55 protein-coding genes (2 of these 55 cut by a window edge) are annotated in these 57671 nt (G+C 44.5%); 7 read left to right on the forward strand and 48 right to left on the reverse strand.

All coding sequences use genetic code 11. The annotated features are described in order from the left end of the window. Positions 1 to 669: the 5' portion of a molybdopterin molybdotransferase MoeA gene (locus H9659_RS10235; protein WP_191690136.1), read on the reverse strand. The gene continues 588 nt to the left of window position 1, outside the view; 669 of the gene's 1257 nt are visible here — the first part of the coding sequence; the start codon lies at positions 667 to 669; its stop codon lies off the left edge, out of view. 57 nt (positions 670 to 726) lie between these two features. Between H9659_RS10235 and moaC the strand changes: the two genes are divergently transcribed. Beyond that, positions 727 to 1221, forward strand: coding sequence for a cyclic pyranopterin monophosphate synthase MoaC (gene moaC, locus H9659_RS10240; protein WP_191690138.1), 495 nt, complete (start codon positions 727 to 729; stop codon positions 1219 to 1221). Between the two features lie 24 nt (positions 1222 to 1245). On the opposite strand, the gene H9659_RS10245 is transcribed toward moaC, so the two are convergent. The 25 genes from H9659_RS10245 to H9659_RS10365 form a co-directional block, all read right to left on the reverse strand. Further along, complete coding sequence (locus H9659_RS10245; protein WP_225217770.1) at positions 1246 to 1752, reverse strand: MogA/MoaB family molybdenum cofactor biosynthesis protein; 507 nt, start codon at positions 1750 to 1752, stop codon at positions 1246 to 1248. 14 nt (positions 1753 to 1766) lie between these two features. Further along, on the reverse strand, positions 1767 to 2786 hold the full coding sequence (locus H9659_RS10250; RefSeq protein ID WP_191690142.1) for a ThiF family adenylyltransferase: 1020 nt from the start codon (positions 2784 to 2786) through the stop codon (positions 1767 to 1769). 68 nt (positions 2787 to 2854) lie between these two features. Beyond that, complete coding sequence (locus tag H9659_RS10255; RefSeq protein WP_191690144.1) at positions 2855 to 4345, reverse strand: nitrate/nitrite transporter; 1491 nt, start codon at positions 4343 to 4345, stop codon at positions 2855 to 2857. A gap of 72 nt (positions 4346 to 4417) precedes the next feature. Continuing rightward, positions 4418 to 4942, reverse strand: coding sequence for a hemerythrin domain-containing protein (locus H9659_RS10260; RefSeq protein WP_191690146.1), 525 nt, complete (start codon positions 4940 to 4942; stop codon positions 4418 to 4420). Between the two features lie 30 nt (positions 4943 to 4972). Then, the gene (locus H9659_RS10265; protein WP_191690149.1) at positions 4973 to 5620 is read right to left on the reverse strand and encodes a response regulator; all 648 of its coding nucleotides are present in this window, start codon (positions 5618 to 5620) and stop codon (positions 4973 to 4975) included. After that, positions 5598 to 6683: a sensor histidine kinase gene (locus H9659_RS10270; RefSeq protein WP_225217771.1), complete on the reverse strand. Its 1086-nt coding sequence runs from the start codon at positions 6681 to 6683 to the stop codon at positions 5598 to 5600. Before H9659_RS10270 ends, H9659_RS10265 begins: the two co-directional genes overlap by 23 nt. After that, positions 6680 to 7144, reverse strand: coding sequence for a GAF domain-containing protein (locus H9659_RS10275; RefSeq protein WP_191690151.1), 465 nt, complete (start codon positions 7142 to 7144; stop codon positions 6680 to 6682). The genes H9659_RS10270 and H9659_RS10275 overlap by 4 nt, the downstream gene beginning before the upstream one ends. Positions 7145 to 7195: 51 nt before the next feature. Further along, entirely contained in the window at positions 7196 to 7876 is a 681-nt protein-coding gene (gene narI / locus H9659_RS10280; RefSeq protein ID WP_191690153.1) for a respiratory nitrate reductase subunit gamma, read from the reverse strand. Next, positions 7869 to 8438, reverse strand: coding sequence for a nitrate reductase molybdenum cofactor assembly chaperone (gene narJ / locus H9659_RS10285; RefSeq protein WP_191690155.1), 570 nt, complete (start codon positions 8436 to 8438; stop codon positions 7869 to 7871). The genes narI and narJ overlap by 8 nt, the downstream gene beginning before the upstream one ends. Further along, on the reverse strand, positions 8431 to 10038 hold the full coding sequence (gene narH / locus H9659_RS10290) for a nitrate reductase subunit beta (RefSeq protein WP_191690157.1): 1608 nt from the start codon (positions 10036 to 10038) through the stop codon (positions 8431 to 8433). The genes narJ and narH overlap by 8 nt, the downstream gene beginning before the upstream one ends. Next, a complete protein-coding gene (locus tag H9659_RS10295; RefSeq protein ID WP_191690159.1) occupies positions 10028 to 13705 on the reverse strand; it encodes a nitrate reductase subunit alpha in 3678 nt (1225 codons plus the stop codon). The genes narH and H9659_RS10295 overlap by 11 nt, the downstream gene beginning before the upstream one ends. A gap of 516 nt (positions 13706 to 14221) precedes the next feature. Next, positions 14222 to 15259: a ribonucleotide-diphosphate reductase subunit beta gene (locus H9659_RS10300; protein WP_191690161.1), complete on the reverse strand. Its 1038-nt coding sequence runs from the start codon at positions 15257 to 15259 to the stop codon at positions 14222 to 14224. Next, complete coding sequence (locus H9659_RS10305) at positions 15229 to 15678, reverse strand: flavodoxin (protein WP_191690163.1); 450 nt, start codon at positions 15676 to 15678, stop codon at positions 15229 to 15231. Before H9659_RS10305 ends, H9659_RS10300 begins: the two co-directional genes overlap by 31 nt. Next, positions 15663 to 17885, reverse strand: a complete 2223-nt coding sequence (locus H9659_RS10310) for a ribonucleoside-diphosphate reductase subunit alpha (RefSeq protein WP_191690164.1) — start codon at positions 17883 to 17885, stop codon at positions 15663 to 15665. Before H9659_RS10310 ends, H9659_RS10305 begins: the two co-directional genes overlap by 16 nt. Before the next feature lie 426 nt (positions 17886 to 18311). Further along, positions 18312 to 20432, reverse strand: coding sequence for a methyl-accepting chemotaxis protein (locus tag H9659_RS10315; RefSeq protein WP_191690166.1), 2121 nt, complete (start codon positions 20430 to 20432; stop codon positions 18312 to 18314). A 144-nt stretch (positions 20433 to 20576) separates the two neighbouring features. Beyond that, positions 20577 to 21983 (reverse strand): alanine/glycine:cation symporter family protein, encoded by a 1407-nt coding sequence (locus H9659_RS10320; RefSeq protein ID WP_191690168.1) that lies wholly within the window; start codon positions 21981 to 21983, stop codon positions 20577 to 20579. A gap of 158 nt (positions 21984 to 22141) precedes the next feature. Next, on the reverse strand, positions 22142 to 23044 hold the full coding sequence (locus H9659_RS10325) for a chemotaxis protein (protein ID WP_191690169.1): 903 nt from the start codon (positions 23042 to 23044) through the stop codon (positions 22142 to 22144). 544 nt (positions 23045 to 23588) lie between these two features. Beyond that, on the reverse strand, positions 23589 to 24332 hold the full coding sequence (locus tag H9659_RS10330) for a PepSY domain-containing protein (RefSeq protein WP_225217774.1): 744 nt from the start codon (positions 24330 to 24332) through the stop codon (positions 23589 to 23591). Between the two features lie 43 nt (positions 24333 to 24375). Further along, a complete protein-coding gene (locus H9659_RS10335; protein WP_191690171.1) occupies positions 24376 to 25731 on the reverse strand; it encodes a sensor histidine kinase in 1356 nt (451 codons plus the stop codon). Beyond that, positions 25721 to 26425, reverse strand: coding sequence for a response regulator transcription factor (locus H9659_RS10340; protein WP_191690173.1), 705 nt, complete (start codon positions 26423 to 26425; stop codon positions 25721 to 25723). Before H9659_RS10340 ends, H9659_RS10335 begins: the two co-directional genes overlap by 11 nt. Positions 26426 to 26593: 168 nt before the next feature. After that, positions 26594 to 27421 carry an undecaprenyl-diphosphate phosphatase gene (locus tag H9659_RS10345; RefSeq protein WP_191690175.1) on the reverse strand — a complete coding sequence of 276 codons (828 nt, stop codon included), beginning with the start codon at positions 27419 to 27421 and terminating at the stop codon, positions 26594 to 26596. A gap of 3 nt (positions 27422 to 27424) precedes the next feature. Further along, the gene (locus H9659_RS10350) at positions 27425 to 28039 is read right to left on the reverse strand and encodes a DedA family protein (RefSeq protein ID WP_191690177.1); all 615 of its coding nucleotides are present in this window, start codon (positions 28037 to 28039) and stop codon (positions 27425 to 27427) included. Positions 28040 to 28454: 415 nt separating this feature from the next. Next, positions 28455 to 30068: a long-chain fatty acid--CoA ligase gene (locus H9659_RS10355; protein ID WP_191690179.1), complete on the reverse strand. Its 1614-nt coding sequence runs from the start codon at positions 30066 to 30068 to the stop codon at positions 28455 to 28457. Between the two features lie 53 nt (positions 30069 to 30121). After that, positions 30122 to 31270 carry an acyl-CoA dehydrogenase family protein gene (locus H9659_RS10360; RefSeq protein WP_191690181.1) on the reverse strand — a complete coding sequence of 383 codons (1149 nt, stop codon included), beginning with the start codon at positions 31268 to 31270 and terminating at the stop codon, positions 30122 to 30124. Positions 31271 to 31295: 25 nt separating this feature from the next. Next, complete coding sequence (locus H9659_RS10365; RefSeq protein ID WP_191690183.1) at positions 31296 to 32444, reverse strand: thiolase family protein; 1149 nt, start codon at positions 32442 to 32444, stop codon at positions 31296 to 31298. A gap of 198 nt (positions 32445 to 32642) precedes the next feature. Here H9659_RS10365 and H9659_RS10370 point away from each other — a divergent pair, with 198 nt between their 5' ends. The 5 genes from H9659_RS10370 to H9659_RS10390 all read left to right on the forward strand — a co-directional run bounded on the left by H9659_RS10370 (position 32643) and on the right by H9659_RS10390 (position 36432). Beyond that, positions 32643 to 32990, forward strand: coding sequence for a lmo0954 family membrane protein (locus H9659_RS10370; protein WP_191690185.1), 348 nt, complete (start codon positions 32643 to 32645; stop codon positions 32988 to 32990). Between the two features lie 12 nt (positions 32991 to 33002). Further along, the gene (locus H9659_RS10375) at positions 33003 to 33611 is read left to right on the forward strand and encodes a PspA/IM30 family protein (RefSeq protein WP_191690187.1); all 609 of its coding nucleotides are present in this window, start codon (positions 33003 to 33005) and stop codon (positions 33609 to 33611) included. A 466-nt stretch (positions 33612 to 34077) separates the two neighbouring features. After that, positions 34078 to 34779, forward strand: a complete 702-nt coding sequence (gene liaF / locus H9659_RS10380; RefSeq protein ID WP_191690189.1) for a cell wall-active antibiotics response protein LiaF — start codon at positions 34078 to 34080, stop codon at positions 34777 to 34779. Then, positions 34776 to 35822, forward strand: coding sequence for a sensor histidine kinase (locus H9659_RS10385; protein WP_191690191.1), 1047 nt, complete (start codon positions 34776 to 34778; stop codon positions 35820 to 35822). Before liaF ends, H9659_RS10385 begins: the two co-directional genes overlap by 4 nt. Further along, positions 35797 to 36432 (forward strand): response regulator, encoded by a 636-nt coding sequence (locus tag H9659_RS10390; RefSeq protein WP_191690193.1) that lies wholly within the window; start codon positions 35797 to 35799, stop codon positions 36430 to 36432. The genes H9659_RS10385 and H9659_RS10390 overlap by 26 nt, the downstream gene beginning before the upstream one ends. A gap of 45 nt (positions 36433 to 36477) precedes the next feature. Here H9659_RS10390 and H9659_RS10395 read toward each other — a convergent pair whose 3' ends face one another. The 15 genes from H9659_RS10395 to H9659_RS10465 form a co-directional block, all read right to left on the reverse strand. After that, positions 36478 to 38382, reverse strand: a complete 1905-nt coding sequence (locus H9659_RS10395; RefSeq protein ID WP_191690195.1) for a mechanosensitive ion channel — start codon at positions 38380 to 38382, stop codon at positions 36478 to 36480. Positions 38383 to 38524: 142 nt separating this feature from the next. Beyond that, positions 38525 to 38791: a hypothetical protein gene (locus H9659_RS10400; RefSeq protein WP_191690197.1), complete on the reverse strand. Its 267-nt coding sequence runs from the start codon at positions 38789 to 38791 to the stop codon at positions 38525 to 38527. 207 nt (positions 38792 to 38998) lie between these two features. Continuing rightward, a complete protein-coding gene (locus H9659_RS10405) occupies positions 38999 to 39982 on the reverse strand; it encodes a hypothetical protein (RefSeq protein ID WP_191690199.1) in 984 nt (327 codons plus the stop codon). 16 nt (positions 39983 to 39998) lie between these two features. Then, entirely contained in the window at positions 39999 to 41375 is a 1377-nt protein-coding gene (locus H9659_RS10410; RefSeq protein ID WP_191690201.1) for a sugar phosphate nucleotidyltransferase, read from the reverse strand. Between the two features lie 33 nt (positions 41376 to 41408). Then, positions 41409 to 42590: a glycosyltransferase gene (locus H9659_RS10415; RefSeq protein WP_191690203.1), complete on the reverse strand. Its 1182-nt coding sequence runs from the start codon at positions 42588 to 42590 to the stop codon at positions 41409 to 41411. A 32-nt stretch (positions 42591 to 42622) separates the two neighbouring features. Further along, entirely contained in the window at positions 42623 to 43960 is a 1338-nt protein-coding gene (locus tag H9659_RS10420) for a sugar transferase (RefSeq protein ID WP_191690205.1), read from the reverse strand. 104 nt (positions 43961 to 44064) lie between these two features. Next, a complete protein-coding gene (locus H9659_RS10425; RefSeq protein ID WP_191690207.1) occupies positions 44065 to 45108 on the reverse strand; it encodes a glycosyltransferase family 4 protein in 1044 nt (347 codons plus the stop codon). Next, positions 45105 to 46361 carry an O-antigen ligase family protein gene (locus H9659_RS10430; RefSeq protein WP_191690209.1) on the reverse strand — a complete coding sequence of 419 codons (1257 nt, stop codon included), beginning with the start codon at positions 46359 to 46361 and terminating at the stop codon, positions 45105 to 45107. The genes H9659_RS10425 and H9659_RS10430 overlap by 4 nt, the downstream gene beginning before the upstream one ends. Continuing rightward, positions 46348 to 47814 (reverse strand): oligosaccharide flippase family protein, encoded by a 1467-nt coding sequence (locus tag H9659_RS10435; protein WP_191690211.1) that lies wholly within the window; start codon positions 47812 to 47814, stop codon positions 46348 to 46350. Before H9659_RS10435 ends, H9659_RS10430 begins: the two co-directional genes overlap by 14 nt. Before the next feature lie 20 nt (positions 47815 to 47834). Then, positions 47835 to 48509 carry a CpsD/CapB family tyrosine-protein kinase gene (locus H9659_RS10440; RefSeq protein ID WP_318240718.1) on the reverse strand — a complete coding sequence of 225 codons (675 nt, stop codon included), beginning with the start codon at positions 48507 to 48509 and terminating at the stop codon, positions 47835 to 47837. Further along, positions 48406 to 49176, reverse strand: coding sequence for a YveK family protein (locus H9659_RS10445; protein ID WP_191690215.1), 771 nt, complete (start codon positions 49174 to 49176; stop codon positions 48406 to 48408). Before H9659_RS10445 ends, H9659_RS10440 begins: the two co-directional genes overlap by 104 nt. Positions 49177 to 49193: 17 nt before the next feature. After that, positions 49194 to 50123, reverse strand: coding sequence for an NAD-dependent epimerase/dehydratase family protein (locus H9659_RS10450; RefSeq protein WP_191690217.1), 930 nt, complete (start codon positions 50121 to 50123; stop codon positions 49194 to 49196). 385 nt (positions 50124 to 50508) lie between these two features. Continuing rightward, positions 50509 to 52743, reverse strand: a complete 2235-nt coding sequence (locus H9659_RS10455) for a sensor histidine kinase (RefSeq protein WP_191690219.1) — start codon at positions 52741 to 52743, stop codon at positions 50509 to 50511. Then, positions 52743 to 52925 (reverse strand): hypothetical protein, encoded by a 183-nt coding sequence (locus tag H9659_RS10460; RefSeq protein WP_191690221.1) that lies wholly within the window; start codon positions 52923 to 52925, stop codon positions 52743 to 52745. Before H9659_RS10460 ends, H9659_RS10455 begins: the two co-directional genes overlap by 1 nt. Beyond that, on the reverse strand, positions 52900 to 53589 hold the full coding sequence (locus H9659_RS10465; RefSeq protein WP_191690223.1) for a response regulator transcription factor: 690 nt from the start codon (positions 53587 to 53589) through the stop codon (positions 52900 to 52902). The genes H9659_RS10460 and H9659_RS10465 overlap by 26 nt, the downstream gene beginning before the upstream one ends. 144 nt (positions 53590 to 53733) lie before the next feature. Here H9659_RS10465 and H9659_RS10470 point away from each other — a divergent pair, with 144 nt between their 5' ends. Then, positions 53734 to 53907 carry a hypothetical protein gene (locus H9659_RS10470; RefSeq protein WP_191690225.1) on the forward strand — a complete coding sequence of 58 codons (174 nt, stop codon included), beginning with the start codon at positions 53734 to 53736 and terminating at the stop codon, positions 53905 to 53907. A gap of 53 nt (positions 53908 to 53960) precedes the next feature. Here H9659_RS10470 and H9659_RS10475 read toward each other — a convergent pair whose 3' ends face one another. From H9659_RS10475 to H9659_RS10505, 7 genes are all read right to left on the reverse strand, one after another. Further along, positions 53961 to 54152, reverse strand: coding sequence for a hypothetical protein (locus tag H9659_RS10475; RefSeq protein ID WP_191690227.1), 192 nt, complete (start codon positions 54150 to 54152; stop codon positions 53961 to 53963). 60 nt (positions 54153 to 54212) lie between these two features. Beyond that, positions 54213 to 54542, reverse strand: coding sequence for a four-helix bundle copper-binding protein (locus H9659_RS10480; RefSeq protein ID WP_191690229.1), 330 nt, complete (start codon positions 54540 to 54542; stop codon positions 54213 to 54215). 227 nt (positions 54543 to 54769) lie between these two features. Then, complete coding sequence (locus H9659_RS10485; protein WP_191690231.1) at positions 54770 to 55009, reverse strand: KGG domain-containing protein; 240 nt, start codon at positions 55007 to 55009, stop codon at positions 54770 to 54772. Between the two features lie 96 nt (positions 55010 to 55105). Then, a complete protein-coding gene (locus tag H9659_RS10490; protein ID WP_191690233.1) occupies positions 55106 to 55390 on the reverse strand; it encodes a KGG domain-containing protein in 285 nt (94 codons plus the stop codon). Between the two features lie 80 nt (positions 55391 to 55470). Beyond that, complete coding sequence (locus H9659_RS10495) at positions 55471 to 55689, reverse strand: KGG domain-containing protein (RefSeq protein ID WP_191690236.1); 219 nt, start codon at positions 55687 to 55689, stop codon at positions 55471 to 55473. Between the two features lie 168 nt (positions 55690 to 55857). After that, on the reverse strand, positions 55858 to 57195 hold the full coding sequence (gene brnQ / locus H9659_RS10500; RefSeq protein WP_191690238.1) for a branched-chain amino acid transport system II carrier protein: 1338 nt from the start codon (positions 57193 to 57195) through the stop codon (positions 55858 to 55860). Positions 57196 to 57313: 118 nt separating this feature from the next. Continuing rightward, positions 57314 to 57671: the 3' end of a sigma-54 interaction domain-containing protein gene (locus H9659_RS10505; protein WP_191690241.1), read on the reverse strand. 1019 nt of this gene lie beyond the right edge of the window; the window shows 358 of its 1377 coding nt (coding positions 1020-1377); the start codon falls outside the window, past its right edge — the gene reads right to left on this strand; the stop codon is at positions 57314 to 57316.

Below are 57671 nucleotides of genomic sequence, written 5' to 3' on the forward strand. Positions count from 1 at the left end.
CGGGACGCCTAGACGCGCAAGTTGGGCTTTCACCATCGGACCGTTTGAATTGCGGATTTTCCCGGGTATGAGTGCATCCGATACATCCAGCAATTCCGTCCCTGTAGATAAAACCCCGACGACGGGTTGCCGATACACCTTCACTTCTGCATAACCGAATGTCGCTAGTAACGCAATCGTTCCAGCATGTATGAGAGTTCCTGATTCAATAAGTGTTTCCCCTTCGGCAGCATCTTCTCCTTTATAGGAAATGTTTTCTCCAGTTTTAAAAGGTTTTCGGATAGTAAAGCCTTCAGATGTTTCAACAGTTTGCTCAAACATCACGACAGCATCTGCGCCTTCAGGTATTGAAGCCCCTGTCATAATTCTATAGGCCTCATATGGGCCCACCGGTTGTTCGCCTACGTAGCCCGCCCCGATTTCACCAATGACCGTGAACGGCACGCGATTGTCACCTGATGCCCCCTCACTGTCTTCGGCTCGGAATGCAAACCCGTCATAAGGCGACCGATCAAAAGGCGGGACGCTATGACGCGCAACAATCGGTTCAGCTAAAATTCTTCCCATCGATCGTTCCAACGAAATCGATTCTGCACGCAGCGGTTGGACGTGCTCCATTACCCGGGATATTGCTTCGGCTACCGGTATCGGTTTTCTCATCTCCATCAAAAGCACCTGCTTTCTTCTGTTATACTGAATCTATCAGAGCTGAAAGGAATGATTCGAATGGCAGAACTCACTCATTTCAATGAGCAAGGACGCGCACGGATGGTGGATGTATCCGACAAACCAATAACATCCCGAACTGCTGTTGCCAGTTCATCGATCCTTGTCAATGAAGCGATTTACAATCAGATCAAAGAAGGAACAAACAAAAAAGGCGATGTGTTCGCAGTCGCACAAGTCGCCGGGATTATGGCAGCTAAAAATACTGCAACCATCATTCCGATGTGTCATCCTCTTCCACTGACGGGCGTCGACATCCGATTCGACTGGGATGTTGATGAATCAGTGGGCCACTATGAAGTGCTCATTCGCGCAGAAGTGAAAACGACAGGCCTCACTGGTGTTGAAATGGAAGCACTCACAGCCGCTTCAGCGACGGCCTTAACGGTATATGACATGTGTAAAGCAGCTGGTAAAGAAATGATCATCGGCCCCACGATGCTCCAGTCCAAAACAGGCGGGAAAAACGGAGATTACTCAAGGACGGACGCATAATGCGCATCCGTCTTTTTTCATCCCTTACAAGTGCTTCGTCAATTCATAGTGAATGTGCAATAACTCCGGCATGACGAGACGGTCCATTGCAAGCGCAACCGCTTTTACGGATCCCGGTAAGGCGAACAGAACTTTCTCTCCTACTGCACCAGCAGCTGCACGGCTTAGCAACGCTTTCGAGCCAACATCTTCCGCATAACTGATGTAGCGGAACAACTCACCGAATCCCGTCAGTTCCTTTGTAAAAAACGGACGGATCGTTTCAATTGTCACGTCCCGATAGCTGATGCCGGTTCCGCCAGTTATAATAATGGCATTCGCGTCCTTCTTGCCGATCCATGATTCCACTGCTTTCAAAATCGCATTCTTATCATCAGGACAAATGATCCGGGCGATGACTTCGTGTCCTGCTTCCTCCACCCTTTCACAAATCAGTCGTCCGCTATTATCATTTTCTTCCGTACGTGTATCGCTCACTGTCAACACACATACATTCAATTTCCTCTTCATGTCCGTATTCCCTTTTTGCATGTCCATTCTCCTCCTTATCCAAACAGCTGGTGATAGATTTTGCGCCCTTTTTGAATATCTTTCAACCCGTGGACGAGAAGTCTACCATTTGAGAACCCTACACACCGAAAGCCTTCTGCGTAAAATTCAACAAAATAGGGAGTACGCTTTTCCACTGTCCCGAGACGTTCCGCAACGCGATAGACATCATCATCCGTTAACTTACGCTCAGCTGCGGGTATGATTTGAACCGTTTCCCTTCCACACAATACCGCATATTGAGTACCTGACTCGGAATGCAGTGACGGATATGAAGGAGCACTTCCACACGTTTCACACGTCACCTTTTTCAACCGGGTGATGCCCGCTTCCACTTGCGTATTATGCCAAATATCCGTGTGCAGCAATTTCGTCCGCATCGATTTTCGGTTGCCGGTTAACCATTTTAGCGCTTCCGTACTTTGGTGTGCGGCTGTAAGTTGAACGGCAGGGGCAATGATGCCCGCAGTATCGCAGGTTTCATTGACCGAAGGGAGTACTGGCAACAAGCATCTGAAGCAAGGCGTCTTTCCTGGGATGAATGGAAATATGCTGCTGGAACTTCCGACACAAGCCCCATACACCCATGGAATGCCGTATTTCCAGGCGAAGTCATTCAGTAATAATCTTGCTTCAAAGTTATCTGTCGCATCGAGTAAAATATCCACATCTTGCGCATAGTGTTCGAGAAGCGGTCCATCGACATGCTCAAGCAGCGGAACAAGTGTCACATCATTGCGGATTGCACGTAATCTGGCAACCGCAGCAACCACTTTCGGCACCCCATGGACGGCATCCTGTTCTGTGAATAGCTGCTGCCTTTGTAGATTGGAAGGTTCCACATAGTCTCGATCTGCTATCGTCAATTTCCGAATTCCTGCACGCACAAGCGTCTCTGCAATCGCAGAACCAAGTGCGCCACAACCGAGCACAAACGCATGTGAATTTTCTAATTTTTGTTGTCCTGTGTCTCCTATCGAGTTGAACAAAACTTGTCTTGCGTAACGGTGTTCCAATATACGCACCTTCTTTTCGCGAAAAGTAAGCAGAGGACCGCCAGTCGATTCGACCAGCCGTCCCCGTTTTAAGCTTTGGTAATATCGCTGAACGTTCCAACGTAACGGGTTACATCCCCATCATTATTTTTAATGGCGTTGATGGTCAATAACTCCAAGTATTCAGAGTCATCTTTCCGTTTGTTCCATATTTCTCCTTGCCACGATCCTTCGCTACCAATGACACTCCACATAGTGGTGTAGAATTCCTTGGATTGTTTGCCTGAACTGAGGACATTCGGATTTTTCCCAATCACTTCATCGGCAGAATATCCTGTCAATCGAGTAAAAGCAGGATTGACCGATAGGATTTTCCCGGATGCATCTGTGACAAGAATCCCTGAACCCGTCGAGTCAAACACTTCTTTTGCAGTGGACAGACGATCCATGTAATAGAGCCAGATGACGAGGACGAGGCTGACGAGTGCAAATTGGGCAAACGCCATGAAGCCAATCGAATACGAGCCAGTCATGGAATGTACTGCGGATAATAGCAACGGCGGGAAGAATCCACCAAGGCCACCCATCATGGACACAATTCCGTTTGCTGTACCTGCTTGTTTACTGAAGTAAAACGGAACGAGTTTAAAAATAACTCCATTTCCAATTCCAGCTGTGAGTGCAATGAGCATGATACCGATCGTATAGAGCAGGATCGACGGAGAGAATGCGAGCAAAACCGCAGCAAATGTCAGTCCTGCAAAAACTCCCATGAGTAGAAATAATGGTTGGAAGCGATCTGCAAGCCATCCGCCTACCGGACGGAACAGCGTCGCGACAATGATGAAGCCAGCTGTCCTCATCCCTGCATCGACTTTTTCCAACTCGAAGTAGTCAACCAGAAAGTTCGGTAAAAAGATTGTAAACGCCACAAACGAACCGAATGTTATGAAGTAGAATAGTGAAAAGAACCATAATTTTTCATTTTTATAAACGCCTTTGATTTGCCCGATCATGGAGGTTTTCACTTTCGGTTCCTTGCGATCACCGAGCACGAAGTTCAATGCCGCGAACGCAAGCAAGAGAATCAGATAGAATTTAACAGTGGCACTCCATCCGAACTGAACCGCCAGGACAGGCGCCGCGAATGTCGTAACAGCCGTCCCCACATTCCCCATTCCATAGATTCCGTTGACGAGACCATGCTTTTCTTTCGGATAATATTTAGGAAGCGAAGTGACCCCGACAGAGAACACAGCTCCCCCGATTCCTAAGAATGTCCCGCCAATGATCAAGTCCGTAAATGAGGATGCTGCACTTATGTAAAACACCGGAAATAACAACAAGATGAAACTTACTGCAAAGATGATTCTCGCACCGAAAACGTTCGCATAATAACCGAGCGGAATACGCAAAATCGAGCCGAGAACGACCGGAACTGCAGTGACAATTGCAACTCGGGATGCGGGAATCGCAACATCTTCACGAATGAATGGAAGCAACGATGAAATGAGTACCCATACCATGAAACCTACGACTAAGTTTGCCGTTTGCAACGGCAATTGCACTTTTTTAATCATCCATATCAGTCCATTTCTATAGGGGATGAAAGGCTTTTCGCTACCATGTCTTTGTCCATACAATCTAATTGGCTATGCAATTGGCGTGTAAAGCTTTTCGAATAATGCGTCTTGCTGCTCGATACGCAACATCGATTCCACCATCGGAAAAATAATCGCTTCTTCCTTGATGAAATGCACAGTTATCGCCTCATAGGCTTCTCCTGCGTCTTTCGCCACAGCTTTGAAATCATTCAGTGACAAACCATCCAGGCTGCCTCGTGTATGATGAAGGAAGTGTCCGATATAGGCATCCAGTTCTTCATGCTCTTCCTCGACTGCCTTCACAGGCCCCTGGTCGCCTCCGATGTATTGGGCAAGCTCGGGAAACAAAATGTCTTCTTCCTTCTCTGTGTGATTCTTAAACGGCTCGATAAACTCAATAAGTGCTTTTCGCAACGTCATAATCGCTTCACGAGCCTCTTCCAGCGAGTAAATGTTCCGTTCAAATCCAAGTACAATCGGGTGCCAATTATCCATTAGATACGTCAAGTACTGATGCTCGTTTTCCAACACCTGCAACGCAGGCAAATCGAATTTGAATCGCTTGGATTCCATGCCGAAGCCTCCGTTTTCACTAAATCAGTTTTAGAAATTCAAGAACTTCTTCTTCAGAGCGTATTCAACGAGTTCCGGTTTACTCTTCAAGTTCAACTTCTCCATCAACTTCGCTTTATGTGCTTCCACTGTTTTAACGGAGATGTACAGTTTTTCAGCGATTTCTTTGTTGCCATATCCTTTCGCGACAAGTGGCAAAACTTCAATCTCACGCTTAGAAAGGATTTTAAATGGATCCGTTTCCACTTCGTCTCCATCTTTTTTCACAAATTCCCGAACGAGCGAAGTCGCCATAGAAGGTTGGATATACGTGCCACCATCATAAACCGTACGAATTGCTGCAAATAATTCTTCATCAGGAGAATTCTTCAATACGTATCCGGAGGCGCCGTTCTTCAGTACGTGAAACAAATATTCTTCGTCGTCATACATCGTTAAAATGACGATTTTCGTATCCGGGAAATCTTCGTTGATTTTCCCAGTGGCGATCAGACCACTTTCGCCAGGAGGCATGCTCAAGTCCATCAAAAGGACGTCCGGTTTATGTTTAGCAACGAGGTCGTAAGCTTCTAAGCCATCTGCCGCTGTCGCTACGACTTCCATATCCCGTTGAAAATTCAAAATGTGCATAAAGCCGCTTCTTACGACCGCATGATCATCCGCGATGATTATTTTCAATGTCCGTCTCCTCCTTCTTCAGAGGCACGGTGAGTATAATTGTCGTTCCCTTTCCAATGCCTGTTTGAACCGTTAACGCAGCATCCACCAGCTCCGCACGTTCTTTCATCCCGAATAATCCGAGGCCTGTTCCTTTGTACGTTGGTGCATTCAAGTCAAATCCCACTCCATGGTCCCGTACTGTGAGTGTTAAAACATCCGAAGTTAGCAAAAGTTCGACATCGACCTCATCTACCTCTGCATACTTCAATGCGTTGAATACCGCCTCTTGGCATACCCGATAGACGACAGTTTCAATCTCCCCTTCAAAACGGCGGGATTGCATGTTGCTCGTGAAATGGACGAGGAGTCCATAATTTTTTTCAGTCCATTTGAAGTGGGTGCGGAATGCAGCTTCCAACCCTAGGTCATCCAGCGTTGCGGGTCTCAGCTGAACGGATAGATGACGGATGTCGTCAAGCAGACGCATGAGTGATCCTTCTGTTTGTCTCACCTTTTTCAGCACGTCGTCTTCCACGTTCATATACTTCAATACGCGCAAATCCACTAAAGAACTCAGCATCTCTTGTGCCACACTGTCATGAAGCTCACGAGAAATCCGCTTACGCTCATCTTCTTGTGCTTTAATGACTCGTTTGACAAGCGTTTTTTGATGCAACGTTTCGGACGTTTGTAATTGCTCTGTCAAATCACGGAGCATGAATACCCGAATTCCTTGTTCTGCATCGATCATTTGAATACTGCCTGTATACGGCACTATCCCTCGGCCAACTGTTTCCAAAAACACTTGGAAGGAAGGGATATTCCGTTCCGGATCGGACATATAACAAGAAATGCATGTCTGTTCTTCTTCTGCACTTGTGAATCCTTTGCATGCCATACAGATTGCCTCTGTACTTCCGGACTTCATGAGTTGAGCAACCTGAGGATCGAGAATTTGTTCAGCGGCTTTGTTCATCGAAAGAACACTGCCCTCAAGACTGAAGAAGAAAATCGCCTCTGTAGAGTTTTCATACAACTGTTCCAGCAAATTACCAATACCACTTTGACTGAGCCCATTCAAATCCCGGTCACCTCCTCACTATAATAAGGTCCGAATGTAGGTGTCACTAAGGACTGCAGCAATTCAAACTTCTCAATGGACATACACTTCTGCTTTCGGCATCCGGCGAGCAGAATCCCTTTCACACGGTTGTATTTAAACAAAGGGATCGCTGCGAAACTTTCAAGTTCTTCTGCAATGAGAATCGGATAGTTATACATGTCTTCTTTTTTATAATACTGATGAGCATCGGGTACGAATATCGGTTTACCTGTCTTGAATACAATCCCCGCCACTCCTTTTCCGGAGTGTAAAACGATACGTCTAAAGCGCTGACTTAAATTTCCTGAAGCAAACTCCCAACGGATCTGAAAGTGCCGCTCCTCGGATTGCACGAGCGCCAATGCAACGAAATCGCACCCCATCGCTAGACGAATCTCTTCAACTTGCTGCTGATAGTTAAATGCTGCCTGGCTTTCCATGAGACATCCTCCCTCTATCTTAAGAAAGGGCTCATTCCGCCTCTCTCGTCATCAGTCTCTCTTATCCTTTCTGTAAAGGATATAACTTCTGCCTACATAATTCAACGGCACACTCCATACGTGCACAAGTCTTGTGAATGGCCACATTGCAAAAATGAGGAAACCTGTAAGAATGTGCAGCTTGAATGCAATAGGAACGGATGCCATGAACTCGGCCTGGGGCTGGAAGATGAGCAAGGACCGGAACCAGATTGAAATCGTCGAACGATAGTCAAATCCCGGTGTCGTCGTGTTCGTAATCAGCGAACTGTATACACCGATGAATACGATGAACAGCAAGAACGAGTTCACGATCAAATCCGAAGCGGATGACAAATGACGGACATTACTATTGGTAAATCGTCTGCTTGTCAAAATGATCATTCCGACGAGCGTCACCACCCCGAAAAAGCCGCCGCCCCACACTGCCCCGATATGGTACATATGATCGCTGACACCCATGGCACGCGTCCATTCTTTAGGAATCCCGAGCCCCGCTACGTGTCCGAGGATGACAGGGAAAATACCGATGTGGAACAGCAAACTACCTATCATGAGTTGCTTTTTCTCGATGAATTCACTGGACTTCGCCGTCCAGCCGAACTGATCATGTCTGTAGCGGAAAATATGACCGACTATGAATACTGCAATACAAAGATAGGGGAATATCACCCATAGGAATTGGCTAGTCATTAGCTGGAACCTCCCTGCGGATACACGCTTTGAATTCTTCTCTCATTCCTTTCACAAGCGAATGATACGGACTTTCGTATTTTTCCAACGCTTTCATCAAATGATAGGAGCCATCTTCAAGGACAGCTAGAAGCATGGAGAAACTTTGTTGTGCACGAGGATCTCCTTTCCACTCAGCAGCGTAGATGAATTCACACATAAGTGGTAATGAATCGGAGAGTTCGCTATCCGGCATGACAAGACCGAACATTTCATACAGCACTTTAAGACGTGCCAGCGTTTGACCGCGCTCTCTGGAATCGCCATATTTCACATAGGTCATGAACAACGTGGCATCTTTTTGAAAATCCAGCGTGTAGGTGTACATCTCCTGGATTTCATCCAGACTGTACGTTTGCATGGTGTCCCAATACTCTTTGACATCTTTATAGGAAGGATCGGAAGGGTTCAGCGACCCTTCCAATACACTCGGATGAAACGTCAACTTATCGGGATACGAAAATTGCTTAGCGAAAAATCCGAAAATCTGTTTCTTTTCATAGAGAAGGTCTAAGTCAATCACGCCAGATCCCCCCATAGAAGTTCTCTTCGTAAATCTCCTTACCTGTCTTTACAGGAGCGCCTGGGGATGCAGGTCCACATCCATCACAACTCCCATTCGATCCCATTACGGAATAACTATAGTTATCGGATTGTGCAGCTTCACCATAGGTCCCCATATCCGTGTAACCTGCTGAACCTTGTGATCGGTACACGTTCATCTGGCCTTCTTTGTGGGAAGTCGGGATGACAAATCGATCTTCATACTTTGCAATGGCAAGTAAGCGGTACATCTTTTTCGTGGATGAAGCCGTCAATCCGACGCGTTCGAGTTTAGTCTCGTCAAAGTCTTTACCGGATGACTGTGCTCTCATAAAGGAACGCATCATCGCCATCCGCTGCAAAGATCCTTTGACCGTTTCCGTGTCACCAGCAGTCAGCATATTCGCTAAGTATTGAATCGGAATCCGCATCTCTTCAATTGCCGGGAAGATCATATCCGGATTCTGGATGGAATCTTTCCCTTCAAAGTAGTTCATGATCGGGCTTAGTGGCGGAACGTACCAAACCATTGGCAATGTCCGGTACTCAGGGTGCAATGGGAATGCAAGCTTGTATTCGATTGCAAGTTTATAGACCGGTGAATTTTGCGCTGCTGAAATCCAGTCTTCTGAAATACCGTCTTTTCGTGCTTGCTCCATGACTTCCGGATCGTTCGGATCGAGGAACAAATCACACTGTGCTTTATAGAGATCTTTCGGATCAGGCGTTGCAGCAGCTTCAAGTACACGGTCCGCATCATACAGTAAGACACCTAGATAACGGATTCTGCCGGTACATGTCTCCGAGCAAACCGTCGGCAGTCCGGATTCAATTCTAGGGAAACAGAATGTGCATTTCTCCGCCTTATTCGTTTTCCAGTTGAAGTACACTTTCTTGTAAGGACATCCTGTCATACAATAGCGCCATCCGCGGCACGCTTCTTGGTCTACAAGCACGATTCCGTCTTCATCACGCTTATACATCGCTCCTGATGGACATGAGGCGACGCAGCTCGGGTTTAAACAATGTTCGCACAGTCTAGGCAAGTACATCATGAAAGCTTGCTCGAAGTTGAACTTGATCTCTTCTTCGATTTTCTGGATGTTCGGATCAGTCGGGCCTGTAATATGGCCGCCTGCTAGTTGGTCCTCCCAGTTCGGACCCCATTCAAGATCCATATAGTCACCTGTTACAACCGATTTTGCACGTGCAACCGGTGTATGCTTGCTTTCGGGTGCGGTCGTCAATTTTTCATAGTCGTACGTCCAAGGCTCGTAGTAGTCTTTCATCTCAGGCATATCCGGATTGTAGAAGATCTTACCGAGGGCGATTTTTGAAAGCTTGGAACCCGATTTGAGCTCGAGCTTCCCGTTGCGCAAGTTCCAGCCGCCTTTGTAGATTTCCTGGTCTTCCCACCGTTTCGGATAGCCGATTCCTGGTTTCGTTTCCACGTTGTTGAACCACATGTATTCAGCACCTTCGCGGTTCGTCCATGTCGTTTTGCATGTCACACTGCACGTATGGCAGCCGATGCATTTGTCCAAGTTCATCACCATTGCGATTTGCGCTTTAATCTTCAAGCCAGTTGACCTCCTTCATTTTACGGACGGCTACGTATTCATCACGCTGGTTCCCGATCGGTCCGTAATAGTTGAATCCGTAACTAAGTTGCGCATACCCGCCAACCATTTGAGTCGGCTTCATATGGATACGAGTCGGTGCGTTGTGACTGCCTCCGCGTTCTTCCGTAATTTCAGAGCCAGGAACTTGAATGTGTTTGTCCTGGGCGTGATACATGAACATCGTGCCTTTAGGAATCCGGTGACTGACAACCGCACGCGCTGTGACAACCCCGTTCCGGTTATACACTTCGAGCCATGCATTATCGTCAATATCGTAGGCAATCGCATCTAGATCAGAGATCCATACAGTCGGACCTCCGCGGAACAGCGTCAACATGTGCTGGTTATCTTGGTAGGTCGAGTGGATGTTCCACTTGCCGTGCGGCGTCAAATAGCGCAGGACCAGCGAATCTTCTGTTCCAGCAACTGGACGATCATGCGGTCCGAGCACAAGCGGCGGTAGCGTTGGTTTATATACCGGTAGCGCTTCCCCGAAGTCCAAGAACAATTCATGATCCAAGTAGAAATGCTGACGGCCCGTAAGCGTTCTGAACGGTACCATACGTTCAATATTCGTTGTAAATGGTGAATATCTGCGACCCAGTTTATTGGACCCGCTAAAGACCGGCGTCGGAATGACTTCACGCGGTTGGGCAGTGATACTGGCAAATGTGAATCGTTCTGCTGCACGGTCTGCTGAAATATCCTTTAGCTCGACCCCTGTATCGTGCTCTGCTGATACGAATGCTTTCTGGGAGACACGGCCATTTGTTGCCGATGAAAGTGTCAGCATCGCTTCTGCTGCATGCTTTGCAGTATGGAGTTTTGGCAAGCCGTCTTTGATCGTGTCATCTTCATACACACCGTTAATGCCTTTCATCATCTCGTATTCTTCAGCAACTGAGAAGCTGACACCGTGCGCACCCACTTTTCCTGTAGATAGTAACGGGCCGAGCGTGATGTATTTGTCATATACTTTCGTGAAATCCCGCTCCACTATTGTCATACCAGGCATCGTCTTCCCTGGCACCGCTTCTACCTCGCCCCTCTTCCAGTCCTTGACGTCTCCATAAGGTTGAGCAATCTCCTGGACTGAGTCATGGGCAAGCGGCGTAGTTACTAAATCCTTGTATACACCAGGTAGGTGGGTTTTCGCCATTTCTGAAAATGTTTCTGCAATCGATCTATAGATGTCCCAATCGGAACGCGACTCCCATAGGGGGTCAACCGCCGGATTGAATGGGTGAACGAATGGGTGCATATCCGTTGAAGACAAGTCTACTTTTTCATACCAAGTCGCCGCCGGCAGTACGATATCCGCATACAGCGGTGTGGTTGTCATCCGGAAATCGAGTGCAACCAGCAAGTCGAGTTTCCCTTCGACTTCCTCTCGCCAGACGATCTCTTCAGGTTTCATGCGTTCGTTCGGTTTCGCTAGCAATCCGTCAGATGCTCCGAATAAGTGCTTCATGAAGTATTCTTGCCCTTTTGCTGAACTGGACACAAGATTCGAGCGCCAGACGAAAAGACTTCTCGGGAAGTTCTCAGGAGCATCCGGGTCTTCCACTGCAAAGTTCATCTTGCCTGATGTCAGTTGTTCTTTCACGTACCCTACAATTTCAGGGGTTGTCGTCTTTCCTTCTTTTGCAGCTTCTTCCGTGAGCTGCAGACTGTTGCGGTTGAACTGCGGATAAGAAGGAAGCCATCCAAGGCGTGCCGCGAGTACGTTATAGTCTGCTGGGTGTTCATATCTGGCATTCCCGCCAAGCGGTGACATGAGTGATTGAGTGCCTGCTTCTTCATACTTCCATTGGTCTGTCGAGAAGTAGAAAAACGACGTCGCGTTTTGTAATCTCGGTGGTGCTTGCCAGTCTCTTGCAAAGGCGATTGTGCTCCATCCTTCAATCGGACGGCATTTCTCCTGTCCTACGTAGTGGGCCCAGCCCCCGCCGTTTACACCTTGTGAAGCAGTAAGTGTCACTAAATTCAAGATGGCGCGGTAGATGGTATCGCTGTTAAACCAATGGTTGATACCCGCTCCCATAATGATCATCGAGCGTCCGCCCGTATCGAGTGCGTTCTGTGCAAATTCCCGGGCGATCTGGATGACAAGCTCCGGTTTCACACTCGTAATCTTTTCTTGCCACGCTGGCGTATAGATCGACGTTTTATCGAAGTAATCTTTTGCTTCCAAGTTACTGCCGACTCGTTTCACACCATATTGACTGAGCATGATATCGTAAACGGTTGCGACACGTCTTGTTGTGCCATCTGACATCGTTAGCACTTTCGTTGGAATCGGACGCGTGAACACTCCGTTCGATAAATTATCGAAGAATGGGAAATGGATCTCTTTCCACTCTGCGTCTGCATCCGCAATGGACAATGCAGGTTCTACGCGGGTCCCATCTTCTTTGTCGAGGAGTAAGTTCCATTTGACGTCCTCTTCCCAGCGCTGTCCCATTGTGCCGTTCGGAACGATGATTTCATTCACGCTTTCATCGAGAATGACCGGTTTCCACTCTGCGTGCTGCGATTCTTGCCCAATATCACTTGCGCGCAGGAAACGTCCTGCTTTGTATGCTCCTTCGTGTTCATCCAGAATGACGAGGAACGGCATGTCCGTATATTGTTTCGCATAGTTCAGGAACATCGGCTCTTTGCGCTGTTCGTAAAACTCGTCAAGAATGACGTGTGTCATCGCTTGAGCGACAGCGGCGTCCGTTCCTGGATTTGCTGCAATCCAATCATCCGCATGAGTCACGCTTTCTGCATAGTCCGGTGCGACCGATACGACTTTTGTTCCTTTATAACGAACTTCCGTCATGAAGTGCGCATCCGGTGTCCGGGTCAACGGAACATTTGAGCCCCACATGATGATGTAACCTGCGTTAAACCAGTCACTCGACTCAGGTACGTCTGTCTGCTCCCCCCAAATTTGTGGTGAGGACGGCGGAAGATCCGCGTACCAGTCGTAGAAACTGAGCATCTCTCCTCCGATGAGGGAGATGAAGCGTGCACCAGATGCATAGCTGACCATCGACATCGCTGGAATCGGAGTAAATCCTGCAATTCGGTCAGGACCGTACTTTTGAATCGTATAAATGAGTTGTGCGGAGATGAGCATCGTCGCATCACGCCAATGAATTCTCACATGACCGCCTTTTCCACGTGCTTGTTTATACTCTTTCGATCTCTCTGGACTTTCGACAATACTCGCCCATGCTTTGACAGGGTCCTTGAATTCCGCCAGTGCCTGGCCCCACATACGCCACAGCTTCCCTCTGATATATGGATATTTAATACGGAGCGGGCTATATTCGTACCAAGAGAAAGAAGCTCCCCTCGGACAGCCGCGAGGTTCGAATTCCGGCATATCCGGGCCACAAGAAGGGTAGTCAATTTGTTGGTTCTCCCATGTAATGATTCCGTTCTTGACGAACACTTTCCAGCTGCATGACCCCGTGCAGTTCACTCCATGGGTGGTCCTGACTACTTTGTCGTGCGACCAGCGTTGACGGTACATGTTTTCCCAATCACGGTTCTTTTCTTCAAGCACAGACCAATTACCGGAATACTTTTCAACAGGCTTGAAGTAATTCAAATTGAATTTCGTTTTCTTCATTGAGTTTCATGCTCCCTTCCTAAATGACCAACAGGATATGCCTTGCGAAACCATTTCAGAATTTTCCTATATGACTATCCTATAGTGTATTCTGAATATTTCCTATTAGGGTTTTCCCTATTACTGAATTCAGTTCTTTTTTATCATCAGGATTTTTGATATAAAGTATCAGTTTAACTTTTCATAAGTGGGGAATACAACGATCCCGCTAATTTCAGCAGTAATGGAAGACCTCATTTCTCACCAGATATCCTTCATTTCCAATCCTTTTTTGAGCATTGCATTGTATCTTAATATGAGTATAGCGGTGAATTCCTTAGTTATATATGAGGGGATGTCCTATTTCACTGCGAGGATTTTGGTGATATTTTGAAAAGACTTAGGGAAGTGGAGGGTAGGCAGGCAGCAAAAAATGCATTTTTAAAGGAGTATCCATACGTTTCATCATCTTCCATTTGTCCCATTAAAAAAGCCCGGTGTTCAGCATGTCGCTGAACACCGGGCTTAACTTGTTGCTTATAGATCGTCGAATCCGTTCAAATCACTAGTTTTCACGTATTGACGGGAAGTTTGTTCGAAGAAGTCTGTTTTGGTTCCATCAAAATTGTCCGTATAAGCACGGATCCACTTCATGGGATTGTCGATGAATTCAGGATAGATCTCACTGAGTCCGAGCATACGAAGCATTTTGTTGGCACGGTATTTGACATAGCCGTCCATTTCATCCAAGTCGATTCCGTCAATGTCAGCGAGCACGTAGCGGCTCCAAATCGTTTCCTGTTCCACAGAATAGCGGAACTGGTCATAGATCCATTCCGTGAATTCTTCTGTGTTGTAGTCCGGATTTTCTGCAAGGGCTGCACGGAAAATATCACTGATTGCTTTGCCATGCTGCAGCTCGTCTCGGTTAATATATGAAATCATCGTAGATGTGCCTACCATTTTTTGATGACGGGCTAAGTTATAGAAGAATGCAAATCCGCTGTAGAAAAACAAGCCTTCGAGTAAGGTCGTATAAACCATCGCTTTCAACACTGTTTCAATCGTCGGATTCGTCGCAAATTCATTATAGATCTCAACAATGCGTTCGTTTCTCTTCATTAAGACATCATCTTTGCGTCCCATTTCAAACGATTCCACTTGTTTGTCATACGTAGTCACGGAAGACAATACGTATGCATAGCTATGGTTGTGTTCGCTTTCCTGGTCGGCAATCGTTGCCATGATGGACTTGACAGATGGGTCCGTGGCAAAGTCAGCAATCTTCATTGCCACGACTGTTTGCGGACCATCCAATGTTGCCAGCAAACCAATAATCTTTAAAAATGCGTCTTGTTCCGCTTTTGACAGGTTTGCAAATTGCTTCACGTCCTGTGTCATATCGACTTCGTTAGCTGTCCAAAACAAAGACCGGATCCGTTGACGCATTGTATAGAAATGCGGATGCGCTAAGTTGTTCCAGTTCAGGATACCGCTCGCTTCCCCGCCAAAGATCGCAGTTGCTTTGTTCGGATTTGCTGGATTCAGTACGTTAACTCGTGTAAGTGTCTCCAATGGTCTAGCACTCCCTCTGCCCAGTTAGTCACGCGGATTTCTTGCGCGCCACGCGGGCTTTGTTCAATTTTCAGCGGTTCAAGCGCCGAGTTATAAAAACGAGCCAATTTCACCGCGGCGTTGCAAAACAGATCATCCCCGCCGAATTGTGTATCACCCGTTCCAAAAACGTATACATGGTCCGGCTTCGCGCCGACATCCAATACGAAATCTTTCACTTCATCAGGCGTGGAGCCTTGGTCCCACGTAAACGAACCGACGATCATCGCGTCAAAATCACGATAATCGGGTACGGGACCTTGGCCGATGCGGTGCATTTGAACGGATGCACCGCCTGCTGCTAATGCCTTTTCAATCAATTCCGCAGTTTCTGCAGTATTGCCGCTCCAAGAAGCATAGGCAATTAAGAATGACACCATTCGCACTCCTCGATTTCCGATGCCGTCGAACGTGTATAATAAGTAGTTTTCATGCCTGATTTCCAAGCTTGCAAATGTAGGTTGAGCAATACGGACGCACGGATATTGTTCGGTACATAGAAGTTGAATGAAATGGACTGGTCAATGTGACGCTGACGCGCAGCATTTTGCTTAATCGACCAGCGCTGATCGACAATATACGCAGAACGGCGATAGACATCATACGTATTGTGATCCAAGTCCGGTGCAATGACCGGCAATTTATAGTCTTTCTTCTCTTCATGGTAGAACGGCTTGAACACAGGGTCGATCGATGCTGTAGAACCCGCAATGACAGAAGTTGAACTGTTCGGTGCAACCGCCATTAGATAGCCATTTCGAATTCCGGTTTCTGCAACGTTCTTACGCAGTTCGTTCCATTCATCAGAAACGTAATCACGTTTGTCGAAATACGCGCCTGTTTCCCAATCAGAGCCTTCGAACAAAGGATACGAACCTTTTTCGCCTGCGATTTCCATAGAAGAACGAATCGTCAAGTATGCAATTTGTTCGTACAGACGATCTGCGAATTCAACCGCTTCGTCTGATTCCCACTGAATTCCTTCCAAAGCAAGGAGATGGTGCCATCCGAAAGTCCCAAGACCGATTCCTCGGTAGCGACTGTTCGTACGCTGTGCTTGGACGACTGGAATTTTGTTCAAATCGATCACGTTATCGAGCATACGGACTTGAATCGGAATCAAGCGCTCCAACACGCCTGCAGGAACTGCTTTCCCTAAGTTTACAGAGGACAAGTTACAAACAACGAAGTCACCTGGTTTTGAACGGGTCACGACAATATCATCTTCCAATGTGACAGATTCAAACTCAGTTGCACTCATGTTCTGCATGATCTCTGAACAGAGGTTACTTGAATAGACAATCCCTGCGTGCTTATTCGGGTTGGCACGATTCACTTCATCCCGGTAAAACATGTAGGGAGTCCCTGTTTCAAGCTGGCTGCGCATGACGCGCTTCATGATTTCAATTGCTGGTACCGTCTCTTTTGAAATTTCCGGATGATTCACACACGCTTCATAGCGTTCGCGGAATGTACCCGATCCTTTTTGTTCGTCATAAGAATCTTCCAGTGAATATCCCATCACTGTACGGACTTCGTGTGGATCGAACAAGTGCCAGTCGGCGCGGGCATCTACCGCTTCCATGAATAAGTCGGGCAAACAAACGCCTGTGAAAATATCATGTGCACGAAGACGCTCATCACCGTTGTTCAATTTCAGATCAAGGAACGTGAAAATGTCTTTATGCCACACATCCAGATAGACCGCTACTGCACCTTGACGCTGTCCGAGCTGATCCACGCTGACCGCTGTGTTATTCAGCTGCTTGATCCATGGAAGGACTCCGCTGGAAGCACCTTTGAATCCACGGATGGACGACCCGCGAGAGCGTACTTTGCCCATGTATACGCCAATTCCTCCGCCGTATTTCGACAAGTTCGCAATATCCGTGTTGCTGTTATAGATTCCAGTCAATGAATCATCGACCGTATCAATGAAACAACTCGAAAGCTGACCATGCGGTTTTCCTGCATTCGAAAGGGTTGGTGTGGCAACGGTCATGTACAAATTGCTCATTGCCCAATACGCTTCGGCGATCTTACCAATCCGATCACCTGTCTCGCGCTGCATAAGCGTCATCGCAATCACGAGCCAGCGTTCTTGCGGCAACTCAACAGGAACTTTCGAATAGTTGACAGCTGCGTAGCGGTCCATCAACGTCTTCAAGCCGATGTATGTAAACAGCTTGTCCCGCTCAGGCTTAATAAGAGCCCCGATTGCTGTCAATTCGTCTGTTGTATAGTTTTTCGTCAAGTCTGCTGTATAAAGACCTTGTTCGACTAGAGACGCGACATGACCCGCAAAGTTCGAATAGACCGCTTCCCCGCGATGTTGCTGCTGGTCTGCATACAGTTTCTGCAAGTAGAGGCGCGCGGCAACGAACGTCCAATAGCTGGATGCTTCATCGATCAGACTCAATGTCTCAAGAACCATCGCATTCGTCCATTCTGCAAATCCGCCCTCAGCATGTTTTGAAAGCCATTTATCACTTGCTTGCGTCAGTGGTGCAATCCGTTCCGCACCAAATTCCTCCTGTAAAGCTTCTAGCACGCGTGTTGTATCATTCGTTTCACGGGTTAGTGTCATATCGACCGTCTCCTTCCATATTCTTTCATATTTGAGCAATTAAAAAAGAGCTGAGAAAACGCGCTTCAAAGGCGTTTCCTGCGAAAGCCTATAAGACGGCATTTCGACATCAGCACTATATATAGTGTGTTATTTACTTATCTACCCTAACATCTTGTGCCAAAACAGTAAATAGGCAAAAAGTGACGTAATTTTTTCTTAGCCGCCTATACGTGCATTGCACCCGGGATTTTCCCTCGAAATATTAGTTTATCACACATCCGTGTCGGACAGTTACTCGTACCGCTCCAAATCATTAGAAACAAAATCCTTGCTTTTTTCTTCCTATTCCGCCTATCAGATAAATGGATTTGCAAAGTTTACAAATTCAAAACAGAGGAGAAATTTTTCAATTCCGTCCTCTGTTTCGAATGTTGGTTCATCCTATTACAATTGTTCCTTTGCGAGTTCAAATCGTTCAACGACTTGTTGTAGTTCACTCGCAATGCGTGTCATTTGTTGGACGGAGTCTGCAACACGTTCGAGTTCCTGCTGCTGCGCAATAGAAGAGGCGCTCACTTGTTCAGCAGATGCCGCTGTCTCTTCTGAAACTGCTGACACACTCTGGATTGCAAGAATTGCCTGGTCTTTGTGCGAAATCATTTCGGATAAATTCGCAGAAAGCTCTGCGATCGATTTGTTCATTTCATCTGTGAGCTTTGCATTGAGTACAAATGATTTCTCTGTACTCGCGACAGACTCACTCTGTGTCTTCATCGATTTCGTGTTTTGAGCAATCACGTCAACAGTCGCTTTCGACTGATCCAAGATCTCCTGGACTGTCTGCTGAATAGTTCCTGTCTCACTACTTGACTGCTCCGCAAGCTTACGCACTTCTTCCGCAACAACGGCAAAGCCCTTTCCGTGTTCGCCTGCACGCGCGGCCTCGATGCTCGCATTGAGCGCAAGCAAGTTCGTTTGGGCTGTGATGTCCTGAATCGATGTGATCACTTGGTTGATGCCTGATATTTTGTCCGTCAATGCGGTCATTTGTCGTTCCACTTGTTCGTTCATGCGGTTCGCCATCTCATTTTGTTCACGTAAACGATCGACCTCTGCAAGTCCGTTATGCGTAGACTCCACTGTTTGACGTGATAAGCCATCCATATTCTCGGATAATGCAGAGATTGTCGTAATTTGATCTGCAAGATCTCCCATGCGGTGGCTCGTTTCTTCCGTGTCTTCCGATTGCCTGGATGCCCCTTGAGCAATCTCTTCTGTCGCAACGGAGACCTCTTGGCTGGATGCAACAATTTCTTCAAACGCATGGTTCACCCGGGCGGATGACTCCGTAAGTCGAGAAGAAGCTGATAATACTTCCACCAGGGCTTGGTTCGTTTGGTTAAGCATATGATTGTAAGAAGTCGCAACAGAGCCGATTTCGTCTTGCTTCAGCTTGCTCACATCGACTTGGTCCGTTAGATTTCCTGAAGCCGCCGTTTCCATCGATTTCTGGACGCGTGACAGAGGATTGATCTGACGGTATACGAAAAACGCTGTAATAAGTCCCATCAATACTACCATGACCGCTGCGGCAATTAACGTGAAGACTAAAATGCGTGTAAACGGTGCAACAATCACTGTCTCGGGTAAAACCGTTTGAACAGACCATGTCTGATCAAATCCAGCCAATGTAATCGGAGCAAAGACGTTGAATGCTTCTTCGTTATACGCTTTTGAGTTCACATACAGTGAATCTGTTTTTCCATTCGTTAGTTTGTCTTTCACAGGCTGCCAATCAATGGCGTCCTTCATATTAGAATTGTTCAGCTGTTCTTTCAAGCTGTTTTGTATAAGAACCCCGTCATCGGATATCACAGAAGCATATCCGCCTTCAGGAGCGATTTCTTTTGTTAATTCCCCTAAAAAGTCCAGGGACATGTTGGCACTTATAACCCCAGCAAAATCGCCATTTTTTGCAAATAACGGTACAGTTAAAGACGTATAGCTTTTGTTTTCTCCATTTACTTCATACGTGATGGGTTCTTGGAAGAGCGATTTCTTGTCAGCTTTCGGTTTCAAATACCAGTCACCTTCACCTGGGTTTTCATATCCGACTGCTGCTTGTAATTTCACATTGCCGTCCACCTTAAGAAAAAACGGGATGAATCTCCCTTCCGAATCCATGAGTTTCTTGTCAGCTTCAGATAACCCCTCTGTAGAAAGCACACCTTTTTCAAATATGGCATTGATACTCACTGCATTCGGATTTCCTTCCAGATTCTCCCTCAGAACAGATAAGACATCTGCGGCAGCTAATTTCGAATTGGAGTTCATCACTTCCAAAACTCGCTTAGTTGTATTCAACGACTCATCCGTTTGTTTAAATTGTTCACTTAACTCTAAGGCGACACGCTCTGTATCCGTTTCTGCAAATTTTTCTGCATTCGTTACAGTTATGCTATGAGTGTAAACCATAGTACCTAATGCATAAATTACAAATAATAGCAGAAAAACTCCTATTATGAGCGAGGACAGCTTAAAAACAACACTTTTAGACTTTTTCATTCTGTACATCCCTTCCATTTCATGTGACTTAGTGATTATACCTATTAGCACATATGAAGGATAGTTTTTAGAACTATTGTCACAAAAAAGTCACTGGAATCGTATTTCATCCAGTGACTCTTAATATCTATTATTAGTTAAATGTTATTTGGGCTGTTCTTCTCCCCAGCATTCGGTTCCTTTCAAACCCGGAATCGATTTTGCCTGGAATTTAGGATTTAATCCTTTTCTACGCTGAATCGTGAAGTCATCCAAGACTTTGAAGGCTGTCTTACTCAATAAGGCAATGACAATGAGGTTCAATACAGCCATCAGTCCCATGAAGACATCCGCAAGGTCCCATACTGTCTGAACTTTCGCCATTGCTCCGAACATGACCATGCCGAGTACAGCGATCCGATAGACTGTCATCCAGATTTTATGCGCATTGATGAATTCAATATTCGTTTCTCCATAGTAGTAGTTCCCGATGATCGAACTGAATGCAAAGAACAAGATCGCGATCGCTACGAAATAAGGAGCCCAAGAACCGACGTGTTCCGCCATAGAAGCTTGCGTCAACAAGATTCCATCTGTCTCCCCTTTATCGTAAAGGCCAGCCAGCAAAATAATGAATGCAGTCGCTGAACAAATAATGATCGTATCGAAGAAAACTCCAAGACTTTGAACGAGACCTTGTTTCGCCGGGTGCGTCACGTTTGCCGTCGCAGCAGCATTCGGCACACTACCCATACCTGCTTCGTTCGAGAATAATCCGCGACGAACACCTTGCATGATGGCAGCGCCAACACCACCGCCTACCATCTCCTTAATACCGAATGCATGTTCAATTATCAAGGTAATCATTGCAGGGATTTCAGTAATATTCATAATAACAATATACAACGCGACAACAATATATAAGGTAGCCATGATAGGTACGATTGCTTGAGTGACTTTTACAATTCGTTTAACACCACCAAATATAATGATTGCTGTTAACACAACAAGAACAATACCGACTGCCCAATCCGGAACATCAAACACATCAGAAAACGATTGACTGATCGTATTCGACTGCACCGCGTTAAATATGAAACCGAAACATAGAGTTAAAAGAATGGCAAAAACGATTCCTAAACCTCTCAATCCCAATGCTTTTTGCATGTAGTATGCTGGACCGCCTCGGAACGTATCCCCGTCCCGTACTTTATATACTTGTGCCAACGTGCTTTCGATGAAAGCGGTTGCCATACCGATAATCGCAATAATCCACATCCAAAATACTGCGCCAGGACCACCAATTCCTATCGCGAGTGCGACACCTGTCACGTTCCCTGTACCAACACGAGAGGCTGCACTGATTGTGAACGCTTGGAATGCTGAAACGCCGTCTTCGTTATCTTTCTTTTCCGTGATCAAACGGAACATTTCCCCGAAGAGACGGAATTGAACGAACTTCGTACCGATTGTGAAGTAAACTCCAAGCACTAGCAATAAGCCGATAAGTACGTAAGACCATAAATAATTACTGAATGAGCCTGTTATCCAATTTAAAAAATCTGTAAACATCCAGTCACACCTCCACTTTTTATATTCTATTAATTTTTTAAACAACTTGTTTCTTCTGTACCCTCTTTTTTTATCCAATAGACAAAAAAATGTCGATGGTTTAGTAAACCATCGACACTGCGTGAATTGCAATAGAAACTACTATACACCGAATATTTTTACAGTACGTATTGATCGATCTTCAGGACAAGCTCCGCAATTTCCGGTTTACTGATTTGTTCGTCTGCACCTACACTTGTGCCTTTGTGTTTTAATTCATCCGTGATTAAAGAAGAGAAGATGATGACAGGCAGTTTTGCAAGACCTTTATGCTCCCGAATCCTTCTAGTGAAATGATGACCATCCATTTGCGGCATTTCAATATCCGTAATGACGAGTTGAATCGTATCTGCAACATCGCCTGTCTCTGCCACTTTCTCCAGATAGGCGAGCGCATCTTTCCCATTCTCAAAAAATTCAACCCGCTCATAACCCGCTTCTGACAAGGTTGTCTGCAATAATTTCCGTAAAAGAGGAGAATCCTCTGCAACGAGTATACGCTTATCAGAACGCTCCCGCTTTCCGAGCTTCTGGATTTGCTCGAGGCGAATTCCCGTTTCAGGACTGATTTCCATGACGATTTTTTCAAAGTCGAGCAAGAGCATCATGTCTCCGCCAATCTTGATGACCCCGATGACAGGGGAAGTTTCTGCTGAGTAAGCACCCGATGGCTTCTCAATGGCGTCCCACGAAATCCGGTGGATCATCGTCACATTGTGCACGTGAAATACCACTTGTTGTTGATTGAAAGAAGATACAATGTACTTGTCATTTTGTGGATTTGCAGACGGCCCTGCCCCTAACACGCGTTCCATATTAATGACCGGCAGAATTTCACCACGCAATTGAATAATCCCTTCCACCGCAGGATCCGCGTGAGGGATAGGCGTAATCGGCACGGGTACGATAATTTCTTTTACTTTAATGACGTTAATGCCGTATCGGCTACCGGCAACTTCGAACTCAACGATTTCCAGTTCGTTTGTTCCGCTCTCTAATAATATTCCGCTTTCATAAGCCATTCCAATCAGTCCTTTTCATATAGTCGCAATTTTTCTCGTTCGCTCCTGCTCCGCCGTTCTGTGCGAAGCGGCTCTACTACTCTATTTCGGCATCATGTAGTGCATGCTTGAGGGCTCTCTTCCTTTTTTCTCAAATTGTATGCATCCGTCGGCAGATCTGCGGCAGGCAGCCCGTGAAAAGGGATCTTAATTGAGGGTTATGCTCATAAATCTTGGATTGTGCTCATAAATCCCGGATTTTGATCATAAAACCTGGATTGCGCTCATAAATCTCGGATTTTGCTCATAAAACCCGGATTGCGCTCATAAATCCCGGATTTTGATCATAAAACCCGGATTGCGCTCATAAATCTCGAATTGTGATCATAAAACCTGGTTTGCGCTCATAAATCTCGGATTTTGCTCATAAAACCCGGTTTGCGCTCATAAATCTCATATTGTGCTCATAACCTCTCAGATACGCTCACCAATTTCAATTTTCTTCATAAGAAAACCGATCAGCGTTGGCTGATCGGTATGTTTCCATAGACTCATGTATTTACTCTCAGTCATCCCATGTAACTGACATGATCTTGCCAGAAATGGCGTGGATTTGATAGGTCGCTTGGTCAGGGCCATCCTCAACGTCAATTTCAATTTCGACGAGGTAATAGCCTCCTTCTGATGTTTCGACAAAGTCGACGTCATCAACTTCACCTTTCAATTGACGCAATGCAATTTGAATAGCTTGTTGTTCTGTAAGTAAAACTGTTTTCTGCGGTGCCGGCTTACTAACAGGCGGTTTCATCTGCGATTGCGATTGCTGTTGCTGTTGTTGCGGTTTAGGTTGCGGCTTCGGCTGAACCGGAGCTGGTTTCGGAGTCTTAGGCTGTGGTTTAGTCGCTTCTGCTGCTGGCTGAGCAGGCACTTCCACTGTTTTTTCAACCGAAGATTGGTCTTTGGAATCTTCTTCGTCCTTTTTCTTCTCAGCTTTTTCAGGAACTTCCTCTTGCTTTGCTGCCATTTCTGTAGAAGGCTTCTCTAAAACCATTGATAGAACATTGCCTGTTTCACTATCTACACGAACCGCATAGACAGATCCCTCCCGCGTAAGCGTCGCTCCATATATATCATTTTGCAATAATAGATCGTTCACTTTGCCATTGTACATCGTTTCCAGTTGGTTCTTGATCGAATCGGAAGGTATGGTATCTGCGTGAGACACGATGCTTTTCATATAAAACATACCTGCAACGACCATGAGCAGGACGAGACTGAATGGCAGCAAAAACTTCTTGCCCTTTTTCATATCGGTTCACCTCTCTCATAGCGTATCAGATGGACATTAGAATTCACTGAGAATCGGTCGTTTTCAGTAGCCAAACCGTTACTTGCGTCCCTTCCCCTTCCTCACTCTCAATATCGAGCTTCATTCCTAAGCCAATCGCAATTTCGTTTGCAATGGCAAGCCCTAAACCGGTGCCTCCCGTTTTACGATTGCGGTCTTCATCCACCCGATAAAACCGATCGAATAGGAACGGGATATCCTTTTCAGGGATTCCTTTTCCGTAATCCCGGATACAAATCCGTACATACTCATTTAGCTCTTCCATCTCAACATCGATTTCACGCTCGCTATATTTCCGCGCATTGTCGAGTAGGATTATCAAGAGCTGTTTCAGATGAATTCCATCTGTGGATACGTTCAGCTGGTCTGGCCCCTTAATCCGAACGGCTCTTCCATAGGCGCTCGTAATCATTCGAGCGGCATCCTCTATAACCAAGCGGACGTCTGTCTCTTCAAACACATAAGCAGCTGGTTCATTATTACGGGCAAGATCCAACATTTGTTCAACCATTTCCTTCATACGTTTCGTCTCGCTGCGAATCGCAGACAGCGCCTCTTCTGTAAGTTCAGGCTTGTCCATTCCGCGACGCTCCAGCAGTCTTGCATAACTGTCTATGACTGTAATTGGCGTTTTTAATTCATGAGATGCGTCTGATACGAACTTTTCCTGTTTGCGGTAGTTCTGTTCCAACTGGATCATCAGTTCATTGAACGTCTGACCCATTTGTGCCAACTCGTCTTTTCCATGTTCAGGAACTGCAATTTGCTGGAACGTACCTGACCGCCGGCTGTCTGTCATCGCTTGGATCAGCTTTTCAATCGGCTGTGTGACAATGCGTCCAAGTGTAATACTTGAAATTATGATCGGGATCATCGCAAACAATGTGATTCCGATCATCACCATTTTCAACAATCTTAAATTCGCCTTCAAGTCCGTTAATACTTGAGTGACTTCCAGATTGACCACTTCCCCAGTCGGCCAAATGGTAGGAATGGAAATCGAAAGGGCTTCGTAGCCATCGTACGGAATCAGTGTATAGTCTTCACCTTTTTTAGGAACCGGAAATTTATTATCCAATCCTTCCATGGATTGGACAGTCAAAACATCGTCCCCGTTTTCATCTACAACTCGAAGAGCTCCATTCGGCGGTACATATGCGCGCAAAATAATCTCCGCTTCCTCTTCGTCAGTCATTTTACTTAAGGCAACCGTTAATTCCTTGGCACTTCCAAGGAGCTGACTGTATTCAGTTTTGTGCTGTGTCCGATCGAACGTGAAGTAAATCCCTAAATTGCTTAGAATGAGCAAAATCAGCATCATTACAGTAGAAAGGGAGTGGATTTTGTTCTTAAGTTTCATGACGTGAATCCTTCAACGCATACCCAACCCCACGAACCGTTTGGATGTATGATGGACCGCATTCCGGGTCGATTTTCTTTCTTACATATCGGATGTATACGTCGACTACATTCGTATCTCCGTAATAATCATACCCCCAAACCGCGTCCAGCAATTGCTCTCTCGTCAATACCTGATTCGGATGTTTCAACATATGGAATAACAAATCATACTCCCGCGGGGTCAATTCTACTAGTTCACCGCCACACCGGACTTCCCGCGTCTGATCGTGAATTGAAATTCCGTTGAATTCATGCAGATGAACATCCGTTGCCACAGGTGCTCCTTTAAATGAAAACCGGAGCGCTGAACGGATCCGTGCAAGCAGTTCTTCAATTTCGAAAGGTTTAGTTACATAGTCATTGGCACCCAGATCGAGCCCTGTCACTTTGTCCTCCATATCACTTTTTGCCGTCAGCAATATTACAGGGGTCATCGTTTTATCGGCTCGGATGCGTCGCAATACATCCAGTCCATTCAAACCGGGCAGCATGAGGTCAAGCAAAACAAGATCCCATTCCTGCTCACGGTACATGATGAGACCGTCCGTCCCTGTATGGCACGTCGCCACTTCGTATCCCTCAAATTCAAGTTCCAGTTGCAGAACGCGAGCGATACTTTCTTCATCTTCTATAATCAATAGTTTCTCAGCCATTGTCAGATCACCTTTTCCATCGCTTAATCGCTAGACATTATTTACTTCAACAAGCGAACTTCGTCTTCACGGAAGTTTTCTTTAATTCTATCAGTTTTCTATCTGGCAAGAGAATTTAAATGCAAGCATGAAAAAAGAAGCAACCCGCTTGCTGAGCGGGTATGCTTCTTAAACGAAAACGATAATCGCTAAAATGATCGCGAGTATGATGCGGTAGATGGCAAATGGAACGAGTTTGACCTTCGAGATCAGTTTCAAGAAGAATCGGATCGACAGCAATGAGAACACGAATGCGCTTATGAACCCTACGATATAGAACGAAATGTGATCCATCGATAGGTATTCCCAGTTTTTCAAGACAGACACGAGACTGGCTCCCATCATGATCGGAACTGCCATGATGAATGTGAAGTCCGCTGCGGTTCTGTGGTTCATTCCAAATAATACACCACCTGAAATCGTGGCCCCTGAGCGTGAAAATCCTGGCCAGAGTGACAGACATTGAACAAGGCCGACAGTGAATGCTTGACGGTATGTAATTTGGTCAAGCGTCGTTACGCGCGGCGTCTTCGGACCGAAACGATCAGCTGCAATCATAAGAATCGCACCCGCAACAAGCGCAAAGATGACTGTTTCAACACCGAACAAATAATCATCGATCAAATCTTTGAGCGCAAACCCAAGGATTACAGCCGGTAACATACCGACGATGACGTGAAGCAAGTTGAAACTTTGGCTCGCTTTCTGGCCATCCACTTTATAGAGACCGACTAAACTGAATAGCCGTTTCCAGAACACAACGACAACGGCTAGTATTGAACCGAGCTGAATGACAATTTTAAATGTGATGGAAGGATATTTCCCAAGAAACTCTTCACTTTTCAACCACATGTCGTCAACAATAATCAGATGCCCTGTAGATGAAACAGGCGCAAACTCAGTCATTCCTTCAACAAATCCTAATATCAGCGCTTTTAGAAATTCAAATAAATCCATAAGTTAGTATACCCGCTTTCTGCGAAGCCTTACATACCACATGCATGCAGCCACTCCGCCAATTCCTATTAAAATATACACAACGTTTGAATAGATGTCCATATATCGGATGACCGATTCAAAGTGCGACCCAAGCTTTACACCTGTAAAAATGAGAACACTGTTCCAAACCAAACTTCCTAAAGTCGTGAGCAGGATGAAAAGAGGAAAGTTCATCCCAGACATTCCAGCTGGTATCGAAATCAGACTTCGAACAAGCGGTATCACTCTGCAAATGAGCACTGTCCAAGGTCCATACTTGTGGAACCATGCGTCAGCTCGACGGATGTCCTTCCGCTTCAACCTGAGCCAGCGGCCATAGCGATCTGTAAGACGTTCAAGCCGGGGAACGTCAAGAAACATGCCGATACCATATAGCATCATCGCTCCGATCACCGATCCCGTCGTAGCCGCTACAATCATCCAGCCCATTGATAAACCGTGTGATGCCACTAAAAACCCGCTGAACGTCAAAATCAATTCAGAAGGAATCGGAGGAAACAGGTTTTCCACTAAAATAAGCGCCAGCACGCCGTAGTAACCATATTCCGCCAATAACTCCATGATCCATCCTTCCATCCTCACCCTCCCATCACTAGTTGAAACTAAATTGCATAACGCCCGCTACTATTACTCATAGATCATAGTGAAATGCTCATAAAACTTCTGATTTGATCATAAACTACGGATTTTGCTCCTAAATCTCGAATTCTGATCATAAACCCTCGCATTCCGCTCATAAACCTTGAATTCTGATCATAAACCCTCGCATTCCGCTCATAAATCTTGAATTCTGATCATAAACCCTCGCATTCCGCTCATAAATCTCGAATTCTGATCATAACCCTCACACATAACTTGTCATAAAGACGACATTCCCCGCTACAAGTTCCGCCTAATCTCTATTAGTTTACGGAACAAGCTTCCATTCTATGACTGCAGCACAACAAAACCCGTCCAGCACTCTCCGCCAGACGGGCTACTTCTCTCCTGTTTACTTCGTTTCCACCAGTTGTTTGCGCAACGCGGCTTTCAAGAACTTCCCTACAGAAGTTTTCGGAATCTCTTCCATAAAGATGATGTCGTCGGGGACCCACCATTTTGCAAACTGGCCTTCCATGTACTCCAACAGTTCCGTTTTCATTGCCTCATTCGCTTCCTGTCCATCCGCCAACACGACACAGCCAAGAGGACGTTCTTGCCACTTCTCATGAGGCACTGCAATTACCGCCGCCTCAAACACAGCATCATGCGACATAAGCGCATTTTCCAAGTCGACAGATGATATCCACTCGCCGCCACTCTTGATCAAATCCTTCGTCCGATCTGTCAGTTTCAAATAGCCGAACTCTGTCATCACCGCAATATCACCGGTATACAGCCAGCCGTCACGGAACGCTTCGGACGTCCGCTCATCCTTATAGTATTCATCTGCAATCCAGGGGCCTCGAACCGCAAGCTCCCCCATCGTCTTACCGTCCCATGGAACTTCACCATTTTCGTTGACGATCTTCACATCCAGACCCGGCATCACGAGCCCTTGCAGCGCCCGAATGTCAATCCTATCATCCATAGACAGATCATCCATCCCTGACGTCAATACCGACAAACTGACGAGAGGCGACGTTTCTGTCATTCCATAACCGATGATGAACGGAACTTGATAACGTTCTTCAAATGCACGAATCAGACCTTTCGGAGAAGCCGAACCGCCACAGACGATGGCACGCAACGAAGACAGATTACGTGGATTTGCGTCTTGCGCTTTCAAGACTGCCAGCCAAATTGTCGGAACGCCGGCTGTCAATGTCACTTTCTCTTGTTCGATCAAATCGAGCAGCAAATCCGGGATGATCCCTGGCCCCGGAAGCACTTGTGTGGAACCGAAGAACACAGCGGCAAACGGCAGCCCCCATGCATTGACATGGAACATCGGTACGACGGGCATAACGACATCCCGCTCATTTAGTCCCATTGCATCTGCCAGTCCGAGTGCATAACTGTGGAGCACAATCCCTCGATGCGTGTAAACAACGCCTTTCGGATTGCCCGTCGTTGCGGATGTATAGCACATGCCCGCCGGCGTGTTTTCATCCAAATCCTCCGGAAATTCAAAAGTGTCCGAAGCATCGTCAAGGAGCGTTTCATATGCATGGACATTCGGCAAGCTCGTCTCAGGTACCTCTTTGCTGTCTCCCATGATGATATAGTGTTTCACCGTTTTCAAAAGCGGAGCCAACTTCTCCAGATGCGGGAACAAATTATCGTCGACCAACAGGATTTCGTCTTCCGCATGGTTGATGACATACGCAATATGCTCAGGAGACAAACGGATATTGACCATGTGCAAAACCGCCCCCGTACAAGGCACGCCAAAGTAGGCTTCCAAATGACGATGATGATTCCAGCCGAATGTCGCCACTTTCGTTCCATGCTGCATACCCAGTTTTGTCAGTGCATCTGCGAGCTTACGCGTCCGTTTCGCAAATTCACGATACGGGATGCGGTGAATCGTATCTGCTGCGGTACGTGAAATGATGAGCTTTTCCGGGAAAAACTGTTCAGCACGACGGATGAACGACGTTAAATTGAGTGGTGTTTGCATCATAATGGCCATCTCCCTTTGTCCTTTGAATTGGTCAAGCGTGACTTATAAGTGAATTAAAGTCCGAGATTTTTAGCAATGATCACTTTCATGATTTCGTTCGTTCCTGCGTAAATCGATGTCACCGGGATATCACGATAGCGGCGAGCGATTTTGTACTCTTCCATATACCCGTATCCTCCGTACAACTTCATGCATTCTGTGGCGATTTCACGGGCACTTTCCGTAATCCAGTACTTCGCCATCGATACTTTCGTAACGACGTCTGCACCACTCATGTGGTCTTCGATTAATGACTCCAAGAATGTCTTTCCAAGTTCCACTTTCGTTGCGGCTTCGGCCAGTTTGAACTGCGTGTTTTGAAATGAACCGATCGGCTTGCCGAACGCATGACGCTCCTTCACATAGTCCAGCGTCATCTCCAACATGTCTTCTGAAGCCGTTTGAGCTGATAATGCAACGAGGAGCCGTTCTTGCTGCAGCTTTTGCATTAAGTAGTGGAACCCCTTGTTCTCCTCACCAATCAGATTCGCAACAGGAACTTTACATTCCTCGAAAAAGAGTTCTGCTGTATCTTGGGAATGCATCCCGACTTTGTCCAGCTTACGTCCTTTCGTGAATCCTTCCATTCCTTCTTCAATAAGCAGAAGACTGATTCCACGATGCTTCGGCTCCGCATCGACGTTCGTCTTCACGACAGTCAAGAACAGGTTGCCATTTATGCCATTCGTAATGAACGTCTTCTGTCCATTGACAATGTAGAAATCGCCTTCCTTACGCGCAGTTGTCTGGACACTCGCCAAATCAGACCCCGTACCCGGTTCGGTCATTGCTACTCCCGCGATGAAATCCGCCGTCAAGCAGCCTGGCAGATAACGTGCCTTCTGCTCGTCTGTTCCGTACGATTCAATATATGGAACGACGATGTCATTATGCAAACCAATTCCTGTCAGGCCTGCACCGACACGCTCCATCTCTTCCCCAATAATGACCCCGTAGCTGAAATCCAGTCCCAAACCGCCATAGCGCTCCTCAATTTGAGGACTAAGAAAGCCCATCTCACCTAGTTTGCTCCAAAATGTTTTAGGTACAAGACGCTGTTGTTCCCACTCGTCGTAATACGGCACAGCTTCCTTCTCCAAAAACTTACGCAGCGTCTTTCTGAATAAAACATGTTCCTCCGTTTCAAAACGATAGCGTTTCATCCGCCTCGCCCCCTCAATAGTGGGATCAGATCATTTCGATAATCGTCGCGTTGGCCATCCCCATCCCCTCACAAATCGCGAGCAGCCCGAAACGTCCTCCAGAACGTTTCAATTCGTGCATCAGCGATACGAGCAACTTCGTTCCCGTTGCGCCCAAAGGATGACCGAGCGCAATCGCGCCGCCATTGACGTTCAACTTTGTACGATCGGCTCCCGTTTCCGCAAGCCATGCAAGTGGAACAGGAGCAAATGCTTCATTCACCTCATAGAGATCCATTTCTTCAATCTTCAACCCAGCCTTCTTCAGCACTTGATGGGTCGCTTCAATTGGACCCGTGAGCATAAGCGTCGGATCTGAACCGACAACTGTTCGTGCAACAATCCGCGCAATCGGCTTGACGCCAAGCGCCTCTGCCTTCTCTCTGCTCATGAGCAGCACCGCAGATGCCCCATCGCTCATTTGACTTGCATTTCCCGCGGTGATGACGCCATTTTCATCAAATACCGTTTTTAATCCCGACAGCGCTTCTAGCGTCGACTCGGGACGAGGTCCTTCATCTATGGAAAACAACTTTGAATTTCCGTCCTGATCCATGACGGAAACTGGAACGATTTCTTCTTCGAATCGTCCGCTATCTATTGCACGCATCGCTTTCTGATGGCTCTCAAACGCGAACTGATCGAGATCTTCACGCGATAACTTCCATTCGGATGCGATTCGCTCAGCAGATAGACCTTGGTTAATGATTTCGTATTGAGAAGTCAATTTACCGCTTGGCTTCGATCCGTGCATATTGGAGAACATGGGCTCCCGTGTCATACTTTCAACTCCACCTGCAATCACAACGTCCATATCCCCACTGGCAATAGCTTGTGAAGCGAAGTGTACCGCTTGTTGACTCGATCCACATTGACGGTCAATCGTGACTCCCGGAACGGTGATAGGGAAACCGCCGATCAGCGCTGCTGTCCGTGCAATATTGCCGCCCTGCTCACCTGATTGTGTCACACAGCCAAGAATGACATCGTCCGTTTCTTCTTTCGCAACACCCGCTCGTTCCATCAATTCGTCCAATACAAGCGCGGCGAGTTCATCGGGGCGTGTGCTGGCCAGAGTCCCCTTTCTTCTTCCTACTGGCGTTCGCACTCCTGCAACAATTACAGTCTCTCTCATCATGACACTTCCTAACGTTAGAATAGTCCTAGTTTTCTAATAACTATACCAATCTTTGAAAGCGGTTTCAATCTTTGCTTCGTGGACTTGATTGAAACTCAGCCTAAAGTATGAGACAAATCTCCACACCAAGCCTGTTTGGATAAATTCCATTCCATCTTATCATTAGGATACAAACGAAGGGAGGCACCACATACCATGAAAAAATTTCTACTCGCTGTGTTAGGAATTATTGCCGCAATTGTCGCTGTTGTTAACATCGGCTCAATTCTAGCGCTTGCAATTTCAGCAGCAGCCGCCATGTGCGGATGGCACTACTTCCGCAAAAGCGACTCAACAATCGGCCGCATTCTCTGGGGAACCCTCTTATTAGTCGGAGTCCTGACAGGGATTTCCAACATCCCCGCATTCATCGGACTTCTTGCTGCAGCAGGAGCTTACTATGCATGGCGCAAATGGAAACTGAACCAACGTACGAATAGCAATGTGATCGATGCAGATCCCTTTGCAAAGTTTGAAAAACAATGGAAAGAATTCACTAAATAAGGAGGGCTTTTGATGAACGAACTATGGTACAAACTAAAATTTGCAATTCAAGACGATATTGAACAACTGACTGCCAAACACAAGACACAAAATGCCGCAGATGTATTGAATGAAACCATCAAGGAAGCCGAGCAACAAACGAAAGCAGTTGGGAAACTTTTGGAGCGCCAACGCATTTTGCGCGATGAAGTCACAAAGGAACTACTTGAAGCTGAACAGCTCACCGAAAAACGTACAGAACAACTTTCTTTAGCGGAAGCGACAGGAGATGAAGCGCTTATCCACTACGCGAAAGACGAAGCAGAAGCTTATCGTCGGCGCCGCGATGAATTGCGTTCCCTTGAAGTGGAAACAACGGAATCGATGATTGCGTTGGAGCGCCGTTTTGAAAGCATGAAACACAAAGTGAAAGACATGCAAGTGCGCCGTTTGAAGCTGATGGGAGAGGAAAACGCAAAACGCGCCAACAGCCGGATGGATCGCATCTTCTCTGCAGATCTGGAGCCTTCTTCCGATGAGCCTGGAAATCGTGCCACGACCAAGGATGATGACATCGCATCCATGCGTCGCCGTCTAGAAGATTTGACAGCAGAAGAAGCAACCATCGAGAAAATCGTGTAAACTGGAAAGACGGCAACGAGCTGTCCGGGTCATCAAGGACATCCTTGACCGCCCGGCAGTTCTTTTTTCTGACACGGGATTGCTTGGGGGCGGGGTTCAACGTGGGAACGAGCGGGTTCCTCCTCGGAATGAGCGGGTTCAGCGTGGAAACGAGCAGGTTCCGCGGGGAAACGGGCGGGTTGCCCGAACAATTGAGCGGGTTACATCGGAAATCCGAATTCCTACACTCCTCCTCCCTAAATGCGCAGCGAAGCGGAGCACACCAATCAGGCTTGGTTTTGAATGAGGGAAAGAAGAATTGGTCGCGACCTTGGATATGCGTAGGAGAAGGTGAATTACCGCGGAAACGTGCGGGTTGATACGTAGAATGAGTGGGTTGTCACGCGGAACGAGCGGGTTCATCTCGCAAATGGGTAGGTTACCCCGTATAACTTAGTACTGACATCGAGAAAGGAGAAGAAGTGAAATGAAGCGGAGCAAAACAGAACGGATGACGTTATGGATCATGGCGTTTGCGCTTATCGTATTTGTGGAAGCTGGTTTGTTCGGGAACGGGAACGTCATCTTCTTCTTTTTCGGTGCCATTGCCCTATACTTCGGCCTGCAGCGTCGCTCAAAATGGCTGGTCATCATAGGCGGGATATTTATCGTGATCGCTTTGCTCTCATTGTGGAGTTTGCGTTTGCTCATATTCGGCGTGCTGCTCTATCTTGTTGTCCGCTTATGGAAAGGCACACCTGCCGAAGAAATTATGCGGCCACTGAAAGAAACGACGCGGGAAACACAGAACGGTATTTGGAAAGACCGGCTTTTCTCCAGCCAGTCGACCCCTTTCACTTCTTATGAATGGCAAGATGTCCATGTACAAGGGATCGTTGGCGATTTCTATATCGATGTGACCGACACGGTGCTGCCAAAGCAGACCTCTTTCATCTCCATCCGGCAAGGGTTCGGTCGTGTGAAAATTGAGTTGCCATATGACCTCCCTGTGCGTATCCATTGCTCCGCCTTGTTCGGTGAATGTCGTCTGTTCGATTTAACACCAAAGCGCTTGTTGAACGAATCCATCCATATGAAAGATGGATACGACCGATCGATTGGCGAAGAAGCTGAACTTATCATCTCACTATCCGTCCGATTCGGGGATGTCGAGGTGATTCGGAAATGACCGGACTCTTTTGGCGAGGGATTCTCCTATCAACACTATTCATCACAGTCTGTGCCGGGGGATTATTTTACATCATCGAATACACTCCATCCTTCGAATGGCAACACCTGTACAATGAGAATTTACTCGAAGTACCAATCGGCATTTGGCTGCTCGTGCTCCCGATCACTATCGGATGGTTGTTTTCTTTCTGGATGTACAGCATTGCGCGCTCAAAGGAAAAGACGATTGAACGGACACTCAACCAACTCGCAGAAGAAGGACTTACTTCTTCGAACAAAAACATCTCACGCAAACTGAATCGGACAATCGCTTCCGTATCAGAAGTATTGGAGACACAAAAACGCAGTTTGCAGCGTATTACTGATCAACGGGCCGAGGACCAAGATCAGATCATCCAAGAACGGCTGATAGAAGAACGCCAACGACTTGCACGTGAACTCCATGACTCCGTCTCTCAGCAATTGTTCGCAGCCTCCATGCTATTGTCGTCCCTTACAGAAAGACCCGATGAAACAGCACTCCAAAAACCACTGCTCCAAGTGGAACGGATGGTGCAACAAGCTCAACTGGAGATGCGTGCATTACTCCTTCATTTGCGCCCAGCAGTCCTCAATAGCAAGTCGCTAAAAGAAGGTCTTGAAGAATTGCTGACCGAACTTCGGGAAAAAGTGACGTTCACAATTCGATTCAGACTCGAGGACGTCCCTCTTTCCAAAGGTGCAGAAGATCACTTATTCCGCATTGCACAGGAAACGCTTTCGAACACCCTCCGTCATGCACAAGCAACGGAGGTCGATGTCGTATGCGTCGAACGTGATGGTCTAGCGATTTTCCGAGTACAAGACAATGGGATAGGATTCAGTGAATCTGGCGGAAAAGGTGGTTCTTACGGTCTTCAGAACGTCAAAGAGCGCGCAGTTGAAATCGGGGGCGTATGCAAAATTGTATCCGTTCCTTCGCAAGGAACGATTGTCGAAGTGAAATTACCGATTCGGACAGAGGAGGAAGAAGCCGATGATACGCGTATTACTCGCAGATGATCATGAAATGGTTCGCATTGGTGTATCTGCTTATCTAGGGACTCAGCCAGATATGGAAGTTGTCGGGGAAGCGGTCAATGGCGGGGAAGCCGTTGAAAAAGCGCTTGAATTGCGGCCCGACATCATATTAATGGACATGGTCATGCCGATCATGACTGGTGCAGAAGCAACAAAAGCAATCATCCAACAATGGCCTGAAGCGAAAATTATCGTCGTCACAAGTTTCCTGGATGACGATAAAGTCTATCCAGCGCTTGAAGCAGGGGCAGCCAGTTACATTTTGAAAACATCCAATGCCAAAAGAATAGCTCAAGCAATTCGTGAAACTGTCCAAGGTCAAACTGTTCTGGAGCCCGAAGTGACGGTGAAAATGATGGCCAAAATGCGGAGTGGCGGATCTGATCAACCTCTTCATGAAGAGTTGACGCAGCGCGAGCTCGAAACCTTGTTGCTCCTCGCTCAAGGGAAGTCCAATCAGGAAATTGCAGATGAGCTGTTCATTTCATTAAAAACCGTCAAGACGCACGTCAGTAATGTACTTTCAAAACTCGAAGTCCAAGACCGTACTCAAGCGGTCATTTATGCCTTCCATCATAAGTTGGTTCAATGAAAAACGCGCAGCCAGGATTTTTCCCGACTGCGCGTTTTATCGTATTTAATGATTATGATCGTCCTTAGGCTTCTGGTTGTTCCACTGCTCATGAGCTTCTTTGTTGAAACGGCTGCGCTCCTCGTGGTCACTATATGGATACTCTTCACCTGGTTCCACTTCGTTATAACCTGTATCGACGTCATTTTCTGTGAACGTAATTGGATCATTCCCTCCGAAGTTGTCAGCTGGTGGAACGTCATTTACATCAGAATGTACAGGTCCTCTTAAGCCGGCTTCAGGATCGCCAGGAATGTTATCAGAGGGTGGAATCGGCGGAGCTTGCTCAGTTGCTTGTTTCATCTGTTGTTTCTCTTGTTGCATCTGAGCTTTTGTAGTATTCATTCCATCTTTCGCCTGTTGCTTTGCTTGTTCTGCATCTTGCTTCATTTCCTCTTTTTGCTGTTCCCAATTTTCTTTGGAAACATCCGCATCTTGCAAGCTCGACTCCATTTTAGACAAGTAGCGTGATGCATGATCACGTCCTCCAAGTCCGAATGCAAGTCCGAATGCCAGAGCAACGCCACCCAAGATCAGGATGAATGCAGCGTTGATGATTGCTGGTGCAATCCCAAGCTGACTAAGTGCCATGAAGAATGCAAATGCGAGAATTGCATATTTTGCAACATAGCGGAGAATGTGCGGATTCCCTTGCTTCGTCTGCATCACACTTCCGATGAACTTCTCAGCAAGGTTCGCAAGCCAGAAACCTACTGCGAGAATAAGAACTGCGGCAAGAACCATTGGCAAGTAAGCGAAAATTGCAGTTGCTAACGTCACCATGAACGCGAGTTGTACAATTTGAAGCGCTTCTACAACAAACAATAGAATGACTACGATTTGAACAATTGTCCCAATGACGGAGGATACAGTGAAACTACCGGCACGCGCGTTAGTCTTCACACCCATCTTATTCGATAGGGAGTCCACACCGAGATTTGCAAGTAACGTTTCCACAACGCCTTTAATCCATTTCGCGACATACACACCTACGAGTACCAAGGCAATCGCGACGATGATTTTAGGAAGCATGACCATGATGTCATTCAACATCGCAATGGCAGGCTGGGAAATCCCTTCCAAGTCCAGAACCTCAAGCGCTGAAATCGTCACAGGAATCAAAATCAGAACGAATACGATGGTTCCGATCACTTTTGAAATGCTCGTCCCTTTCACAGCAGAAGACACTTTCAGTTTATCTGCAATTTTGTCTGTGCCGATCGATTCTAGCAAGTTCGTCACAATCATGCGGACAATTTTAGCGATCAGGAAACCTACTACAAAGATGAGTGCCGCCCCAACGAGCTTAGGGATGAATGCGACAAACCCTGTTAACAAGTTCTCAAACGGACCGCTTACGCCACTTAACCCTAGCGCATTCAATACTGCCGGAATGAATAGAAGTAAAATCAAGTAGAAGGCAACGTTCGCAGTCGTCGAAATCCATTGTGCTTTATCAACCGACTCTGCAGATCCGCCTACTTTAGAGACATATTTATGCACATTCACTTTGTGTCCAGCAGACAGAATCAGTTTTTTCACGACAGTTGCAAGTGCCCACGCAAGCAATAGGATGAGTCCTGCTTTCAAAATACCGAGAACCGCACCACTAAGTCCTGCAAATACATTCAAGAACGGTGAAGAAATGGTATTGAGGTTCATCATATTAAAGAAGATGAGAATGGTAAGCAGTAAAATACCGAAGAATACAATTTTTCCAGCGATTCGGTCGGCACTCCACTTCTGGTGTTGCATGTTCAATCTTTCATTCATGCGACCTTTCTTCATGGCTTTGACAACTGCACCTTCGGCAACTTTAGCAATGATAATACCAATGATGAGTACGATAATGCCTAACAGCAGGTCAGGTAGCCAGCTAAAAAGGTTTGAATAGTACGGGTCTCTGAACATTGAAATCCTCCATTCCAGTAAATAGTCTAGTCATCTATTCCTACAAATGGAGATTGGTAAACCTCTTAGTCTTAAACTTCCAAGAGAAATAATCCCCTTTTAATCGTACAGAAAAACCAGCTGACTGGATGTGTCAGCTGGCTTATGTGTTCCGTTTGGATTCGTTCCATTCCGTGTGAGCTTTTTCGTTGTGGTTCCGTTCTGAGGGGTTCTCTTCATTTTCCGTATATGCAGAAGGAGCATGCTCCGCAGTTTTGTCTTTTTCATTTTCCCGGAATTCGTGCGTGAAATTTGAGTCGGCAGGATCTGATAACGGCAACTCATCCGTTGGTCCTGCTGGTTTCCCTGGCTTCGGCACTTTAGGCTCTAAGTCTTCCTTATTTGGATACTTCCCATCTTGAATCGTCATTTCAATCACTCCCATTCACTTTAATATATATTCCTAACTATCCTTGTATCTTTCCCTGAATTCTCAAACTTTAAACTAAAAGAGACTTCAGGGAACGGCACTCCCTAAAGTCTCAGTTCATTGAACTCACGTAACTTCAATACTTTTTCAGCTTATCATCATGCTTCTATGAACACTTAGCCATTCAAATTATGAATCGTTTTCTGTTCAATACTTATTATCTCGCCCTTTATCACTGATTCGATTAGCTGCTACATTCATATCCAATTTATTATTTTCTGTTTTTGCTGAAAATACTACAAGCGGTTCGGAACCTATAACGCGTTGTGCGTCCCAAACCATCCCGTCAAACTTATTATACGAGCTGTCTGCCTGTACTAATCGTTTAGATCGCTCCGTCAACTGCACTTGCAGCCCCGTGAAGAGATTCCCGGAACTTTCATTTGGAATGGTAATGGATCCTATGATGTGGATCCCTATCACACAATCATCTATCGTCATATTTCCAAAACGATTCGCATTAATCCAACTATATGTCCCAGCTCCTGGATTCTCAGCTTTTAGTTGGATGGCTGTTTTAAAGCCCACTATTGAGATGTTTTCAAACTGAACAAAGCTAATATTGTGCCATTTACCTTTAGCATAAAGGGAAAGACCCGTGCCCTTGTTGCTTTTACTTTTATTAATGATTGTCATATTTTCAACTCGAGTTTTATTCGAAGCATCGTACTGATCGTTACCTTTTAGAAAAATAACTTCTGATTGAAAGACTGGATCCATTATTTGAATCGTTCCATTCCTAATTACCGAATCCTTTTCAACCGTCAATACTCGATAGTTCCCTTTAACCGCTAGGACAGAATTCGTTCCAAACTCTAATTCCACTCCTTTTTTAACGGTAAAGCCAGACTTGATTGTATATACTTTATTGGCTCTCAACTTTACTTTCTCTTTCTTTTGCGAAGCACAAAAGTCGATAGCCTGCTGAATTGCCTTTGAGTAATCTTCTGTTTGACCGCTCTCATTTGTTATGAAGTCTTCTACCGCAACCGTGTCTTCCTGTTGACTTAGGTTATTTTGTACCACATGTGCACTCCCCCATATCTCGGTGTTCCACATTAAATAAAGAACAATGGTAATGTTGATGACAAAGATAGCCATATATCGAATTCGTACATTTTTAATTTTCATTGAATCATCTGCTTTCCTAGCTCACAACTACACTACAATGCGCCACCACCTCATCCCATTTCATGTATATGCGAAATATATCTTCTTCTATAAGCTTAGAACCCGATTGAACTTCAATAAATTCTAAATCTGTCATTGCCTTTATACCGTGCTCTGCTTCTATTGGAATTTGAAGCACATCTCCCGCCTTCACGGAATACAGTTTGCCATTAAGCGCAAACTCCCCAGTTCCTTTAATGATTGTCCAAACTTCCTGTCGATAGCTGTGTTTCTGATAGCTAATATTTTTAGAGGACTTTACACAAATACGCTTTGTTAATACCTCTGCCCCATCTTTCACCTTCATATGATCGAGTACGCGATACCAACCCCACCGTCGTTCTTCATACATGGGTCTTTTGTTCACGCCATCCAAAAGTTCTTTAACTCGCGGACTTTCACTTTTTTTCGATACCAGAATACCATCGGGGCTTGCTGCGATAATTAGATCATTCACACCGATTGCTGCAATAGGAATAGCCAACTCGTTAATTAAGTGCGTGTTTGTGGAATTTGTAGTCATTACACAATTACCAATTTTATTTGTAGACATTTCTTCAGTTAGCGTGTTCCATGTACCAAGGTCTTTCCAATCCCCTTCATAAGGAATAGCAATTACCTTTTTTGCATTTTCAACAACTTCATAATCAAACGAGCGATTAGGCAGAAGCGAATACTGGTTGTATAGTTCCTCATATACGACTGGCAATCCCCGTTCTTCAAGGATTGAAAGAATATATTCCAACTTAAACGCAAACACTCCTGTATTCCACAAAGCGTGCTGCTCTATTAAATGTGCTGCTTGCTGGTGAGTCGGCTTTTCCTTAAAGTGACTGACCTCTAAATAGCCTAGATGATTACAGTCTTTTTTAGGAGTTAGATAGCCATATTTTTCTGACGGAAATGTCGGCTTTTTCCCTATTAACGCAAGATCTGCGTTGGAGTGTTTTAGTGCACCTTCCAAACCACCTACTCTTAAAAAAAAGCTTTCTTCGACATACGGATCCACAGGAAGTACTGCAACAACTTCCTGTGACCCAATCCCTTTGACAGAATATAAATAGACTGCAGCTAGGGCGATAGCCGAAAAAGTATCTCTTCTTTCCGGTTCAATACTAAGTGGAATATCGGAACCAATTTGATTTTGAATTGCATCTACCTGGGACTTACTTGTAGCAATCATTGTAGATTGTTGCAGACCAGCCTTATCCAGCTGTCTCCACACCCTTTGTACCATCGATTCCATCAGACCCTCATCATCAGCAAGCACTTGCAGAAATTGTTTCGATCTTGACTCATTTGATAATGGCCACAAGCGCTTTCCAGATCCACCAGATAGTAAAATTAGTTCCAATTCTGATTCTCCTATTCACTTTTTTTAAGGTGTTTACGAGGCTGTATATGCTCCAATTAATTGATCAGTCACTTTTTTCTGTGAAAAATGCTCCGACACAAAATCGCTCGCCTTCACAGTTACAGTTTCCGCCAATTCATGGTCGTGCAAAAGTCGTTCAATCTGCGTTACAAATTCGTCATTATGTTCGCAAACAAAGGCCTCTTCCTGATGTGTAAAACCAATTCCTGAATTGGTTATCGTACTCATAACAATCGGACAGCCAAGACCTGCTGCTTCCAAGATTTTGTTTTGCTGGCCAGCACCGAAACGCAGAGGGCAAACATATACAGCCGCCTTCCATTGCCACGGTCTAATATCTTCTACAAATCCCGTTACGACAACGCCTGGGATCTTGTTCAATTTTTTTATGTCAGCTGCAGGATTGGCCCCTACTAGCCAGCACTCCAAATCAGGGATTTTTGCTTTAAGTGGAAGGTAAATCTCTTTCACAAGCCTTTTCGCTGCGTCTACATTCGGGGCATAGTTCATAGTTCCAGTGAATACTAAAGCATTCTTTCTGTTTTCCAAAGGATTCCGGTAAAAGTAGGACAAGTCTATATAATTTGGAACTACATCTACTTCACTGACCCGTCTTGAATGAAGAAAATCCTTATCTGCCAGAGAGGTGATAATGGCTTTGGAACTTTGTGTTTTTATGAACATTTCATACTTTTTCATTCTCCCCAGTTCTCCCCCAACGACCAGCTTTTCGAATGGATTTTTTGACCACCGGTATCTTCTTTCCAAATTCAGGCTGATTGCATCAATATAGTCCACAATCAATTTCGAATTTGGAATGGTTAATAAAGGGAAGTTATGAAGCATTTTCGATTGAACATGTATGATGTCATAATGCGTTTCACTTAAAATCCGTTCAAGGAGCACGTTTAAAATAGGAAATGAAGCGAGCGATACACTTAATGGATATTTTTTAAGGAAAAAGCTTCTTATTATTGAAAAATTGTTGTTTTTTGCTTTCATCTTGAACTTTTCTTCATTCGAACCATTCATTAAAGAAGCAGCACAGCACCAGTATGCTTCGTCATTTTCTTGATATAGATAGTGAACGGTATGTCCTTTACCCAATAAACTTCTTATTTGCTGAAACGCTCTCACTTGATCTCCTTTTCCAGGAACTTTCGGCTTTCGATGAGTAATAAATAAGATATTCATGTACTATCCCCTTTTATAAACTTGAAGCCTGATTATGACCGAGTAGTTGTAATAATTTCTTTTTTCTTCCGATTGTTTATTTCTCCCACTCCTCTTGCTTGCCCTCGCTGAAAGAGTATTCGAATAGTCTGCAGTACAATTTTAATATCACTTCCAAGTGAATAGTTGCGAATATAGAACAAGTCAAATCTCAGCTTATCTTCAGGAGTCGTTGCGTACTTTGCCATTACTTGCGCTAGTCCTGTTAATCCTGGTTTCACAGTCATCCTGTAAGAGTATTCCGCCATTTCTCGTTGGAATTGATCACAAAAAAACTTTCTCTCAGGTCGTGGTCCAACCAGGCTCATCTCCCCTTTCACGACATTGTACAATTGTGGTAACTCGTCCAGTCGTGTAGCACGCATCCATTTACCAATAGGGGTTATTCTTGAATCACGCGCTGTCGCCAACACTGGTCCTGTCTCTTTTTCCGCATCTTGAACCATGCTTCTGAATTTATAAATCAGATAGGGCTGCCCGTTTATTCCAAGACGTTCTTGCTTGAACAATGCCGGACCTTTAGACGTTAATCGGATTAACATCCATAAACTAATCATTACCGGACTAGTGGCCACCACCAATAAAAAGGAACCAACTACGTCAAAAGTACGTTTTAATACTCGTTTGACGATGGTAGATTCCACCACCGGAATGGAAAGAACAAGCATATCATCCACTTGCTGCTGAGTGGATCCTTGTATAAACACTTCAAAGAACTGGGGAACAATCAGTATTTCCTTTTCATACTTCACACATAAACTAACGAGTCGCGTTCTTTGTTTTTCATCGACCAAAGGGCTAATCAGTACTACATCGACTTCTTGCAAAGAATTTTCCAGTCTTTTTTTTCCACTTGCTAGAAACAAACCAGTGACGATATACCAACCTTTGTGATGTGAAAGAAACTTGTCAGCTAGTGCGATTCCACTGGTTTCATCATTAGCGACAATCAGCACCTTTTTCTGCCCATGAAGGCCCTTGACTATTCGCCAAAAAATGAAGCGACTGCCTATCAAAAGAATGACATGAATCAAACTAGCGGTTAAAACGACTTCGAGTGAAAGATATTGCATAGGATAATAACTGCCGCCCAAAACCGATAGAAATGCAACGATAGTTATAGAAAATAGGATTATATAGATCAACGGAGTAAATCCTTTTCGCTTCAAATCCAAATAAAATCCGAAGAGATACAAAACACCGCACGTCAACGCTGCTATATACGTTACTGATTGAGCATTATCTAAAGGAGAGGCAGCACTATTCAAAAGTAAAGAAGCAGTAAAGTAACCTAAATGAATTAACGCAATATCGAATAACACAAGTGACATTTTTCCAGTTCGCCTTTCGCTACTCCTTATCATTGCAACCCCCACCCATTTAGACAACTTCGCTCTTTTAAGATTATAGTTACAACATTTGTTTCTAATCTTTTCTATAAATACTGCAGCATCGTTGCGTTAATCATTTTTTCTGAGGAAAAATTCTTCTGAACCCGCTGGTTAGCATCCTCCGCCATTTTCAATCTTAATGAAGGATTGTTTTTCATCACGTGTATGTAATTACAAAAACTTTCAACCGAGTAGTCAGATACGAGAAATCCCATTTTGTCGCTATTTATTGCTTCTTTAATGCCGCCTGCATTCACTGAAATGATTGGAGTTCCAACAGCCATCGCTTCAAGAATAACCATTGGGAATACTTCACGATGAGAAGTCAAAAGAAGCACATGCATATCTCTAATGAACTTCTCTGAATCCTTTATGTCTCCCATCATATGCACTTGCTTTGTCAGCCCCGAATTTTCAATCATTTGATTGATTTTTGTATATTCCGGCCCCTGCCCGCCTATATAAAATTGTATATGCTGATCATTGTTGAGCTTCTTTGCAATTTCCAGAAACAATTCATGATTTTTTTCTGATGAAAGTCTTGCGAGAATTCCAACCTTAAAGATGTCTGTTTGTTTTTTCGGATGATACATAAACTTTTGTAAGTCTACTCCGTTATAGATTGTTGTAATTTTTCCTGGCTGAACACCCAGTTGCAACAGGTTCAATCGTTCATCGTCACTGACTGTTATAACTCTAGTCAGATGACGATTTACTAACGAAACAAAGATGTTGCGAAAGCGTTTTTCCATCATCGTAATATTATGTTTTGTATAGATAATCGATAGCTTTTTAGGGAGTATTTTTTTTAGTACTACGGCATACAAGACCATTCTCAAGCTGTTTGCATGAATTACATCAATCTTGGATTCTACTACCCTTCTCATAATTGTTATTAAGTTCGCAAGATGATTATGGCGCGATAAGTGACTAAAGTTTGTTTTATTGTTGATTTGCTCGTACAGCTCTCCTGGTCCTGCTGCTGTGTAAAAAACAAGCTCTGGATGCTTTAACTGATTCTCCAATTTACAAAAGTAGTTTTCAGCTCCACCTGTTGTGAGTTTATCCGTCATTAATAACACATTCATTTCCAGTATCCTCCTAGAGAGTCAGTTGAGCGTTCGATATCTGAGGGGGTATTTTTTCTCTGCACGTTCTCTTCCCGTTGAAGAGTTATCGAGAGAATAGCGAGGTAAAGAATAAATACTTCATGAATAATTAGAGAAAGGGACATAATTTGCAATAGAAATGCTATGAAGATTAAAAGTAAATACGTATGATGCTTCATTAAGCGTCTTTTCAATAGCTGAACAAATACTAGGAGAAGAAATATGAAATACATAACAAATCCTAGCAAACCGGATTCCGTTAAAATTTGTAACAACGTATTATGTGTGTACAGATTTTCGCCATAATGAACGTTGTTGTATTCGATAAAGTTATCTGCTCCAATTCCCATAACAGGATGCGCTAAAAAGTATTCCCACGCCCGTCCCCATAGTTCAAAGCGGCCGCTTCCTCCATCATTCGAAAAGTCCTCAATTCTTCCTACAAGGAGCGCGCCTACATCAATTTTCATAATGAATATTGCAAAGTACGCAGCTGGTATGAAAATCACGCCTATCGTCGTCATCGTTCTCCATCTTTCAGAAGAATTGCTGATTACAATGTAGATCATAATTATGAGAAGCATTGCCAAAATACCGCCTCTTGAAAAAGTTAAGACCGTTGTAAGTATGCATAATGTAAATCCGATTTTGTTCCTGACAGTGGTCATATTCGTTAGGAAGTATGCAAAAAATATAGAGTTATAGAACACAAACAAATTGGGATCTTGCAGCAGACCGACTAACCTTGGATAATCCCTGTCAAAGAGAACGCCATAACTAACCGACATTTCCTCCGTCATTTGTAACCCCGTTTTTTTGATGCCAGCTATATACAGCAGCAGGCTGACAGCATTAAAAAGCAAACCGGATTTCGCAATCGCCTCTTGGATTGCGAAATTAGAATACATTTTCAAGACAAATTTCAATATAAAATAAAAGCCGATCAGTAGAGCAATACCCGCCATCATACGAATGCTGGCAAAAGGATATGCTGAAAAAGCGCCAGTGAAAACGTAAAACAAATAAAATAAAATTAACACTATTTCGTATGAGTACATCTTTTGAAACGAAAATGAAGAGAGATGAAAGAGTAAGAAAATACATAAAAAGATCATATAAGGCTTTAAATAAAAACCAATATATACGTTATAATTACTTAACATGAAGGTGAAAAGTAATAAAAACAGACCGGTATGCCGCTCTTTCAGAGTGACAGATTTAAGAAAGCCCATCCCCTATCCCCCGCTCTGTCGTCTCTTCTTCCGCTCTTTTTTCTTTATATATGAACCCCTTTAGTTTATGCAGTAACTCTCTATCAGCTACCAGGATCACTGTTAACGACAGTAAATGAAGACTTGCAGCTAGCACAGGAGATTCGGAGAAGAAATAATTCATGATTACAAATAAAACAATAAAAAATGATAAATAAGGAATTAACATGTTCACCGCCAACGCTTTCTTAGCTGGATTTAAAAACCAATACCCTGCTAAGGAAACCAGCTCGATCCCCACTGCAGCACATGCTGCACCTTCTATACCATACTGACGACTAAATCCAACATAGAAACCAATTCCAATTAGAAGTGCTGCTGCCTGAATTGCTGTTCTCCGATAATGCAGAGCTTTCGTGGTCAGCCCATCAGCTAGCGCCACATTAATACTTTGCAGTACGAGCATTAAAGACAAAATTTGCAAAGCGTTAGAAGCGGATAACCACTCGTTTCCAAACAACGTACTAATTAAGGGTTCGGGTATATAAAAAAAGGATACTGTCATCGCCATGCCTGTTAATGCCATCATTTTTAGTTGAAGTAGGTTTAGCTGCAAGTGCTCCGCCTCACCTTTGCCGTTATAGCTCTTAAACAGTGCCGGGTAGAATGCACCTGCTAGTACGCCTGGAATTTGGTACAGTGCAGAAGGTATACGATAGGCAACAGCAAAAAAACCAACCTGTTTTAGTGTTAATGTCCTTTCCAACACAATGGGTCCGAGCTGTGGTAGGAGAACGACCAGCAAACCGCTAATAATGAAAGACGTCACATTCTTTAACAATCCTCTATGGAATGCATGCTTAAAGTGGATCGTGGTCCTCTTTGCTACCAAGTGAATCCCTACGAATCCTGCGAGTAAATACGAAAAACCATAAAACAAGCAAATTAAGAACGGATGCAACGACAACATCATTCCACTTAAAACAGAAACTACAAGCAGCAGGGCTGAACAAATACGAATCAGCCCTAAATATTGCATTTCTTCTATTAGTTGAAAGTAAGTAATACTAATACTCTGAAGCGCCAACCCTGTCACCATAGGCAACATTAAATAATACATAATTTTCATTAGTTCTGGCTGATTCTGATAGAGCAACTGGATTAGGAAATACCCCGCTAGAAGTGTAATCCCCAATAACACAAGCCTGACTTTAACAAAGGAAGAGAGTAGAGCAGTTAGACTCACTTCTTTTTTAGAACCTTCACGGAGTACCGCAACACTTATTCCGGCATCCGTACAGTACCCCATAATCAAGGCATAAGCTAACGCAATACTAAACATTCCATAGCTTTGAGAATCCAAATACTTTGCCAAAATCACAAGTGTTACAGCGTTAAGTCCACTAGAAAAGATTGTGCTATAAAACAAATAAACTGCATTTTTACCAATAGAGTTCTTTTTACCATGTTTCACCAATGCTCACCCACACATCTTCAACTTGTTTGATATATTGCTCCTAATAGCTGGGTGTTAGCTCTTTCCAGAATTTTTTTCACTTGCAAAGCATCCCTTTCTTTTGTCTGGTCTTCCTGAATCACCAGAATCACACCACTGCAAACTGTAGAAACTATTTGAGAATCGGCAGCTATCAAAAATGGTGGAGAATCCAGTAGTATGACATCGTAGATACGATGCCATGCGACTAGCAGCTGTTCAATTTTATTTAAACTCTCTAGGTAAAACGGTACTGAGCCGGCAGGAAGAAAATGCAAGTTATCGATGAATACTTTAGAAATTTCACCTTGTTCTCCACTTAATATATTGCTTAATCCTTTGTTGTTTGGAACGTCAAACAGATGATGAATGATAGGTCCTCTGAAATTCATATCTACTAGCAGTACTCTTTTTCCTGCTTCAGCAAACGAACTGGCCAACTTTAAAGAAATCATCGATTGTCTTGGATTACCTTCTGGAGAAGTTACCATTAATATCGACTTTTCGTTCTTCAGTACATGTTGTGTATTCATTTTGATCATCCTGATTTGCTCTGTGCTTATCCATCTTCTAGGAGACTTCAGTTGCTTTATCCACTTGTTTTTTCTTTTCCTTAACAACGAATGACCTCCTTTCATAGTCAGGATCATTAGTGAGATATGCTCCTCTGCCATTCTTTCGAAGTTCTAATTTCACACTGAAATTCCCTAAAAGCGGTATGCCGAGCAACTCTTCTACAATTCCTTCTCTTTTAAAAGAACTATCCAATTGCTCACGGATGACTGCTAGTCCAATACCCGCTAAAACCCCTATGATCAAGGCAATCGCTAGGGCAGCTAGTTCATTATTGGTTTTAATGACATCATCGTTTTTCCCTAGCAGTTTCACCTGATCAAATTGAAGGAGACCATTCATTTTATCGATGGCTATAACTGCTGTAGTATTGGCGATACTTCTGGCTAATTCCTCGTCTTGGTCTTTTACAGTGATGATAATAAGCTGAGAGTCTTTGTTGTTTTTAATCACTAATTTTCCATCAAATGTTTGCCCTTTTAACCCTAGTTCTTCTTTCACTGCATTTAATACAATGGGACTTTTAATGAAATCTACAGAAGACGCCAACATTCGTGGAATCTTTTGAGTTTCTTCATAGGAATTTTCTTGGTTTTTATTTTGCAAATTACCAACAAGGATATATTCACTTGCTTCATATACCGGTTTGAATATATAGAACGTAGCTAGTGCGGTAATGGCAACCAAGACCGCCGCTGTCACACTGATCAGAAGAATTCTTTTTTTAATTAAAAGAAAGAAATCTTTTAGAGTCATCTCTCTTTGCATAAGAGCGTCACCTTCCATCAGCTTTGGATAAGCATTTCTTGCTCACAGTATCTAATCGTCCTATTCAGCCCCTCAGCAAATGAATACACTGGTTCCCAATCAAGTACAGTCTTTGCTTTTGTGTTGGCTAAGCAACTGTACTTAATATCACCTGTCCGCTCCTCATGAAAAACAGGCAATAAGTTCGTTCCGGTGATCTCATTCAATTCATTTATTATGTTCTTCACTGAGGTTTGGTTTTGAGTACTAATGTTAATAATTTCATTGTCTCCATTTGTTAACGCGGCAACATTTGCTTTGGCTACATCTTTTACAAAAATAAAATCTCTCGTCTGATTCCCATCCCCCAGAATAGATAGCGGTTGGTTATTCAAAAACTTATCAATAAAAATTGACACCACTCCTGCCTCTCCATTCGAGTCTTGTCTCATACCGTATACATTGGCATAACGTAAAATGGTGTAAGTTATCCCGTGTAGGCTGGAAAACATTCTTATATATGCTTCAGCATGCTTTTTAGACAATCCATAGAAAGAAATAGGTTGCAGTTGATGATTCTCATCAAGCGGCAAATATCCAGGATTTCCGTATAATGCAGCAGTTGAAGCAAAAATTATTTTCTTCACTTGATATTTCACACATGCCTCAAGTACATTAATCGTCCCGATAATATTTTCTTCACTATCGTTTAATGGCGCCTGTAAAGAACTAGCTACAGAGACTTGAGCAGCTAAATGAATGACACAGTCCGGCTGGAAGTCAGCATAAAACCTCTCTATTTCTTTCTTTCGAATATCTCCCTTATAAAAAACTACTGATTTAGGAACTTGTCTCATTTTCCCTGTTGAAAGGTTATCTACCACTGCAACCTCATGATTGTGTGCAATTAACTCCTCAGTAACATGCGATCCGATAAATCCTGCCCCACCTGTCACCAGTACCTTCATCGCCTTCGCCTCTTCCCCAATAAATAAAAATAGAAAATAGTAAACGTTTAACCGAAAGTAAGTTGTACTTACTTGTGTTCCATTATTATTCCAGCCGACATTTGGTAAGTTCTAACTCATTAAGTTCAATATCATAGGAGAGTACCCACGTATACTTATGAACAACACGAAACATATAAAACTGCTTGTTCTATATGAAAAATACATTTTATTCAAGAAATTATGAAGGAAGGAATTTCATAGATACTGTCGAATCCATATTATGCTTCTCCTCCCTCGTTTATGTTTTGTTTTTGTAAGTATGTTTTCATAGGGAAACGCAAAAATTCCGCAAAAAAAAAAGCACTGCTAAAAGCAGCGCTTAAAATATCCGATACAATTAAAATTAAACCAACAACGGTACACGAACCGTCACTTTAAACAGATCGCCATCTACGTCAATTGCCATCATCCCATCGTGCATATCAACAATCGATTGGGCAATCGCAAGACCGAGACCGGAGCCATCGGTGTGACGCGATGCATCTCCACGCTTGAACCGTTCATACAACTCATCCACATTTTCATTCAACTCGTACGCGGTAATGTTTTTGATGACTAACTCAGCCATTCCGCCAACTTCACGCAACGTAACAAATACACGAGTTCCCGGGAGCGAATACTTCAATGTGTTTCCAATCAGATTATCGAGCATGCGCCACCACCGTTGTCCGTCAAGCACAGCCGGCATCGGTTCTTCCGGTACTGAAACTCTGAAGTCGAGTGGGATTTCAGCCATTTGTTCCATGTGTTCTCCAATCGCCTGTTGTACGAGCTGCGTAAGGTCGACTCGCTGTTTGTATAATTCCATCGTGCCACTCGACATTTTCGATACTTCGAACAAATCTTCGATCAGCGTCTTCAATCGCTGGGATTTCCGATCCAATATATCCACGTATTCCGCCCGTTCATCATTTGACAAATCCGGGTTTTTCAATAAATCCGTGTACGTAATGATCGATGTAAGAGGGGTTCGCAAATCATGGCTCACATTGGTGATCAATTCCGTCTTCAACCGTTCACTCTTCGCCTGGCTGCTCAAGGATTGTGCCACGCCTTCACGTAAATTGTTCAGATTGACGGCGTGTGCAGCTAGAGGGGAACGTCCGATCACTTTGATATCGCTGTTCAACCTTCCCGCTGCCATATCTTCCGTCGCCTTGAAGATTCTATTTAAGTACCCCATGCGCCGCATGTAGATGAACAGGATTGGCATACCTAAAAATAGTACACAAAATGCATAAATCAGAAGGAGCACAGGTTCCATCAGCCCGAATATGAATCCAGCTCCTGCAAGGAAGAAGCCGATAAGCAGAATGAAGGTCTGGATTGCAATTGAGCGGTTCAGGAAGACCTCTTTTGCACTAGCCACGAGCTGCATGGCGTAACTGTTCTGTAAGTCGTTTTCTAATTTGCTCAGTTGCTGATAGCGGGTGATGGCATTTCCGATTTGGAACGCAAGGAAAGCAATGACGATTGCACCCATAGCAAACATGATTACCGCATTCGGAATGCTAAACGAATAGCCTCCGTTTGCCATGGCATTCAGTCTTCCGGATACTTCCCGAGAGAAATTCACAAGACTTAACAATAAGATGAGAAAAATTCCGACCTTCAAATCGATTCGAAACGCATCATAGCGTTTCGTGAATGGAAGATCGACAAACCAAGTCCATTTGAACTTCCAAATCGTGAAGAGCGATATAATCGCTGCAATAGCTGCCAATCCCGATACAATAAGCATGATTTTTATGGATTGGTATGTCTTCGCTTCTTCGTAAAGAACTCCACCCTTTTGGAATACAGACTTAGGTACCGCCACCATACCTTCGTACAATACCGTTGGCTGGACAATCGCTTGTAAATCATCATTGGAAAGCGATACACCTTCCCCTTGCTGTACCGAACTGTCCATATAGTCAGTCGTTTCTTCGTAGTAGTTGGTATCGTTGAATGATGCGTCCATACCAGAAATCTTCAAGTAACCGTTTTCTGTATTGAACTTACGCTCATAACCGATAGCTCCGTTCACTTCCCCACCTTTAATGGCATCTCCACCGCCAACCGGCCAGAGACTATAGACCAGCGGGATTTCCATCATAGCATTGGTGTTTTTATAATTATGGACAAGCCTTCCGAGCTGTCGCTTCTTTTCGCTCAGAACTTTCTTTTCTACATAGCTGTCATCCTCAAAATTCTTCCGGATATCTTCGATTCTCCCGTCGCGTTCGTCCACGAGTGCCTGTTTGACTGTCGCCTTCGCTTCCGCTTCTCGAATCCGGTCTTCGTATTGCATCTGGATGTTATCGATTTGTTCAGCCAAACTGCCGTAATACGTCCGATAGGTTTCTATTTCAGCAGGAGAGACAGTCAGTTTTTTCTCAGCTTCTTCCACGTCAATCGGGTTCAGGACTGTCCGCCCAAGTTCGTCATAAATTTCATTCAGGTGATTTTGAAACTGTTGGGATTGGGGATAGCTTTTAACTATTATCTCAGGTCCTTGGCTCGTTAATGTCACAAGTCCACTCAGTCCAATCGCGACTAACAATGCCCATATGATTATCGGTGTGTAACGTTTCATCACACAGTACCCCCTTTTATAATTTGGATGAAGTACGTTACCGTTCGGGTCGTTCTAGCGATGCCGTCACTTGCAAGATCTGTAATGTGCGGGAAGCAATAGACGATACTTCCGAATCCTAGGACAATGGAAACAATTGACCAAAGCAGCGCGCTATTATTTTTCGATTTTGTAACCAACACCCCACACCACCTTTACATATCTCGGATTTTTCGGATCGGCTTCTATCTTTTCGCGGATTTTACGAATATGGACGGCTACAATATTTTCAGCATTGTACGCTTCTTCATTCCATACACGCTCATAGATTTCGTTGATGGAAAACACTCTTCCCGGGTGTTTCATAAGCAATTCTGTAATTTTGAATTCGGTTGGCGTCAATTTGACCGGCGCTCCATCGAGAGTGACCGTTTTTGCTTCTTCATCCAGCACCAGTCCGTCAATTTCAAGCGTTTTATCGCCGTCATACGTACCGAGCTGAACGTAACGACGCAATTGTGATTTCACACGCGCCATCAGCTCCATCGGTTGGAAAGGTTTAGAAACGTAATCATCCGCCCCAACGGAAAGTCCATGGATTTTATCCGACTCTTCTACTTTCGCACTAAGCATGATAATTGGGACGTTTTGCGCTTCCCGAATTTTGAACGTCGCTGTGATCCCGTCCATATTAGGCATCATGATGTCGAGAATGAGTAAGTGAACTTCTTCTGTTTTGAGTAAATCCAGCGCTTCCTGCCCATCCGCTGCTTTTAACACACGATATCCTTCATTTTTCAAATAGATCTCTATGCCGTCACGGATTTCTTTGTCGTCATCCGCCACCAAAATCGTCATCGCCGCCATAACCGCACCTCTTTCTTGCTCGATAGTTTTATTGTAACAGGGACTTCTTAACATTTGAGAAGGGAAAGTATGAAGAAATTCTTAAGAAGCGTTCGGGGATGATTCTTTCAAGGATGCACATACTTCTCAATGGAGGTGAATTCAATGACAAATGAGGAAAAAAGGAAGCAGAAAGCGAAGCAGCTAGGCCGTGAAGAATTCGGTTACGGAATGGATTTGAGTCCTGATGATTTTGATGTGATCGGACAGAATGATGCAGCGAAGAAAAAGAAAAAAGCTGCTGAACAAGGTATGGAGAAGAAGAAATCGAAACGTTAATCAGTAGAATGCCCCCGTTTTGTATGTCTGAACGGGGGCATTCTTTCTAAAGGCTATTTACTTTTTACCTCCACATAGTAATCCGGTTCAATTCGAATATCCATTTCGATTGAATCCGGCGCGGTATGGTTCATAACATCTGTTGGGATCAGCTTGCCAGATAGGATGGTCTCCCCGCGCTCCACCTTCTTCGACGAAGCAATCGTTGGATATTCTGTAATTGCAACAGCAAAAAGCATACCCATGCGAAGAGGTATGCTTAATTGTAAAATTCATTTTTTGTGTTCAGGAAATGTGGGAATGAGTCACGCGAGCATCTTACGGCAAGCATCAGCACATTTCTTACATGCTTCTGCACAACGTTGACAATGATCATGATCGTGTTTGCCGCACTCTTCTGCACAATGGTCACAGATATAAGCACACAACTGACAAATTTCTTTCGCAAATGGGCTGTTGCGGGTCATCGCCTGAACTGCGTATGCACAAATATCTGCGCATTCCCGGTCCAACCGTATGCATTCCGCCATCATTTTTACATCAGCTTCTTTTAAGCAGGCGTCAAAGCAATTGTTACACGCCTCCAGACATTCCATGCACGCTTTTAAACATTCCTCATATTGCTGAGGGGTCATTCGAATTCCTCCTTCAATGATTTGGCTACCAGTGATGAACTTACTGGTAGTCTAATAAGGTTCGCCAACCGGCTAGACGTTCTTACATTTACTGTTCCCCTGCCTAACTTGATAAAACTTAATTTTTCATATTAAGATAATTTCTTGCGAATTGTACGATATTCACTCACAATACAAAAAAGCGGCTTGGAGAAACTCCTCCAAACCACTTTTTCCATAGCGTTCAATTAATTCTTGTTGTTGCTCTTACTACTTGCTTCTCCGCCTTTACGGCCGGCTTCGGACTTACTCATTTTACCTGAGTCCGAGTCATTGTTGTTAGCCCGTGCTTCTCCACCTTTTTGACCGATTTCTTCGTAGAACTCTTTATCATGCGTTTTAGCGGTTTTCTCGCCGCCCATTCTTCCTGCTTCTTCGTGGGACATTTTATTGTTGTTATTCGTATTGTTATTATTGTTAGTAGCCATGTGTAACTCCTCCTAATAATAGTATTTTCATTGTCTATTTGTCATATCCAAAGTCTCTACCAAATTAGTCAAGTTTCAATCAGCTTTCACGTTCTATCAGTTTTTATTGTTTCTTTGCTCGGCGCGTGCTTCTCCGCCTTTACGCCCTGCTTCGGATTTACTCATCTTGTCTGTGCCGGAATTGTTCTGATTGGCACGAGCTTCTCCACCCTTTTGCCCAATCTCTTCATAGAATTCTTTACCGTGACTTTTGGATGTCGCTTCCCCACCCTTTTTACCGATTTCCTGGTAGAACTTGTCGTCGTGATTTTTAGACGTTTGCTCGCCGCCCATCCGACCAGCTTCTTCGCGAGACATCTTACCATTGCTATCAGTAGCCATGTGTAATTCCTCCTAAATATTTGTTTATTTGGTGCACACTGGTTATATGCCCGAATATTCTCCTTTAAAACATTAGATTTTTATTCTTTTATATTTTTTCGATGTTCGGCACGTGCTGCTCCGCCTTTTTGGCCGATTTCTTCATAAAATTCTTTTCCGTGATTTTGCGAAGTCGCTTCCCCTCCTTTTTTTCCGATTTCTTGATAGAATTCTTTATCGTGCTTCTTTGCCGTCGCTTTTCCACCCATGCGTCCCGCTTCTGCTCTGGACATTTTTTCATTGTTATGTTGGTTTGTCATCTTCAGTCCTCCTCTCAAAATAATTCTGTTTATAGGTACTCAATATATTCCCAGTTCTATTCAGAACAAACTTGATTGCATAAGTAAAACCGCACTGTGTCGTTCCAACAGTGCGGTTTTCATTTATTATTTTTTTATAATGCGAGGAGCAAAAGACGCATGTATGGATCAGTTGCCTTTTTCCGGAGTAGTATCGTCCAGAATAACTTTCGTTGCAGGGCGTTTTTCGGATTCAAAGAAACGATCTAATACATAGCCTACCGTCCCGCCTACAACTGCAGGGACCAACCATGCAAATCCGCTAGTGCCTAGTGGTAAATATCCTAGCGCCGTGTGAATGAACGTATTCCAAATCCCGAATCCAGCAAGTGTCTCGAGAGCACTGACGATAAATGTCATAAGAATCGCACCTCTATAAATTCCAGCCCTTGAAATGAATTTATGGAAAACACCTAGCATGACAAGAACGATGGCGATTGGATACAGCAATGTGAAAATCCACATCGTATAATCCACGATTTTACCTACGCCCATTGTGGCTATAGAAGCCGAAATGACACAAATAATCGCTACCCAAGCAGTATAAGCAATACGTTCTCGAGCTAACTTCGTCAAAAACTCCGCAATGACTGCGACGACTCCGATTGTCGATGTAAGACATGCCAGCGCAATGACAACAGCTAGCGCTACTGCCCCACCCCCTCCAAGCAGACGGCTGATCAGCTCTTTCACTAACATCGTGCTTTCAATCTCAGCCGGGAATAGCGATGTGGCACCAGCACTAATATAAAGTAGACCACCGTATACTATGAGTAAACCCGCGCCTGCAATGACGATGGATTTTAGTGCAATACTCTTGGCTTCTTTCCCTTTATAGCCATAGTGCCGGATTGCCAATATGAAAATCGGGGCACATAAGATTCCTGTAATGACATCCCCCGTCTGATAGGCATTGACAAATGCTTTGGAAAACGCTTGCGTAATTCCTGTATCCGTAGGCGTACCAAGTGGAGAGAAAATTCCTTTTCCGACAATGAATAAAAGAAGAGCTACCATAACGGGTGTCAAATAACGTCCAATTCGATCAATAACATTCGTCTCATCCTTCGCAAAGAAGAATGTAATCACAAAGAATGCGATGATTGTCACAATCGACGGAACACCAGGGAATAGCGCTCCAACTCCTAGTTCGTGAGTCGTTGCTGCCATTCTCGGAATGGTTACAAACACTCCAATCCCAACCATCAGCAGCAAATTGAATACCGCATAAAACCAAGGACTGATTGGATTCGTCAAATTTTCAAACTTTCCATCCGCTTGCAAAATGGCGAAGACCGCGAGTAATGGAAGCACAATACCTGTTATTGAGAATCCAAGCAAGGATGATATCCACGCTGATCCACTTTCGAGTCCAATGGAAGGCGGAAAGATTAGATTTCCTGCACCAAAGTATAAAGCAAATAGCGCAAATCCTAAAATAAATGTATGGGAAACTCGACGACTCATCTACAACACTCCCTTGTAATCGCTTCCAATTTATAGTTTAAATATTTGTTATAATCATTATAAACAGTTTGCTGCAAACAAAAAAAGAGGGGAAAATTTTCCCCTCCCTCGTAAAAAATCATATGCGAAGTCCGTATTTGTCCAGTTTGTATTTCAACGATTGTTTTGAAACACCAAGTTGTCTTGCTGTTTCTGCGAGAACACCACTTGCTTTTTTATATTCATTTTCAATAAGGCTACGTTCAAATTCGTCTATCGCATCACGTAAATTTCCTGTGCGCATGGATTGTTCGGATGTTTCTGAAAGCTCTGTGTGGCGATTTCCTATAAGCGGAACGTCTTCCGCTGTAATCATCGCACCACTGACATGATGGAAAGCAGCTTCAATTACATTGCGAAGTTCCCGGATATTCCCTGGCCACTCATATGTCATAAAGCGTTCTTTCAGCCCGATTTCCACGTCCAATACATGCATG

Origin of the sequence: Sporosarcina gallistercoris (assembly GCF_014836415.1) — a bacterium.
In the GTDB taxonomy this organism is placed as follows: Bacteria; Bacillota; Bacilli; order Bacillales_A; family Planococcaceae; genus Sporosarcina; species Sporosarcina gallistercoris.

Bases quoted from the DNA above. Each gene is read 5' to 3' on its own strand.
- moaC (WP_191690138.1), top strand. From the start codon at position 727: ATGGCAGAACTCACTCATTTCAATGAGCAAGGACGCGCACGGATGGTG.
- H9659_RS10245 (WP_225217770.1), bottom strand. From the start codon at position 1,752: ATGCAAAAAGGGAATACGGACATGAAGAGGAAATTGAATGTATGTGTG.
- H9659_RS10255 (WP_191690144.1), bottom strand. From the start codon at position 4,345: ATGATTAAAAAAGTGCAATTGCCGTTGCAAACGGCAAACTTAGTCGTA.
- H9659_RS10260 (WP_191690146.1), bottom strand. From the start codon at position 4,942: ATGGAATCCAAGCGATTCAAATTCGATTTGCCTGCGTTGCAGGTGTTG.
- H9659_RS10275 (WP_191690151.1), bottom strand. From the start codon at position 7,144: ATGGAAAGCCAGGCAGCATTTAACTATCAGCAGCAAGTTGAAGAGATT.
- narI (WP_191690153.1), bottom strand. From the start codon at position 7,876: ATGACTAGCCAATTCCTATGGGTGATATTCCCCTATCTTTGTATTGCA.
- H9659_RS10295 (WP_191690159.1), bottom strand. From the start codon at position 13,705: ATGAAGAAAACGAAATTCAATTTGAATTACTTCAAGCCTGTTGAAAAG.
- H9659_RS10305 (WP_191690163.1), bottom strand. From the start codon at position 15,678: ATGGTGTCATTCTTAATTGCCTATGCTTCTTGGAGCGGCAATACTGCA.
- H9659_RS10310 (WP_191690164.1), bottom strand. From the start codon at position 17,885: ATGACACTAACCCGTGAAACGAATGATACAACACGCGTGCTAGAAGCT.
- H9659_RS10315 (WP_191690166.1), bottom strand. From the start codon at position 20,432: ATGAAAAAGTCTAAAAGTGTTGTTTTTAAGCTGTCCTCGCTCATAATA.
- H9659_RS10320 (WP_191690168.1), bottom strand. From the start codon at position 21,983: ATGTTTACAGATTTTTTAAATTGGATAACAGGCTCATTCAGTAATTAT.
- H9659_RS10325 (WP_191690169.1), bottom strand. From the start codon at position 23,044: ATGGCTTATGAAAGCGGAATATTATTAGAGAGCGGAACAAACGAACTG.
- H9659_RS10330 (WP_225217774.1), bottom strand. From the start codon at position 24,332: ATGAAAAAGGGCAAGAAGTTTTTGCTGCCATTCAGTCTCGTCCTGCTC.
- H9659_RS10335 (WP_191690171.1), bottom strand. From the start codon at position 25,731: ATGAAACTTAAGAACAAAATCCACTCCCTTTCTACTGTAATGATGCTG.
- H9659_RS10340 (WP_191690173.1), bottom strand. From the start codon at position 26,425: ATGGCTGAGAAACTATTGATTATAGAAGATGAAGAAAGTATCGCTCGC.
- H9659_RS10345 (WP_191690175.1), bottom strand. From the start codon at position 27,421: ATGGATTTATTTGAATTTCTAAAAGCGCTGATATTAGGATTTGTTGAA.
- H9659_RS10350 (WP_191690177.1), bottom strand. From the start codon at position 28,039: ATGGAAGGATGGATCATGGAGTTATTGGCGGAATATGGTTACTACGGC.
- H9659_RS10355 (WP_191690179.1), bottom strand. From the start codon at position 30,068: ATGATGCAAACACCACTCAATTTAACGTCGTTCATCCGTCGTGCTGAA.
- H9659_RS10360 (WP_191690181.1), bottom strand. From the start codon at position 31,270: ATGAAACGCTATCGTTTTGAAACGGAGGAACATGTTTTATTCAGAAAG.
- H9659_RS10365 (WP_191690183.1), bottom strand. From the start codon at position 32,444: ATGAGAGAGACTGTAATTGTTGCAGGAGTGCGAACGCCAGTAGGAAGA.
- H9659_RS10370 (WP_191690185.1), top strand. From the start codon at position 32,643: ATGAAAAAATTTCTACTCGCTGTGTTAGGAATTATTGCCGCAATTGTC.
- H9659_RS10375 (WP_191690187.1), top strand. From the start codon at position 33,003: ATGAACGAACTATGGTACAAACTAAAATTTGCAATTCAAGACGATATT.
- liaF (WP_191690189.1), top strand. From the start codon at position 34,078: ATGAAGCGGAGCAAAACAGAACGGATGACGTTATGGATCATGGCGTTT.
- H9659_RS10385 (WP_191690191.1), top strand. From the start codon at position 34,776: ATGACCGGACTCTTTTGGCGAGGGATTCTCCTATCAACACTATTCATC.
- H9659_RS10390 (WP_191690193.1), top strand. From the start codon at position 35,797: ATGATACGCGTATTACTCGCAGATGATCATGAAATGGTTCGCATTGGT.
- H9659_RS10395 (WP_191690195.1), bottom strand. From the start codon at position 38,382: ATGTTCAGAGACCCGTACTATTCAAACCTTTTTAGCTGGCTACCTGAC.
- H9659_RS10400 (WP_191690197.1), bottom strand. From the start codon at position 38,791: ATGACGATTCAAGATGGGAAGTATCCAAATAAGGAAGACTTAGAGCCT.
- H9659_RS10405 (WP_191690199.1), bottom strand. From the start codon at position 39,982: ATGAAAATTAAAAATGTACGAATTCGATATATGGCTATCTTTGTCATC.
- H9659_RS10415 (WP_191690203.1), bottom strand. From the start codon at position 42,590: ATGAATATCTTATTTATTACTCATCGAAAGCCGAAAGTTCCTGGAAAA.
- H9659_RS10420 (WP_191690205.1), bottom strand. From the start codon at position 43,960: ATGTCACTTGTGTTATTCGATATTGCGTTAATTCATTTAGGTTACTTT.
- H9659_RS10425 (WP_191690207.1), bottom strand. From the start codon at position 45,108: ATGAATGTGTTATTAATGACGGATAAACTCACAACAGGTGGAGCTGAA.
- H9659_RS10430 (WP_191690209.1), bottom strand. From the start codon at position 46,361: ATGGGCTTTCTTAAATCTGTCACTCTGAAAGAGCGGCATACCGGTCTG.
- H9659_RS10440 (WP_318240718.1), bottom strand. From the start codon at position 48,509: ATGGCAGAGGAGCATATCTCACTAATGATCCTGACTATGAAAGGAGGT.
- H9659_RS10445 (WP_191690215.1), bottom strand. From the start codon at position 49,176: ATGCAAAGAGAGATGACTCTAAAAGATTTCTTTCTTTTAATTAAAAAA.
- H9659_RS10450 (WP_191690217.1), bottom strand. From the start codon at position 50,123: ATGAAGGTACTGGTGACAGGTGGGGCAGGATTTATCGGATCGCATGTT.
- H9659_RS10455 (WP_191690219.1), bottom strand. From the start codon at position 52,743: ATGAAACGTTACACACCGATAATCATATGGGCATTGTTAGTCGCGATT.
- H9659_RS10465 (WP_191690223.1), bottom strand. From the start codon at position 53,589: ATGGCGGCGATGACGATTTTGGTGGCGGATGACGACAAAGAAATCCGT.
- H9659_RS10470 (WP_191690225.1), top strand. From the start codon at position 53,734: ATGACAAATGAGGAAAAAAGGAAGCAGAAAGCGAAGCAGCTAGGCCGT.
- H9659_RS10475 (WP_191690227.1), bottom strand. From the start codon at position 54,152: ATGGGTATGCTTTTTGCTGTTGCAATTACAGAATATCCAACGATTGCT.
- H9659_RS10480 (WP_191690229.1), bottom strand. From the start codon at position 54,542: ATGACCCCTCAGCAATATGAGGAATGTTTAAAAGCGTGCATGGAATGT.
- H9659_RS10485 (WP_191690231.1), bottom strand. From the start codon at position 55,009: ATGGCTACTAACAATAATAACAATACGAATAACAACAATAAAATGTCC.
- H9659_RS10490 (WP_191690233.1), bottom strand. From the start codon at position 55,390: ATGGCTACTGATAGCAATGGTAAGATGTCTCGCGAAGAAGCTGGTCGG.
- H9659_RS10495 (WP_191690236.1), bottom strand. From the start codon at position 55,689: ATGACAAACCAACATAACAATGAAAAAATGTCCAGAGCAGAAGCGGGA.
- brnQ (WP_191690238.1), bottom strand. From the start codon at position 57,195: ATGAGTCGTCGAGTTTCCCATACATTTATTTTAGGATTTGCGCTATTT.